Here is a 45687-nt window from a genome sequence, read left to right on the forward strand (position 1 = left end):
CTCCACAAGCACCCACACGAATTGCTTGATTCAGTTGTTAAAGAGCGGCTGGTTAAGATCTTTCGTCTCAACCGAGGCGCGCATTCTACAGCAGCCTCATTTGCTGTCAAGTGATTATTTTCAGAAGTTTTCGAAGATTTCTTCAACAACTTCAACCACTTGCGCTTCCGATCACTCGTTAGCGGGAGGCGAATTCTACAGCGTTACACGCTGCTGTCAACACCTCTTTTTCAACTTCCTGCGAGCTTCGATGAACTGAAGCAACTGACTGCCGAAACCTACATAACTCATTGTTTACCAAGGAGTTTTCCGTCTCGACTGCGCCGGAAGTGGGGCGAATTATAGGCCTCCAGAATCTGCCGTCAACCTTTAATTACGCTTTTGTTGCAGAAGGTGATTTTCTGGCAATTAGCCGTGGAATTCGGCGCATCACTGGCGGTAACCGCAGGATCAGCAGCAACACTCCTATAGAGGCATAGATGGCCCACTCCTTCAGATCAGCCCGCACGATCCACAACATATGCAGCAAACCAAGGCCGAGAACCGCATATACCAGGCGATGCAGCTTCTTCCAGCGATTCCCCAAGCGTCGCTGGCTATAGCGATTTGAAGTAATCGCCAACACCAGAAGCGAGAAGAAACCCAGCGCCCCGACAATAATGTAAGGCCGCTTACGCAACTCCACTCCCAACTGCGACCAGTCGAGCCCAAGCACGAACACACAATAAGCTGCCAGATGCAGCACCACATAAGCAAAGCACCACAGCCCCAACTGCCGGCGCACCGCTATCCATCCCGGCCAGCCGCTCAGCTTTTGCAGCGGCGTCATTGCGAGAGTGATCAGCAACAGAATCAACGTACCCAGGCCTAACCGATCCACCAGCACTTTGCCCGGATCAGGCCCCAGAGCAGAACTCCACGCTTCAAATAGCCAGAACAACGGCCATATCGCCGCAGCAATAAAGACGCTAACGCGCCACATGGGATAGCGCATCAATAGTTCTTCCGCAGATCAAGGCCGGCATAAAGAGAGGCGACCTCATCCGAGTAGCCATTGAACATCTGCGTTTCACGCACATTGGGACTGAACAGACCGCTCGGCAAGCGACGCTCCCTTGCCTGGGTCCAACGAGGGTGATCAACCGTAGGGTTCACATTCGCGTAAAACCCATACTCATCGGCCGCAATACTTTGCCAAGTGGTTTTCGGCTGCTCGCTCACGAGACTGATCCGCACGATGGACTTCACACTCTTGAAACCGTACTTCCATGGCACCACGAGCCGCAGCGGCGCGCCGTTCTGATTCGGTAGCTCGCGCCCATACATACCTACGGCAAGAATGGCCAAAGGATTCATTGCCTCATCCAAACGCAGCCCTTCTACATAGGGCCAGTCAATCAAGCCGAAACTGGAGCGCTGCCCCGGCATACTTTTGGGATCCTGCAGCGTCTCAAAGCGAATGTATTTAGCCTTTGACGTTGGCTCGACCTGCTTGAGCAATGCGGAGATAGGGAAACCGATCCAAGGGATGACCATCGACCACGCTTCGACGCAGCGCAAACGGTAGACTCGTTCTTCCAACTGATAAGGCTTCATGAAGTCTTCAAGGGCATAACGCCCAGGTTTTGCCACCTCTCCATCAATCACCACACTCCAGGGCTCGGTCTTGAGAGAACCCGCATTTGTTGCCGGGTCCCCCTTGCCTGTGCCGAACTCATAGAAGTTGTTGTAGTGGGTTGCGTCTTTGAAGGGGGTGATAGCCTCATCCTTGACCGTCACGGTCTGCCATTTGGTGGCCGGCAGCTTCTCGGCAAACCAGTTCGGCGCACTGCCTGGCTCGACATCGGCATAACGGGCGGCATCTTCAGCACTGGCCCAACGCGGCAAACTGCTGGCAGCGATACCGGCAAGCGCACCACCGAGCAAGCTGCGGCGAGAGAGGTAGAGGGATTCAGGGGTGACTTCCGATTCATGGCAATCGGATGATTTGGACAATTTGATTAGCATGGCAACTCCGCAGCATTGGAGAACTGATGCACCAATAGACTGCGGAGTATGAGGGAAATTACATTAAGACAATGTTTTGTCCCGACGCAGATGCAGCAAGTACTGAACCGGGCCCGAAGCCGCGTAGACCAAAAACGCCAGCAACAGGATCCGCGGTGGATCACTAAAGACCACAGCGAACACCAGTACCACTGCCAGGATCGCCACGAAAGGCACGCGCCCTTTCAGATCCAGCTCCTTGAAGCTGTTGTACTTGATATTGCTGACCATCAGCATACCTGCCGCCGCAACCATCAAGGCCACCAGGAACGACATCTTCGACCCCTGAATGCCGTAGTCGCTGAACGCCCAGACGATACCCGCCACCACACCCGCAGCGGCCGGGCTGGCTAGCCCGATGAAGTAGCGCTTGTCGGCTGTCCCCACCTGAGTATTGAAGCGGGCCAAACGCAAAGCGGCGCCCGCGACATAGATGAAGGCAACCATCCAACCTACCTTGCCCATATCACCCAGCGCCCAGGCAAACGCCAGTAGCGCTGGCGCGACACCAAAGGCAACCATGTCCGACAGCGAGTCGTACTCGGCACCAAAGGCACTTTGGGTGTTGGTCATCCGTGCCACACGACCATCAAGGCCATCCAGCACCATGGCGACGAAAATGGCGATGGCAGCAAACCCGAAGTATTTGCTGGCGCTCGCCGCATCCCCCGCTGCCAACGCGCTCTGGGCACTCATGGAGTTGATGATGGAATAGAAGCCGGCAAACAGGTTCGCCGTGGTGAACAGGTTTGGCAGAAGATAGATGCCACGATGCCGGACCTTGCGGCCTTCCGCGTCATGCCCTTCTTCGACATGCTCATCGATCGGTAGCAGGCTTTCGGCGTCAGAAGCCTGGCTTGGCTCTTCGGGACGTTCGCTCATGGACTTTACCTTGCAACGGTGTGAAAAAATTCGACAGGTACTTGCGGCGAGTGTTCGCCCGCAAACGATGCAGCTTTATACCAGAAGCGGCCCCCAAACGAAAAAACGCGGCCTAGGCCGCGTTTTTCCTTGATGCGTACGACTTAGTTTTTGGCTTTGTCGACGATCTTGTTGGCACCGATCCACGGCATCATGGAGCGCAGTTGCTCGCCGATGACTTCGATGCCGTGAGCGGCGTTGTTACGACGCTTGGCGGTCATCGAAGGGTAGCCGGTAGCGCCTTCGCTGATGAACATTTTGGCGTATTCGCCGTCCTGAATACGTTTCAGGGCGTTGCGCATGGCCTGGCGGGACTCGGCGTTGATTACTTCCGGACCAGTCACGTACTCGCCGTATTCAGCGTTGTTGGAGATCGAGTAGTTCATGTTGGCGATACCGCCTTCATACATGAGGTCAACGATCAGCTTCAGTTCGTGCAGGCATTCGAAGTAGGCCATTTCTGGCGCGTAGCCAGCTTCAACCAGGGTTTCGAAACCAGCTTTAACCAGCTCAACGGTACCGCCGCACAGAACGGCTTGCTCGCCGAACAGGTCGGTTTCGGTCTCGTCCTTGAAGGTGGTTTCGATGATGCCGGTACGACCGCCACCGACGCCAGCAGCGTAGGACAGCGCAACGTTCTTGGCATTGCCCGAAGCGTCCTGGTAGATCGCGATCAGGTCAGGGATACCGCCGCCTTTGACGAACTCGGAACGCACGGTATGACCCGGTGCTTTCGGCGCGATCATGATCACGTCGAGGTCAGCGCGTGGCACAACCTGGTTGTAGTGAATCGCGAAGCCGTGGGAGAAGGCCAAGGTGGCGCCTTTCTTGATGTTCGGCTCGATTTCGTTCTTGTACAGCGAGGACTGGAACTCGTCCGGGGTCAGGATCATGACCAGGTCGGCAGCCGCAACAGCGGAAGCAACGTCAGTTACTTTCAGGCCGTGGGCTTCTGCCTTGGCAACGGTAGCCGAGCCTTTACGCAGGCCAACGGTTACGTCAACGCCGGAATCTTTCAGGTTGCACGCTTGTGCGTGACCCTGGGAGCCGTAGCCGATGATGGCGACTTTCTTGCCCTGGATGATCGACAGGTCACAATCTTTATCGTAATAAACTTTCATGAGGTTCCTCTATATATCCAGGCCGTAAGGCCATTCGCTAATTTGGGTTAGATGCTGAGTACTTTGTCGCCACGGGCAATCCCGGTGACACCACTGCGTACCGTTTCCAGAATCGAGGCCGTCCCGATCGACTGGATGAAGCTGTCCAGCTTGTCGCTTGTACCGGTCAGTTGAACGGTATAAACGCTGGCGCTCACATCGACGATCTGCCCGCGATAAATGTCGGTAGTCCGTTTGATCTCGGCACGTTGGGCACCCGTGGCCTTGACCTTGACCAGCATCAGCTCGCGCTCGATGTGGGCACTTTCCGACAGGTCGACCAGCTTGACCACTTCGATCAGCTTGTTGAGGTTCTTGGTGATCTGCTCGATCACCTCATCGTGGCCCACGGTGGTCAACGTCAGGCGCGACAATGTCGGGTCTTCGGTCGGGGCCACGGTCAGGCTTTCGATGTTGTAGTTACGCTGCGAAAACAGGCCGACAACACGAGACAGAGCGCCGGGTTCGTTCTCCAGAAGCAGGGAGATAATGTGCCGCATGATTAAGTACGCTCCGTCTTGTTCAGCCACATGTCGCGCATAGAGCCGTCTTTGATCTGCATCGGGTAGACGTGCTCGCTGGTATCCACCTGAATATCAATGAATACCAAGCGGTCCTTCATGGCGAACGCCTCTTCCATCTTCGGCTTCAGATCTTTCAAATCGGTGATGCGAATGCCGACATGGCCATAGGCTTCAACCAGTTTGACGAAATCAGGCAGCGACTCCATGTAGGAATGGGAGTGACGGCTGTTGTAGCTCATGTCCTGCCACTGACGAACCATGCCCAGCACGCCGTTGTTCAAGCAGACGATCTTCACGGGAAGACCGTACTGCAAGCACGTCGACAGTTCCTGGATGTTCATCTGGATGCTGCCCTCACCGGTGACGCACGCGACGTCGGTGTCCGGGAAGCTCAGCTTCACGCCCATGGCCGCAGGGAAACCAAAGCCCATCGTGCCCAGACCACCGGAGTTGATCCAGCGGTTAGGCTTGTCGAACTTGTAGTACTGCGCGGCGAACATTTGGTGCTGGCCCACGTCGGAGGTCACAAAGGCATCGCCCTTGGTCACTTCGCACAGAGTCTCGATCACGGTTTGAGGCTTGATGATGCTGCCGTCGCCCTTGTCGTAAGGGAACAGGCCACGATCACCGCGCCATTCGTCGATCTGCTTCCACCAACTGGCAACCGATTCCTTGTTCGGCGCCTCACCGATGTCCTTGAGCGCAGCGACCATTTCGGTCAACACGCTTTCAACAGGCCCCACGATCGGCACGTCGGCCTTGATGGTCTTGGAGATGGACGCCGGGTCGATGTCGATATGGATGATCTTGGCATTCGGGCAGAACTTGCTCGCGCCATTGATCACGCGGTCATCGAAACGCGCGCCCACGGCCAGGATCACGTCGGCGTGGTGCATGGTCAGGTTGGCGGTGTAGCTGCCGTGCATGCCGAGCATGCCGACGAACTGACGGTCCGAGCCCGGAAATGCGCCGAGGCCCATCAGGGTGTTGGTTACCGGCAGGTTGAGCAACTTGGCCAGTTCGGTCAGCGGTGCAGAACCGCCGCCCAGAATCACGCCACCGCCCGAGTACAACACTGGCCGCTTGGCCGCCAGCAGCATTTCTGCGGCCTTGCGGATTTGGCCCGAGTGCCCACGCAGAGCCGGGCTGTAGGAGCGCAGCTTGGCTTTCTTCGGGAATACGTATTCGAATTTTTCAGCCGGGTTGGTCATGTCTTTCGGGATATCGACCACGACAGGGCCCGGGCGACCGGACTGCGCGAGGTAGAACGCCTTTTTCATGACTTCTGGAATTTCCGACGCATGCTTGATCATGAAGCTGTGTTTCACGATCGGCCGGGAGATACCGATCATGTCGGTTTCCTGGAATGCATCGGTACCGACCATGGTGCTTGCCACCTGGCCAGAAATGATCACCATCGGGATGGAGTCCATATACGCAGTCGCGATGCCGGTGATGGCATTGGTTGCGCCTGGGCCAGACGTTACCAGCACCACGCCGGCTTTACCGGTGGCACGGGCATAACCGTCAGCCATATGGGTCGCGGCCTGTTCGTGGCGAACCAGGATGTGGGTAACAGCCGGTTCCTTGAACAGTGCGTCGTAAACATGCAGCAGAGCACCACCTGGGTACCCGTAGATATAGTCGACGCCTTCGTCACGCAAAAAGCGGACGAGCATCTCACCGCCAGATAAAAGCTCCACGTTGTTCACCTCTAAAACGCCAGAATACCGTCCGTTGAAAACCGACGGGTCTTAATAGGTTTACTTCTCAACAGAGCATGAGCGACGGTGGTCGCCGACTACGTCAGCACTGACTGAGCAAGTATTGGGATCGTCCCAAGTGTTGCGGGCTTTTCCCACCCAGCGCGAGGTAACGCGTTGCGGGTGTAACAGGTCGGCGCGGATGTGCGCCTCATGATCTGCTGAGCGGGCCTGCTTCTGGCAGTCCCGATACAGCGGACTTTGGATTCTTCTGTTTCAGGCCCTTCAAGTCAAGCAATAATTGCGCTTTTTTCCAACTAAGCGCATGAGAACGTAGAAGAAAGGGCTTTGAGGAGGGATAAAACTCGCCTGAATGTCGTCAAGCGGTAGAAATGTGCGCAAGACTGCCGGAAAAACCGGCAGTCAGGCAATTAACGAGCGTCGACGATCAATTGGTCGAACTTTTTCAGCGCGTTACGCAAGCCGAGGCTCTCTTGCGGGCGATCGGCGTAGACCATTTCGGCCATTTCCATGATCCCCGACGCATTAGGCAGCGGCAGGTCCTGCTCAAGGATCTGCTTCATGCGCACCAGGAAGACCCATTGCAACCACTGATGGAAGTCCAAGGTGTCCACGGAAAACGGCTCAACGCTGCTGAGCGCCTCGACGCTGGGGGACACCTCGTCCCACCAGCCCTGTACGCGCAACTCACGCTCGATCAGCAATAACTGTTCGGCAATCGCGGGAAAACGCTCATCCATCAGTAGCTGACCTTACCTTTTTGCCGCGCCTGGGCGGCACCGGCAGCATCACCTTGCGCGGCACGTGCGTCACCGATCAAAGCCCACAGATTGGCTTGCAGGTCAGGGCGACCATTGGCCAGGGTCAGGCCGCGACGAGCAAATTGCTCTGCTTGTGGAGCATCACCCTGAGCCATGCGCACCTGGGCCAGACGATACAGCACCTGCGGCTCGCGCGGTGCAACGCGCTGGGCACGTTCAAGGCTCGACGAGGCGCCATTCAAGTCGCCGCCCGCCTGCTGTTGCTGGGCAGTGGTGAGTAGGGCCAGTACCGGACCGTCCAATTGCTCATCAGCCGACAGGCCGCCGGAGTTGGACGACGACGGGATACCACTCGGCGTCGACGGCATGTTGTAGGTACCTTGGTTGATCGGCGCCGTTTGAATCGGCGTGGAATCGATCGGCCCCGATGTGCTTGGCCCAGGGGTCCACGGTTCGGCGCTGATCGGCGCGGCGGTGGCTGCACCACCGCCCGGCACCATAACCACCACGCCAGAATCCTGAGGAACGGCTTGCGGCTTAGCCTGGGCTGGACGATTGGTCACGGTTTGGCGGAAACCGCCGTTGGCCGAAATTCGATCGTTGTTGGAGACGGCCGTGCTCGAGTCCACCACGGGAATGGAACCGCGCTGCACACTGGAGCAACCACTGAGCAAAGCCAGAGCTGTCATAGCTGGAAACAACCACTTGTTCACGTGAAACCCTCTTTGCTTAATTCATCCAGCCCTTGACCCAATCCATCACCGATTCCGCGTCAGCAGGCGCACTGCCACCGCACGCGGCGCCGGGTGGCGGCTCGCTGCCGCGAATATACGGCATCTGTACTGCGCCCGGACAGTTGGCATCGGAGCCCTGCCCTGTGTGCGGATCGATCCAGGCCTGCACGATGTTATCCGGCTGCGGCATGTTCAACGGCAACGGATCGGCCTTGCGCATGAAACTGGTCCAGACCTGCAGTGCACCGGTCGCACCGGTAAATGGCGTCTTGCCGTTGTCGTCACGGCCCATCCAGACCACCGCCAGTACATCCTGGCCGAAACCTGCGAACCAACTGTCGCGCGAGTCGTTACTCGTACCGGTCTTGCCTGCCAGCGTCAGGTTCGACGGGAGGACCTTGTAGACCGAACTGCCGGTACCTTCACGCATCACGCGTTGCATGGCGTTCTGGATCAGGTAGATGGAACCCGCATCGAAACGCTGCTGGATCTGGAACGGATAACGCTTGAGCGGCTCGCCCTCGGCGGTCAGTACACTGCGGATCCCACGCATCGGGGTGTTGAAACCACCGTTGGCGAGGGTCTGGTACATGGTTGCCACTTCCATCGGCGTCATCGCACCGGCACCCAGCAGGATCGATGGAAAAGCCGGGAATTCACGTGTGATGCCCAGTCGACCCAAGGTTTTCAGCACGTTCGGCACACCCACTTCCAGCCCAAGGCGCGATGTGGAAATGTTGTAGGAATGCGCCAACCCTTGGTACAGGAACACCGTGCCGTGGGAACGGCGATCGAAGTTCTGTGGCGTCCACACCTGGCCGTCAGCGCCCTTCACCGACAATGGATCGTCGGACAGCCAACTGGTCAGGGTGTACTTGCTCGGTTTTTCCAAGGCTGTCAGATAAACCGCCGGCTTGACCAACGAGCCAATCGGCCGCACTGCATCCAGCGCCCGGTTGAAGCCGGCGAAACTGGCCAGGCGGCTGCCCACCAGGGCCTGGACTTCGCCGGTTTCCGGGTTGGTCACGACCATGGCCGCTTCCACTTCGTCAGCGCCTTTACGGCCAGTCATACGTTTGAAGGTGTCGTTGACCGACGCCTCGGCTTTCATCTGCAGGATCGGGTCAAAACTGGTGAAGATCCGCAGGCCTTCTTCGGTCAAGTCTTCGTCGCGGTAGTCTTCACGCAATTGGCGTTTGACCAGGTCGATAAAGCCCGGGAAGGAACTGTCCGCCAGCTTGCCGCGAGTGGTGACGCCCAGCGGCATCTTCTTCGCCGCCGCCACTTGCTCAGCCGTGGCAACGCCCTGCTGCTCAAGAACATCGAGTACCAGGTTACGGCGCTCCAGCGCACGCTCCGGGTTACGGCGCGGGTTGTAGTAGGACGGCCCCTTGACCATCCCTACCAACAACGCGACTTGATGGAGCTTCAATTCGGAAAGCGGTTGACCAAAGAAGAACTGGCTGGCCAAGCCGAAACCGTGCACCGCGCGCTGGCCATCCTGGCCGACGAATACCTCGTTGAGGTACGCCTCAAGGATTTCCTGCTTGCTGTAGTGCATCTCCAGCAGCATCGCCATCATGGCTTCGGTGAGTTTACGGGTGAGACTGCGCTCATTGGTCAGGTAGAAGTTCTTGACCAATTGTTGCGTCAACGTGCTGCCGCCCTGGGTCATCTTGCCGCCGGAAGTGTTTACCCAGATAGCGCGCGCGATCGACTTCGGCGAAACGCCCCAGTGGCTGTAGAAATCGCGGTCTTCCACGGCAACCAAGGTTTCCAGCAGATACGGCGGCACCTGATCGAGTTTGATCAGGATGCGATCTTCAAGGTTCTTCGGGTAAATACCGCCGATCATCAGCGGTTCCAGGCGTACCACCGGCAGTTTCGAGCCATTGAGCGACGAGAGCTCAGCCACATAGTCGCCGGAGAAGCGCACACGAACAGGCTGGGCTTTTTCCAGCCCCTCATAGAACTGGAAACCGCGCGTGTTCAGGTCAACGGTATTACCGCTGACAGCTGCGGCGCCCGGGCCATTGCTTACAGGCTCACGACGGTAGCCGAGGGCATCGAGTTCGGTGAGGAAGTCATCCTTGCTCAGCTTCTGGCCGGTGAACAGTTCCAGCGGGCGTGCATACACCTTGGCCGGAATGGTCCAGCGCTTGCCGGAGAACTTCTCCTGGACCACAGCGTCGAGGTACACCGCGAAGCCAGCGAGCACCACAAGGCCAACCAGGCCGAGCTTGAGCGCCCAGCCCAGCCACGGGCGCAGGCCGCGGGAAGGAGGTTTTTTACGGGAACGGGGGGATCGGGTTCGAGTCATGGCGGCGGATTATACGCACTTTATTGACGATCAACATGAACCGGACAGCGGTTTGCACGGCTGGCGTCAGCAGCCATAATGCCTGCCATGATTTCCCCCAGACTCTGAAGGATCGCCCGTGAGCCAGTCCCTGATCGCAGCCCTGCAAAACCCGGCTTTATACCCTCACCCGGTTGAAGCGTTCCACGTTATCGAAACCCATATTTCCTGGGTCGTACTGACCGGTCCTTACGCTTATAAACTGAAGAAGCCGATGAATTTCGGCTTTCTGGATTTCACCTCCCTGGAGGATCGCGGTCACTTCTGCAACGAAGAACTGCGCCTCAACCAACGCCTGACCGAAGATTTGTATCTTGAAGTGTTGCCGATTACCGGCACGGCCGAAGCACCGCAATTGGGCGGCGAAGGCCCGGTGATCGAATACGCACTCAAGATGCGCCAGTTCCCACAAAGCCAGTTGCTCAGCACCCTGCAAGCCAACGGCGAACTGACCAGTGCGCACATCGATGAGATGGCCAAGCAAATCGCGCACTTCCACCTCACCGCGCCGAAAGTCCCACAGGACCACCCAGCAGGCACACCGGACGAAGTGATGGCGCCGGTACGGCAGAACTTCGACCAGATCCGCCCATTCCTCAGCGACAAGGCCGACCTGATTCAACTTGAAGCGCTGCAAGCGTGGGCCGAAAGTAGCTTCGAGCGCCTCAAGCCGCTGCTGGTACAGCGCAAGCTGGACGGCTTCACCCGTGAATGCCACGGCGATATCCACCTGGGCAATGCCACCGTGATCGACGGCAAGGTCGTGATTTTCGACTGCATCGAGTTCAACGAACCGTTCCGCTTTACCGATGTGTACGCCGACACCGGCTTCCTGGCGATGGACCTGGAAGACCGTGGCCTCAAGTCGTTGGCTCGCCGCTTCATCAGCCAATACCTGGAGCTGACCGGCGACTATCAAGGCCTCGAAGTACTGAACTTCTATAAGGCCTACCGCGCCCTGGTACGCGCCAAGATCGCGCTGTTCAGCATGCCGGGCGATGCAAGCCCCGTGCAACGCGCCACCAGCCTGCGCCAGTACCGCAACTACGCCAACCTGGCGGAAAGCTACAGCACCATTCCATCGCGCTTCCTGGCAATTACTCACGGCGTTTCGGCTGTCGGCAAGAGCCAGGTTGCCATGCGCCTGGTAGAAGCACTGGGGGCCGTACGCCTGCGCTCGGATGTAGAGCGTAAGCGTCTGTTCGGCGAGCAGCAGGTTGAAAACACGCCACAGGCCGGTATCTATGCGGCCGATGCCAGCGCAGCCACCTACGCTCGCCTGAATGAAATTGCCGATACCGTACTGCGCGCCGGCTTCCCGGTGGTACTGGATGCCACCTTCCTGAAACGTGCACAGCGCGACGCCGCAGCCAAAGTTGCCGAAGCGACTGGCGCGCCGTTCCTGATCCTGGATTGCAACGCGCCGCAAGCCGTTATCGCCAGTTGGTTTGCGCAACGTCAGGCGGATAAAAACGATCCGTCTGACGCAACACTGACCGTCATTGAAGAGCAGCAGGCGAATCGCGAGCCGCTGACAGCCGAGGAGCTACTGCTCAGCAAGCGCGTCGAAACCAACGAAAGCGGGACTCTCGACGCTTTGGTCGCGCATATTCGCCAGCATCTGCCAGGCCTGTAAGAAAAATTTCTTGGGCGTGCTGCCTACTAAGGCACACGCCTCAGGAATAGTGGCACTATAATGGCGTCATAAATCCAACAGGAGTCGCCGTCATGAGTCAGCCTAAGCTTCTTGATACCCCGCTCTACTCGCTCCTGCATAAAGACGATATTCGCGGTTTCAACCAGGAACGGCCAAAGGACGGCGTCATCGACATGCGCGGTGGCGACTTTCGCGGGTTGGACCTGCGCGAACTGAATGCCACAGGTGTGGACTTCACGGATGCGTACTTCCGTTCCGCCGACCTGCGCGGCCTGGACCTTCGCGATTGCTCATTGGAAGGCGCCAGCCTGGCCCATGCGCAAATCTCGGGCACCTATTTCCCGCCTGAACTGACCGCCGATGAGATCCTCATGTCCGTCAATTTCGGCACTCGCCTGCGCTACCGCACCAAGTAACCACCGTTGTTCAAGCCCCGGCTACGCTAAGGCGTGCCGGGCTTTGCGCCTGCCTTCCGTCAAAATCCCCGCGCCATTCTTATAAGCTTTTAGGCCGTTCCCGACCAAAGAACTGCACTTTTCCTACTGAGCGCTACACTCCTGTTCAGGCTTGCCTGGTCACGATTCCCACCGAACCATTCGGCCGTCGCAAGGAGCCTTGATGAACGATGAGCTGCAACACCTGAAAAACCTCGGCAAGACGTCAGCACAGTGGCTGCATGCGGTGGGCATCCACAGTGCATCCGACTTACGTCGCCTGGGAGCGGTTGATGCCTACCGCGCCGTGCGAACACGCGGGTTCCGGGCATCGAAAGTGCTGCTGTATGCAATCGAAGGGGCTTTGATGGATGTGCACTGGAACGACATTCCTGCCGAGCGCAAGGAAGCATTGAACCGTCAATTGGACGCTATTGCGGCGCGGCAGAAAAATTAAATTGGCGACCACAGCCAGCATTTACAGGCATCGCAAACAAGCGTTTGGCAAAAGTAGAAAACAGTGCAAAAACAAATGTTGACTCTCAAATGAGAATCGTTATGATTATCACAACTGGTCGCGAGATCAGCCGATAACTGAAAGACCATTGGTTCGGACTCTCAGATTATCTCCTCATCAGGCTAATCACGGTTATTTGACCCGGCTCTTGCCGGGTCTTTTTTTGCCCGTAGAAAACTGCCATTTAAATGGCCGGCGTCAACGCGCAATGATCAGCGGGTGCCCTCGCTCCGGATGCGCCTGCACCAGCACATCCAAGCCAAATACGGCCTTCAGCGGTTCAGGCCGCATGACGTGCACTGGCGTATCCAACGCATGGGGACGCCCCTCTTCCAGTAACAGAATGCGGTCGCAGTAACGAGCCGCCAGATTCAGGTCATGGAGAATGACCAGCACCGCTGCGCCACGATCGGCAAAGGAACGGATGGCCTGCAGGGTTGTGTGCTGGTGTAACGGATCAAGCATCGACGTCGGTTCATCCAGCAGCAACGTCTGCCCCGCCTCACCTGGCCACAACTGCGCCAACACTCGCGCCAGGTGCACGCGCTGGCGCTCGCCGCCAGACAATGCCAGGTAACTACGGCCACTCAAGTGCCCGACATCTGCCGCCTGCAAGGCTGCCTCAATGATTTCATCGTCCCGCATGCGCCCGGTTTGATGAGGCAAACGCCCCATACCCACCACCTCTTCGACCCGGAAAGCGAAATCCAATGTCGAGGTTTGTGGCAATACCGCTAGACGTTGCGCTCGCTGCACCCCACCCCATTCACTCAACGGCCGCTGGTCCAACAACACACCGCCCTGATCCGGCTGCAACTCACCACACAACGCCCCCAGCAATGTGCTCTTGCCCGCACCATTAGGCCCCAGCACACCGAGCACTTCGCCAGGCAATAGATCCAGGGTGACATCCGCCAATACGATTTTTCGGCCGCGACGGATCTGCAGTTCTTCCACGCGCAACATCAGGCACGCCCCCGCAACAACAGGTAAAGAAAAAATGGCGCACCGATAAATGCGGTGACGATTCCGATAGGCAGCTCAGCCGGTGCCAAGGCAAGCCGAGCGACCAAATCAGCGAACAACAACAGGCTCGCCCCCGCCAACACCGATGCGGGCAACAGCACGCGATGATCCGGCCCGGCCAGCAATCGCACCAAATGCGGCACCACCAATCCCACAAAGCCAATCATGCCCGCCGCTGCCACCGCCGCCCCTACACCCAGGGCCGTGCAGAACACCAACTCACGCTTGAGCCCTTCAACATCGATCCCCAGGTGACTGGCCTCCGACTCGCCAAGCAACAGTGCATTCAGCGCTTTGGCCCGACGCGGCAACCACAGCGCCACACCGGCACTCACCAGCAACAGCGGCCATAGCCGTGAGTAGCTGGCGCCGTTGAGGCTGCCCAGGTTCCAGAACGTCAGGGTCCGCAGGGTGGCGTCATCCGCCAGGTAGGTGAACAGGCCCACCGCCGAACTGGCGAGCGCCGTAAGGGCAATACCGGCCAGCAACATGGTCGCGACATTGGTCTGGCCGTTGCGCCGTCCCAGCCGATAGACCAGCGCCGTTACGCCCAACCCACCCAGAAACGCACACAGCGACAGAAGGTAAGGCCCAAGCGCATCCGGCAACCCACCAAAATACGAACCGCCGACAATCGCAATCGCCGCGCCAAGCGCCGCGCCACTGGACACCCCGACCAGCCCCGGATCCGCCAACGGATTACGGAATAGCCCCTGCATCGCTACGCCCGACAGCGCCAGTACGCCGCCGACGGCCAGCCCCAGCAATGTGCGCGGCAAACGAATCTGCCCCAAAATCAGCTCCGCCTGCTCCAACCCTTGCGCCTCGATTGGCATACCCATCAAGCGCAAGGCCGCCCTGAGCGTATCCAGCAGCGGCAGGCTAACGGGCCCAAGTGCCAATGAAAGCCAGATTGCCAATACGCACAACAGCGCCAGCCCGATAAACAAGGTTCGCGGTTTAACCAGAGAGGTCATGGGGCAGGCTTAGCTTGGGACGGATAAAACCCGGCAGACAATGTGACAAGGCTTTGCGGCAGGCGCGGCCCCAAGCCACCGACCAGCAATGTGGGGTCCAGCTCAAACACCCGCCCGCTCTTGGCAGCAGGCGTCGAGGCCAGGATAGGATTCTCCTTGAACAGGGCCGCACGCGCCGCGTCACCGGTCAGGGCACGGTCGGCAAACACCAGCACATCAGGGCTCAACCCCGCCAGCGACTCCACCGAAAACGGCTTGTATCCGCTATGGGTCGCCAGGTTATGCCCACCTGCTTGCTGCAACACCCAATCAGCGGCCGTGTCCTTACCGGCGATCAGCGGTTTGCCGCCAGCGTGACCGAGCAACAGCAATACACCCGGCGCCTTTTGCGTGGCCTGCGCCTTGGCGACCCAGCGTTTCTGCTGATCGAGCGCCTGCTCATATCCGCTGAACAATTCGTCGGCCTTGGCCTCGCTGCCCAGCAGCTTGCCCAAGTGTTGAAGGTTGCCTTTCAGCGTCGGCAAGTCCGGTTGCGCCGAAAACATTTCAACCTGCACGCCCGCACTGCGAATCTGCGCCAATACCGGCGGCGGTCCCATTTCTTCGGTGCCCACCAGCACCTGCGGACGCAGGCTCAATATGCCCTCGGCGGACAACTGCCGCTGATAGCCGATGCTCGGCAGCGCCTTGAGCGACTCGGGATGCTGACTGGTGGTATCGACCCCTACCAGCTTCGACTCGCCGCCCAGGGCCGTCACCCACTCAGACAGCGCGCCACCAGCACTCACCCAGCGTTGTGGCAGTTCAGAGGCTTGTGCCCCATGGTTGACCAGCAGTCCGACAACAAGCGCAATAGCGCTGGCACTCAGGCGCATAACAGGGTTTCCTTCCAAGGGCAGGGCCGCTCAAGCGCTCATCGATGTGACAGATAACGTCTGCCTGGCATCGTATTGAGCGCCCAGGCGGCCAGTGGGCGAAGCCGGCATTTGATAATTGTTTGCATTTGAACGTCAAGGCACTTAAGGATTGAAATGAAGTTTCTCTGCTCCTCCGACACCCTCGCGCCAGACAGCAGCCTTGGTTTTGAAATCGATGGTTGCAAATTGTTGGCGGTGCGCCGGGACGGTGTTGCCTACTTCTATATCAACCGCTGCCCCCATCGCAGCATTCCGCTGGAATGGCAGCCCGACCACTTCCTCGATTCAAGTGCCAGCCTGATCCAGTGCGCCACGCACGGCGCATTGTTCCTGATCGAAAGTGGCGAATGCATTTCCGGCCCGTGCGCTGGCCAAAACCTCACCGCCCTGCGCGGCCGTGAAGATGCACAGGGCTTGTGGGTAGAACTCTAGTCGAGCAACACGTCCAGCCGCCGATCAACGCAGACTTCTTCAGGTGTCACCCGCACGCCATACGCCAACACCTCCACGCCTGCAGCCTTGGCCTCACGCAATGCCGCTGCGTAGCCGGCATCGATTTCCACGGCAGGGCGCACCGCATCAATCCCCGAAAGATTCACGCAGTACAACTGCACCGCCCGCACACCGTCGCGCGCAAGATGGGCTAGCTCCCGCAGGTGCTTGGCGCCGCGCTGAGTGACTGCATCGGGGAAGGCTGCCACTGGGGAGCCGTCAAAGCCAAGGGTTACGCTTTTGACTTCGACATAAGCGGCACCGTCCGGGTAATCCAGGCGAAAATCGATGCGGCTGTTTTCCTGGCCGTAAGGCACCTCACGCTTCAACGCGGTAAAACCATTGAGCTCCGTGATCCCCCCCGCGCGCAGGGCCTCTTCGACCAGCTGATTGGCCCGCGCAGTGTTGACACAGGCCAACCGTCCCTGGGGCGTCTCGGCGATCTCCCAAGTACCTGGCAGCTTGCGCTTGGGGTCATTGGAGCGGCTGAACCAGACTTGCCCACCCTCAACCATGCAATTGAGCATCGAGCCGGTGTTAGGACAGTGAATAGTGAGCAACTCACCGGTAATGGTTTCAATATCGGTAAGAAAACGCTTGTAGCGGCGAATCAGCCGGCCTTCTTCGAGGGGAGGATGAAAGCGCATCAGCCTTGCCAACTCTGCAAGCCACGAGCGATTCGTTCAACCGCCTCCTGTAGCCGATTGAGGTTTTGCGTGTAGGCAAACCGCACATGATGACCGGCTTGGTAGCGGCCAAAATCCAACCCTGGGGTAAAGGCAACGTGCTCGGTTTCGAGGAAGTGTCGGCAGAACGCGAAGGCATCACCGCCGAACTTGCTGATATCAGCGTATAAATAAAACGCCCCTTCCGGCTCGACGGCGATGCCGAAGCCCAGCTCGCGCAACGCCGGCAGCAAGAAGTCGCGCCGACGGCCGAACTCGGCGCGGCGCTCTTCGAGGATGCTCAGGGTTTGCGGGGTAAAACAGGCCAACGCCGCATATTGGGCCATGCTTGGCGCGCTGATGTAGAGGTTCTGCGCCAACTTCTCCAGCTCCCCGACTGCGGCTGGCGGTGCCACCAACCAACCCAGGCGCCAGCCGGTCATGCCGAAATACTTCGAAAAACTATTTAGGACGAAGGCGTCATCATCCACTTCCAGCACACTGGCGGCATCGGTGCCGTAGGTGAGGCCGTGGTAAATCTCGTCCACCACTAGGTGGCCGTTACGCGCCTTGATTGCGCCCGACAGCCCAGCCAATTCGTCACGAGTGAGAATGGTGCCCGTCGGGTTGGCCGGGGACGCGACCAGCGCGCCGACGCTGTCTTGGTTCCAATGTTTGGCCACCAGGTCAGCGGTCAGTTGATAGCGCACATCGGGGCCCACCGGCACCAGTTGTGCCGCGCCCTCCACCAGCCGCAGAAAATGCCGATTTTACACGGGTAACCCGGATCGGCCAGCAGCCAGTGTTTGCCTGGGTCGACCAGCAGGCTGCTGGCCAACAGCAACGCGCCCGAGCCGCCTGGCGTGATCAGGATGCGCTCGGGGTCAATGTTCAACCCGTAACGTTGCTGGTAGAAGCCGCTGATGGCTTCGCGCAACTCCGGTAAGCCACGGGCAGCGGTGTAGCGGGTCTTGCCGTTGGCCAGTGCGGCCTGGCCCGCCTGGATGATCGGCTCGGCCGTGGTGAAATCCGGCTCGCCGATTTCCAGATGGATCACATCATGGCCGGCCGCCTGCAGCTCGTTGGCACGCGCCAGCAGCGCCATGACATGAAAAGGTTCGATGGCGCGACTGCGCGCACTGTAGGGCTGGACCATTAGCCTTCCTTAACGGTGAGGACAAAAACAGGATTCTACCGAACCCTCACGGTAAAACATGTTCTATTGCCTGCTCGGCCGTCCCAGATGAACCGAGCAAGCGCCTGCAAAACGACTAAAATCAACATTCGAGACGATTCATACCCAGCCACGACGGGCCGCTTGCGTTTGCGACCTGGGGGGCATGGGCCTCGACAACCGGGAGTGGCGCACCCCGAATCTATCTGGTAAGTTCGCCCGCTTGCAGCCGCAGGGCCGGCAGGTGTCGGTGACGTTGCAATCCTGCGCAATGGATTAGAAGAGTGAGAGGCGGTCTATTCATGTCCACCCAAGCAAAGCAACAGCAGACTCAAGGCCTCAATGGCTTCGAACCTTACGTAGAGAAGAAAGGTGAGGAGTACATGGGCGAGCCCATGCGCGAGCACTTCACCAAGATCCTGAACAAGTGGAAACAGGACTTGATGCAGGAGGTCGACCGTACGGTTGACCATATGAAGGACGAAGCAGCCAACTTCCCTGATCCGGCCGACCGTGCGAGCCAGGAAGAAGAATTCGCCCTTGAACTGCGCGCCCGTGATCGCGAGCGCAAGTTGATCAAGAAGATCGACAAGACGCTGCAGCTGATCAAGGACGAAGAATACGGCTGGTGCGAGTCTTGCGGCGTCGAGATCGGTATCCGTCGCCTGGAAGCCCGCCCAACCGCGGACCTCTGCGTAGACTGCAAGACCTTGGCTGAAATCAAGGAAAAACAGGTCGGCAAGTAATCCTTCCGAGCTGAGCGAATGGGGCGTACCAACGCCCCATTTTTGTTTCTGGCGTTTACCGATTTTCCAGTAGTATCCGGCCCATGACAGCCTCTACCTATATCGGGCGCTTCGCCCCTACGCCCAGCGGCCATTTGCATTTTGGCTCCCTGGTTGCTGCCCTCGCCTCCTACCTCGACGCCCGCGCCAACCAAGGTCGCTGGCTGATGCGTATGGAAGACCTCGACCCTCCCCGCGAAGAACCTGGTGCCCAGGCGGCGATTCTGCACGCCCTGGAAAGCTACGGCTTTGAGTGGGACGGGGAACTGGTCCGACAGAGCGAGCGGCATGATGCCTACGCCAAGGTGCTGAACGATATGTTCAACCATGGCCTGGCTTACGCCTGCACTTGCTCGCGCAAGCAGTTGGAACCCTATAACGGCATCTATCCCGGCCTATGCCGCAATGCCGGGCATGACCAGCAAGACGCCGCCATCCGTTTGCGTGTACCGGAGCTGGAATACCACTTTACTGACCGCGTGCAGGGCGAATTCCGACAGCACTTGGGCCGCGATATAGGCGACTTCATCATCCGTCGCCGTGATGGCCTGTACGCCTATCAACTCGCCGTGGTCCTCGACGATGCATGGCAAGGTGTTACCGACATCGTGCGCGGCGCTGACCTGCTGGACTCCACGCCCCGCCAACTCTACCTGCAAGAACTGCTGGGCCTGCGCCAACCGCGTTACCTGCACGTGCCGTTGATCATCCAGCCCGACGGTAACAAGTTGGGCAAGTCCTACCGCTCCCCGCCGTTGACACCCGACCAAGCCACGCCTTTGCTGTTGAGAGCCTTGCGTGCCCTCGGCCAACAAGCCGGCGATGAACTGCTACACGCCAACCCACGGGAACTGCTGGATTGGGGCATCGCGCACTGGGATGCAACACTGATCCCGCGCACACTCACGCTGGCCGAAGCGCAATTGAGCTGAAGCCCCTTGCAGCTTGCCAAGCATCCGTTACCATCGCCGCAGTTTTTCAATCAGAGGCCAACATGTACATCTATCGATTGGTCCTGCTGCTGGTCGTCGGGATCTACCTGTTTTCTCCCGCCATCATGGATTGGTGGATCGACGCCACGGGCGCCTGGTATCGCCCTTATCTGCTGTGGTTGATCCTGATCGTCGTGACTTTCATCCTGCAGAGCCAAAAAGATGCCGATGAGCTTTAGCCTCACCCAGATGCTGCTCGTCAGCGCTGCCTACCTGGCTGCGTTGTTCGGGGTGGCTTGGATCAGTGAGCGTGGGATGATCCCGCGGGCGATCATTCGCCATCCGTTGACGTACACCTTGTCCCTCGGCGTATATGCCAGCGCCTGGGCGTTCTATGGCACGGTGGGCCTGGCCTATCAATATGGCTATGGCTTTCTCTCCAGCTACCTCGGCGTATCCGGTGCGTTTTTGCTGGCCCCAGTGTTGCTGTACCCGATCCTGAAAATCACCCGCACCTATCAGCTGTCGTCCCTGGCCGACCTGTTTGCCTTCCGCTTTCGCAGCACCTGGGCCGGCGCACTGACCACGGTGTTCATGCTGATCGGCGTGCTGCCGTTGTTGGCGCTACAGATCCAGGCAGTGGCCGACTCCATCAGTATCCTCACCCGCGAACCCGTGCAGCATCGCGTCGCGCTGGCCTTTTGCGCGCTGATCACGTTGTTCACGATTTTCTTCGGTTCGCGCCACATCGCCACCCGTGAAAAACACGAAGGTTTGGTCTTCGCGATTGCTTTCGAGTCGGTCATCAAGCTGATAGCCATCGGTGGCGTCGGCCTCTACGCGCTCTACGGCGTGTTCGACGGCCCGCAGCAACTGGAACTGTGGCTGCTGCAGAACCAGACCGCCCTCGCCGCCTTGCATACTCCGCTGCAGGAAGGCCCGTGGCGCACCCTGCTGCTGGTGTTCTTCGCCTCGGCGATTGTGATGCCGCACATGTATCACATGACCTTCACCGAGAACCTCAACCCGCGCTCGCTGGTCAGCGCCAGCTGGGGCCTGCCCCTGTTCCTGCTGCTGATGAGCCTGGCGGTACCGCTAATCTTGTGGGCTGGCCTGAAACTGGGCGCCACCACCAACCCCGAATACTTCACCCTGGGCATCGGCATCGCCGCCAATAGCCCGGCCCTGGCGATGCTGGCGTATGTCGGCGGTCTGTCGGCGGCCAGCGGCTTGATTATCGTCACAACGTTGGCGCTGTCAGGCATGGCCCTCAACCACCTGGTACTGCCGCTGTACCAGCCGCCCGCTGAGGGCAATATCTACCGCTGGTTGAAATGGACGCGCCGAGCACTGATCGTCGCGATCATCATGGCCGGCTACGGGTTCTACCTGCTGCTGGGCGCGGGCCAGGACCTGGCCAACCTGGGCATCGTCGCGTTTGTCGCCACCTTGCAATTCCTGCCAGGCGTGTTGTCGGTGCTGTACTGGCCGACGGCCAATCGTCGTGGCTTTATCGCCGGGCTGCTGGCGGGGATCCTGGTGTGGATCGTGACCATGCTGCTGCCGCTGGTCGGCAACCTGCAGGGTTTCTACATCCCGCTGCTGAACATGATCTACGTGCTGGACGACACCAGTTGGCACATGGCGGCCATTGCGTCGCTGGCCGCCAACGTGCTGATGTTCACCCTGATCTCGCTGTTCACCAACGCCAGCCCCGAAGAAACCAGCGCCGCCGAGGCCTGCGCGGTTGATAACGTGCGCCGCCCACAACGCCGCGAACTGCATGCCGCCTCGCCCCAGGAGTTTGCCACGCAACTGGCCAAGCCGCTCGGCGCCAAGGCCGCGCAAAAAGAAGTCGAACAGGCATTGCGCGACCTCTACTTGCCCTTTGACGAACGCCGCCCGTATGCGCTGCGTCGCCTGCGCGACCGTATCGAAGCCAACCTGTCAGGGCTGATGGGTCCCAGCGTGTCCCAAGACATGGTGGAAACCTTCCTGCCCTACAAGGCCGGTGGCGAAAACTACGTGACCGAAGACATCCACTTCATCGAGAGCCGCCTGGAGGACTACCACTCGCGCCTTACCGGCCTTGCAGCCGAACTCGATGCCCTGCGCCGCTACCACCGCCAGACCCTGCAGGAATTGCCGATGGGCGTCTGCTCCCTGGCCAAGGATCAGGAGATCCTGATGTGGAACAAGGCCATGGAAGAACTCACCGGCATCGCCGCGCAACGGGTCGTCGGTTCGCGTCTTAATACTCTGGGCGAGCCGTGGAAGGAGCTTCTGCAAGGCTTCATCAACCTGCCCGACGAACACTTGCACAAACAACACCTGGCCCTCGACGGCCAGACGCGCTGGCTGAACCTGCACAAAGCGGCCATCGACGAGCCACTTGCCCCTGGCAACAGTGGGTTGGTATTGCTGGTGGAAGACCTGACCGAAACCCAGATGCTGGAAGACAAGCTGGTGCACTCCGAGCGCCTGGCCAGCATTGGTCGCCTCGCAGCCGGTGTAGCCCATGAGATCGGCAACCCGATCACCGGTATCGCGTGCCTCGCGCAGAACCTGCGGGAAGAACGCGAGGAAGACGGCGAAATCACCGAGATCAGCGGGCAAATCCTTGAGCAGACCAAGCGTGTCTCGCGCATCGTGCAGTCACTGATGAGCTTCGCCCACGCCGGTGCGCATCAGAATCAGGATGAAGCTGTATGCCTGGCCGAAGTGGCGCAGGACGCCATTGGGCTGCTGGCCTTGAACCGGCGCAATTTCGAAGTACAGTTCTTCAATTTGTGCGACCCGGAACACTGGGTCGACGGCGACTCGCAACGCCTGGCCCAAGTGCTGATCAACTTGCTGTCCAACGCCCGTGATGCAACCCCGGCCGGTGGCGCGGTACGTGTCAAGACCGAGGCTTTCGAGCATACGGTCGACCTGATCGTCGAAGACGAAGGCAGCGGCATTCCACAGAACATCATGGACCGATTGTTCGAACCCTTCTTCACCACCAAGGACCCAGGTGAAGGTACTGGTCTGGGCCTTGCACTGGTCTATTCCATCGTTGAAGAGCATTATGGACAAATCACCATCGACAGCCCGGCTGACACCGAAAGCCAACGCGGCACCCGTATTCGGGTGACCTTGCCGCGTCATGTCGAAGCGACGTCCGCTGTGAACTGAGACCGTCGAGAGAATTGAATCAATGCCGCACATTTTGATCGTCGAAGACGAAACAATTATCCGCTCTGCCTTGCGTCGCCTGCTTGAACGTAATCAGTACCAGGTCAGCGAAGCTGGCTCGGTGCAGGAAGCCCAGGAGCGTTTCAGCATTCCCACGTTCGACCTGATTGTCAGCGACCTGCGCCTGCCGGGCGCGCCGGGCACTGAGCTGATCAAGCTTGGCCAGGGCACCCCGGTGCTGATCATGACCAGCTACGCCAGCCTGCGCTCGGCGGTGGACTCCATGAAGATGGGCGCGGTGGACTACATCGCCAAGCCGTTCGACCATGACGAGATGCTCCAGGCCGTGGCCCGTATCCTGCGCGACCGTCAGTCGGCCAGCAGTGCGCCTGCCGAACAGCGCCCCGCCGGCAAAACCGCCGACAAACCCGGGGTTGATAACAGCAACGGCGAAATCGGCATCATCGGCTCCTGCCCACCGATGCAGGACCTGTACAGCAAGATCCGCAAAGTGGCGCCAACCGACTCCAATGTGTTGATCCAGGGCGAGTCGGGCACCGGTAAAGAACTGGTCGCCCGCGCCCTGCACAACCTGTCCAAGCGTGCCAAAGCGCCGATGATCTCGGTGAACTGTGCGGCGATCCCGGAATCGCTGATCGAGTCCGAATTGTTCGGCCACGAGAAAGGCGCCTTTACCGGCGCCAGCGCTGGGCGTGCTGGCCTGGTAGAGGCAGCGGACGGCGGCACGTTGTTCCTCGACGAAATCGGCGAGCTGCCACTGGAAGCTCAGGCGCGATTGCTGCGCGTGCTGCAAGAAGGCGAGATTCGCAGAGTGGGTTCGGTGCAATCGCAGAAGGTCGATGTGCGCCTGATCGCGGCCACCCACCGTGACTTGAAGAGCCTGGCCAAGATCGGCCAGTTCCGTGAAGACTTGTATTACCGCCTGCACGTCATTGCACTCAAGCTGCCAGCCCTGCGTGAGCGTGGCGCGGACGTCAACGAGATCGCCAATGCGTTCCTGCTACGCCAGAGCGCGCGCATCAACCGTACCGACCTCAAGTTTGCCCCGGATGCCGAGCAGGCAATTCGGCATTACTCGTGGCCAGGTAACGTGCGGGAACTGGAAAACGCCGTCGAGCGCGCGGTAATCCTGTCGGAGAGCCCGGAGATTTCCGCTGAGTTGCTGGGCATTGATATCGAGCTGAGCGACCTGGAAGACGACGATTTCATCGGCCTGGCCCCGCAACAGGGCGGTGGCAGCAATACCAGCCATGAGCCGACTGAGGATTTGTCACTGGAAGATTACTTCCAGCATTTCGTCCTCGAACACCAGGACCACATGACCGAGACTGAACTGGCACGCAAACTGGGCGTGAGCCGTAAATGCCTGTGGGAACGCCGCCAGCGCCTGGGCATTCCACGCCGCAAGACCGGGGTAGCCAGCGAGAGTTGAGGGTGTTCCCCCACAGGTAACACCCTCAGTTGTGAAAAAACTGTTACCGCTGATTTTTTGCGTAACAAAAGCCGGGGCTTACGGTAACGAAGCCCCGGCTTTTTTTGGCCTGTCAAAAACCAAAAAACGCCTCAAACCCCTGGTTTTGTTGGTCGGTGCAAAAGTTGGCACGCACCCTGCTATATGCTTAGTACAAAAACAATAACAAGCTTTGTACAAGACAATAAAAATAAGACGAATCGACTCACGCATAACAAAAACAACACGGCGGAGGCGCAGCTAACTGATTCTTTTGGAGAGGCGTTGCATTTGGGGCTTGCCCCGCAACCAGGCCGAGAACAACAAAAACTGCCCTAAGGCAGAGCCTGAACTGGTTGGATCGTAGATCAGCAACACAGCGACCAAAGCAATCCGTTTGCTCTTGGCTCCCGATTGGGAGTGTCATGAAGGTGAAGCTTCATGGCGAGGGCGATCAACAAAAACAAGAAGCCCGCAACCAATAATAAAAATAGAGCACGCAACTACTTCTGGGGGAGCTTCGGCTCCCCTTGTAGTTTCCGGGATTTGACCTTTCAAGGCTTATGGCGCAAGGCCTGCAGCTTGTTCCTACACCATCCCCTGACTAAATGCTAGAATCCCCGCCCATCATGCGGTCATTCTTCGTTATGGCCGAACATTCCTTCAAACAGTGCATCCCATGCTGAAGAAGTTGTTCCAGTCATTCCGTTCTCCCTTGCGTCGTACGCAACACAAACGCAGCACGCCTGAAGTGCTCAATAGCAGCCAGCATTCGCTGCAACGTGCTCAATTCAGCCGTTATGCGGTGAATATCGTCGAACGTTTGCAGAACGCCGGTTACCAGGCCTATCTGGTAGGTGGTTGCGTGCGCGACATGCTGCTTAACATCACGCCCAAGGATTTTGACGTCGCCACCAGCGCCACGCCCGAGCAAGTGCGCGCCGAGTTCCGCAATGCGCGAATCATCGGCCGCCGCTTCAAGCTGGTGCACATCCATTTCGGCCGCGAAATCATCGAAGTCGCAACCTTCCGCGCCGGTCACCCGCAAAACGATGACGAGGAAGACACCAATCAGTCTTCGCGCAACGAAAGCGGGCGCATCTTGCGCGACAACGTCTATGGCAGCCTGGAAGAAGACGCGCAGCGCCGCGACTTCACCATCAACGCCCTCTATTACGATCCGGTCAGCGAGCGCATCCTCGATTACGCCAATGGCGTACACGACATTCGCAACAACCTGATTCGCCTGATCGGTGACCCGACGCAGCGTTACCAGGAAGACCCGGTGCGCATGCTGCGGGCCGTGCGCTTTGCCGCCAAGCTGAACTTCGGCATCGAGAAGCACACTGCTGCACCGATTCGCGAGCTGGCACCGATGCTGCGGGAAATCCCCTCGGCACGTCTGTTCGAAGAAGTGCTCAAGCTGTTTCTCTCGGGCTACGCGGCCGACACCTTCGAAATGTTGGTCGACCTGCAATTGTTCGATCCATTGTTCCCGGCCAGCGCCGAAGCACTGGAACACAACCCGACCTATACCCACACGCTGATCAGCGAGGCATTGATCAACACCGACCTGCGCATCAAGCAGAACAAGCCGGTAACCCCGGCGTTCCTGTTTGCCGCACTGTTGTGGCCGGCCTTGCCAAAACGCGTGCTGCGCCTGCAGGACCGTGGCATGCCGCCGATTCCAGCCATGCAGGAAGCCGCTCACGAACTCATCGCCGAACAGTGCCAGCGCATCGCTATTCCGAAGCGCTTCACCATGCCGATCCGTGAGATCTGGGACATGCAGGAGCGCCTGCCCCGCCGCAGCGGCAAACGTGCCGATCTGCTGCTGGACAACCCACGCTTTCGCGCCGGCTACGACTTCCTGCTGCTGCGCGAAAGCGCCGGCGAGCAGACCGACGGCCTGGGCGAATGGTGGACCGACTACCAGGACGCCAATGACAGCGAGCGCCGCGACATGATTCGTGACCTCGGCAGCAAAGGCGATGGCGAAGGCCCGAAGAAGCGTCGTCGCAGTGGCAGCAAGCGCAAACGCAGCGCGGCCGATACCTCGGGCGAATAAACGTGGAACGTATCTACATCGGCATGGGCAGCAATCTGGCTGCCCCGGAACAGCAATTGCGCAGCGCCATCGAAGCGCTGGCGCAATTGCCCGGCACCACCGTTGCGGGTGTATCTGCGTTTTATCAAAGTGACTCCCTGCTTCCGGGCCAGCCGCGCTATACCAATGCGGTTGCCGCCCTCGACAGCAGCCTCACACCCCTGGAGCTGCTGGACGCCTTGCAGGCCATCGAGAACGACCAGGGCCGCGAGCGCCTTGAGCGCTGGGGCCCTCGCACACTCGACCTGGACATTTTGCTGTTCGGCGATCGCCTGATCGACGAGCCGCGCCTCAAGGTGCCTCACTATCAGATGCATCTGCGGGCGTTTGTGCTGTATCCGCTGGCCGAGTTGGCGCCCGCTGAGCTGACACTGCCTGATGGCCAACATCTCAGCCACCTGCTGACGAGTTGCCCATTTGTCGGGTTGGAACGCATCCCGCAAGAATGACTCGGTCTATGTGGGAGCTGGCTTGCCTGCGATGCAGACACCTCGGTCTTTCATTGAGACAGAGGTGATGCTATCGCAGGCAAGCCAGCTCCCACATTTTGATCTCCAGCGTCTTCGAAAACGCCGTTCACATTGCTGAATCGCATCAGTAACAGCGGTAACACCCCGTCCGTAACAATGCGGTAACACATCCAATTGACTTCCCGTGCCCTCCTCACGACTATAGGCGTCCCGCTGCCGCCAACCCGGCGCTAAAGGGCGCAATCCAGGCCTTATAAGCACTGCTCTCAAGACAGTGCGCCTGTATAGACGAAGACTCACGCGCGTTACTCGCTGTTTCCAAGCGCCTGAACGAGGACCCTTTTCATGCCAGACGTTACCCTGACCACCTTGCAGAGCCTCAAGCTCAAAGGTGAAAAAATCACCATGCTGACCTGCTACGACGCCACCTTTGCCCACGCCAGCTGCCAGGCCGGGGTTGAAGTGTTACTGGTGGGCGATTCCCTCGGCATGGTTCTTCAAGGGAATGACAGCACCCTGCCAGTGACCACCGACGAACTCGCCTACCACACCGCCAGCGTCAAGCGTGGCAACGATGGCGCGTTCATCATTGCCGACCTGCCGTTCATGGATTACGCCACCGTCGAACAGACTTTCCAGAACGCAGGCAAGTTGATGCGTGCCGGTGCGCACATGATCAAGGTAGAAGGCGCCGTGTGGCTCGCCGAGTCAATCCGCCTGCTGGCAGAACGAGGCGTGCCGGTATGCGCCCACATGGGTCTCACACCGCAGTCGGTCAACATCCTGGGCGGCTATAAGGTTCAGGGCCGCAACGAAGCCCAGGCGCGCCAGATGCGTGCTGATGCCATCGCCCTGGAACAGGCAGGGGTCGCGATGATCCTGCTCGAATGCGTGCCCAGCGAACTGGCTGCTGAAATTACCCAGGCTGTCAAAGTACCGGTCATCGGTATTGGCGCAGGCTCGGCCACCGACGGCCAAGTACTGGTGCTGCACGACATGCTCGGCCTGTCGATCACCGGCCGCGTGCCGAAGTTCGTGAAAAACTTCATGACCGGCCAGGACAGTATCCACGCCGCCCTGAGCGCCTACGTCGCTGAAGTCAAAGCCGTGACCTTCCCTGGCGCCGAACACGGATTCTCTGCATGAACACCGTAAAAACCGTACGCGAACTGCGGGCCGCTGTGACCCACGCCCGCAACGCCGGTAAACGCATTGGCTTCGTGCCCACCATGGGCAACCTGCACAGCGGCCACGCCACCCTGGTGACCAAGGCGGCGCAACAGGCGGACTTCGTGGTCGCCAGCATCTTCGTCAACCCGCTGCAGTTCGGCGCTGGCGAAGATCTGGACAAGTACCCGCGCACTTTGGCCGCCGACCAGGAGAAGCTGCTGCAAGCCGGCTGCAACCTGCTGTTCGCGCCCACTGTCGAGGAAATGTACCCCGGCGGCACGACCGGCCAGACCCGCGTCAGCGTCCCACAATTGTCCGAGGGCCTGTGTGGCGCAAGCCGCCCGGGGCACTTTGAAGGCGTGGCGACAGTGGTCAGCAAGCTGTTCAACATGGTCCAACCGGACATGGCCGTGTTTGGCCAGAAGGACTACCAGCAACTGGCAGTCATCCGTGCCATGGTCCATGACCTGAACATGCCGATCCAAATCATCGGCGAGCCCACCGTGCGTGCCGACGACGGCCTGGCGCTGTCATCGCGCAACGGCTACCTCACGGAAGAACAACGCGCCATCGCACCCGTCCTGTACCGCAGCCTCAGCCATATCGGCGCTGCGGTCACAGCCGGTGACCGCGACTTCACCAAACTGCGTGCCGAGCAGGTGCGCCTGATCGAAGCCGCCGGGTTGCGCCTGGACTACCTCGAAGTGCGCCAAGGCGTGCATCTGCGTCCGGCCACCGCCGAAGATCGCGACATTGTGATCCTGGTGGCGGCCTACCTCGGTGCCACCCGCCTCATCGACAACCTGCATCTGAACCTCAACTAACCCCCTCCAGTTGCCCTTCCCGCCGTGCCGGTATAAAAAAGTACCGGCCACAGCGCAGACAAAGCCAAGACATATTCACACGCTAGGTTTAATGTAATCGCCCTGCGCTCTTGGTTAGCGCTGTCCGGAACCCGATCCTTGACGACAGGTGGGATGTTCCGGGCTTTGAAGTGTCCTAAAGGCAGTCCCCGTAATAAAAGGAAACCCGCAGCGATGGCGTACTACCGCACTCCTCATGACGTTACCGCTCTGCCCGCCTGGCAAGCGCTCAATCAACATCGCCAAGCCATGCAGGATTTCAGCATGCGCGAAGCGTTCAATGCCGATCCTCAGCGTTTTTCCCAATTCACTTTGAGCAGCTGCGGACTTTTCCTCGATTACTCGAAAAACCTGATCACCAGCCAAACCCGCGACCTGCTCGTGGGTTTGGCCAACGAAGTCGACCTGCAAGGCGCCATCAAGTCTCTGTTCAACGGCGAGCCGGTCAACTCCTCCGAAGGCCGCCCGGCCCTGCACACCGCCCTGCGCCGCCCAGTGGGCGACAAGCTGTCGGTGAATGGCGTGAACATCATGCCGGACGTGCATAAGGTGCTGAACCAGATCACTGACCTGGTCGGTCGCATCCACGACGGCCTGTGGCGTGGCTACACCGAGAAGCCGATCACTGACGTGGTGAACATCGGTATCGGTGGCTCGTTCCTCGGCCCGGAGCTGGTCTCCGAAGCGCTGTTGTCCTACGCCCACAAAGGCGTGCGCTGCCACTACCTGGCGAACATCGACGGTAGCGAATTCCACGAACTGACCATGAAGCTGCGCGCCGAGACCACGCTGTTTATCGTCTCGTCAAAATCCTTCAATACCCTGGAAACCCTGAAAAACGCCCAGGCCGCTCGCGCCTGGTACCTGGCCCAGGGTGGTTCGGAAGCCGAGCTGTATCGCCACTTCATCGCCGTATCGAGCAACAACGCGGCCGCCGTGGCCTTCGGTATTCGCGAAGAAAACATCTTCCCGATGTGGGACTGGGTCGGCGGGCGTTACTCGCTGTGGTCGGCCATCGGCTTACCAATTGCGCTGGCCATCGGCATGTCCAACTTCAAGGAACTGCTGTCCGGTGCCTATACCATGGACCAGCATTTCCAGAACGCCCCGTTCGAACAGAACATGCCGGTGCTGCTCGGCTTGCTGGGCGTGTGGTACGGCAACTTCTGGGGCGCGCAGAGCCATGCGATCCTGCCGTACGACCACTACCTGCGTAACATCACCAAGCACTTGCAACAGTTGGACATGGAATCCAACGGCAAGAGCGTGCGCCAGGACGGTACGCCTGTTTCTACCGATACCGGCCCGGTGATCTGGGGCGGCGTAGGTTGCAACGGCCAACACGCTTACCACCAGTTGCTGCACCAGGGGACCCAACTGATTCCGGCCGACTTCATCGTGCCGATCGTCAGCTTCAACCCAGTGTCCGACCACCATCAGTGGCTGTACGCCAACTGCCTGTCCCAGAGCCAGGCGCTGATGCTCGGCAAGACCCGCAGCGAAGCCGAAGCCGAGCTGCGCGACAAGGGCATGGCGGAAGACGACGTGCAGAAGCTGGCACCGCACAAGGTGATCCCGGGCAACCGCCCGAGCAACACCTTGGTGGTCGAGCGCATCAGCCCACGTCGTCTGGGCGCTCTGGTCGCGATGTATGAACACAAGGTGTTCGTGCAGAGCGTGATCTGGGGCATCAACGCCTTCGACCAATGGGGCGTGGAGCTGGGCAAGGAACTGGGCAAGGGCGTCTACAACCGCCTGACCGGCGCCGAAGAAACCCTGGCCGACGATGCCTCGACACAAGGTTTGATCAACTACTTCCGCGGCCGTCATCGCGGCTGATGCGTTAACTCCAAGGCCAACGTCCGTTTGGACGTTGGCCTTGAACCCTCCCCCCACTGCGTGCATCTTTATCACTTGTCGCTAAAACAAGAATAAGGACTGCTCATGTTCGATATCAGCACATTCCCTGCCGCCGATGCCGTCCGCCGGGCTGCGCAACTCAGTCAAGAGGACTACCAGCGCCTCTACCGCCAATCCATCGAACACCCCGACACCTTCTGGGCCGAACAAGCCAAGGGTTTTCTCGACTGGATCAAGCCCTGGCACACCGTCCAAAGCTCAGACATCAACACCGGCGCCGCCCAATGGTTTGCCGGTGGCCAGCTCAACGTCAGTTACAACTGCATCGACCGTCACCTGGCGCAACGTGCCGATCAGCCGGCCTTCATTTGGGAAGGCGATGATCCGACACAGTCCGCCACAATCACCTACCGCCAACTGCACCAAAATGTCTGCCGTCTGGCCAATGTACTGAAAATCCGTGGCGTGAAGAAAGGCGACCGGGTGTGCATCTATATGCCGATGATCCCGGAAGCGGCCTACGCCATGCTGGCCTGTACGCGTATTGGCGCGGTGCACTCGGTGGTATTCGGTGGTTTCTCGCCGGATGCCCTGCGCGACCGCATCCTCGATGCCGACTGCCGCATCGTGATCACCGCTGACGAAGGCGTGCGCGGCGGCAAGCCAGTGGCGCTGAAACAAAACGTCGACAAGGCCTTGGCCAGTTGCCCGAATGTCAGCACGGTGCTGGTGGTGGAGCGTACTGGCGCAGACCTGATCTGGGTCAAAGACCGCGACCTCAAGTACCAACAAGCACTGGACGCCGCCAGCGACGACTGCCCGCCCGAGCCGATGGACGCCGAAGACCCGCTGTTCATCCTCTACACCTCCGGCAGCACCGGCAAACCCAAAGGCGTGTTGCACACCACCGGCGGCTATCTGCTGCAGGCGGCGATGACCTTCAAGTACGTCCTCGACTACCGCGAGGGCGAAGTGTTCTGGTGCACCGCCGATGTCGGTTGGGTCACCGGCCACAGCTACATCGTGTATGGCCCACTGGCCAACGGTGCCACTTCGCTGATATTCGAAGGCGTGCCGAGCTACCCGGACAGCTCGCGCTTCTGGCAAGTGATCGACAAGCATCAGGTGAATATCTTCTACACCGCGCCCACAGCCTTGCGCGCACTGATGCGTGAAGGCCACGGCCCTCTGGAAAATACCTCTCGCGCCAGCCTGCGCCTGCTCGGCAGCGTCGGCGAGCCGATCAACCCGGAAGCCTGGGACTGGTACTTCAACGCGGTCGGCGAACAGCGCTGCCCCATCGTGGACACGTGGTGGCAGACCGAAACCGGCGGCATCATGCTCAGCCCGTTGGTGAGCGCCCGGCGGATCAAGCCTGGCTGTGCAACCCAGCCAATGTTTGGCGTACAGCCCGTGCTGCTGGATGAACAGGGCAAGGAGTTCAGCGGCGCCGGCAGCGGCGTATTGGCAATCAAGGCCAGTTGGCCGGGGCAGATTCGCGGTGTGTACCATGATCGGCAGCGCATGATCGACACCTATTTCAAACCCTATCCTGGCTACTACTTCACCGGAGACGGCGCACGTCGCGATGAGGACGGTGACTACTGGATCACCGGGCGTATTGACGACGTCATCAACGTTTCCGGCCACCGCATTGGCACCGCAGAAGTCGAAAGCGCGCTGGTGCTGCATGACCAGGTCGCTGAGGCTGCCGTGGTGGGTTACCCGCATGATGTCAAAGGCCAGGGCATCTATGCGTTTGTCACGCCCATGAACGGCGTGGAACCCAGCGAAACCCTGAAAAAACACCTGCTGGAGCTGGTCAGCAAGGAAATCGGCAGCTTTGCCAAGCCGGAACTGATCCAATGGGCGCCGGCCCTGCCGAAAACCCGTTCCGGCAAGATCATGCGCAGGATTCTGCGCAAAATCGCCTGCAACGAACTGGACAGCCTCGGTGATACTTCGACCCTGGCCGACCCAAGCGTGGTGGACGGCCTGATCGACAAACGCCTGAACCGATAGGAACCCCTGAGTCGCCATGGAATTTATCCGCAGCCGTATCGAAAACCAGCTGATGAGCCTCACCGGCCTATCGCTGGGCCAGTTGGACCTGGAAAACCCCAAGGGCGACCCAGGCCTGTTCGGGCCGGACTCGGTGAGCTGGCAAGTCCATGGCGACTTCAGCAGCATGCTCATCGGCGGCATCAGTGCCTTGATGCTGCAAGCTTTGCACCCACTGGCCCTGGCGGGCGTGTGGGACCATTCGAACTTTCGCCAGGACATGCTCGGCAGATTGCGGCGGACTTCGCAATTTATCTCCGGCACCACGTTCGGCTCTCGGCGTGATGCTGAGTGGTTGATCGAAAAAGTGCGCACCATTCACCTGCAAGTGGTCGGCCATGCACCGGATGGGCGACCTTATGCGGCCAGCGACCCGGAGTTGCTGACCTGGGTGCATGTGGCGGAGGTCAGCAACTTCCTGGCCGCACACCTGCGCTACCGCAACCCTCATCTCTCAGGCCGCGACCAAGACCGTTACTACAGCGAAATCGCCCTGGTGGCCGAACGGCTGGGCGCGCGGCATGTTCCGCGCTCACGGCAGGAAGTTTCGGATTATCTGGAGCGCATCCGCCCTCAGTTGTTGTGCGACGAACGCAGTCGCGAAGTGTTGCGCCTGCTGCTCAATGCGCCCTCCCCCAGCACTATGGCCAAGCCGTTCGGGGCCTTGATGATGCAGGCCGGGATCGATCTGCTGCCGGACTGGGCCAGCGACATGCTCGATCAGCATCAGAGCCCGCTGCAACGCCAGATGATCCGCAGCGGCGTCAAACGCAGTGCCCCACTACTGCGCTGGGCGATGCGAAACGGTTCGGTACAGCGCGCCCATCGGCGGATGGGGTTGATGTAGGCAACGCCTCATAGCTGTTAAACTTCGCGCCCTCTTTTCCCAGCAAGGCGCGCTCCATGTCTCCCTTGAATCAGGCGCTGCGCGCCGCCCTCGATCATCGCCAAGACTTGGTCAACGAGCTGCACGCCCAGGGCACCGACTGTTATCGACTGTTCCATGGCAGCCAGGAAGGTGCCGGCGGCCTGACCATCGACCGTTACGGCCCGCAATTGCTGGTACAAAGCTTCCACCAGTCGCTGAAAACCGAAGAGCTGCTGGAACTGCATCAACTGATCAACCAGTACACCGGGCTGGAATTGTTGCTGGTGTACAACGACCGCTCCCGTGGCAACTCGCGGATCGACCGCGAAGACACCGTCTACCGTGCCGATTCTGCCGCGCTGGAAGACCTAGTCGGTCACGAATGGGGCCTTAATTACCGCGTCCGTGGTCGACACGCCGGGCAGGACCCGCTGCTGTTTCTAGACCTGCGCAACACCCGTGGCTGGGTCAAGGCACACAGTGCCGGCAAAAGCGTGCTGAACCTGTTCGCCTACACCTGCGGCGTGGGTCTGAGCGCCGCTGCCGGCGGTGCCCGTGAAGTGTGCAACCTCGACTTTGCCGAAGGCAACCTGGCGGTTGGGCGCGAAAACGGCCTGCTGAACCCGGAATTGCCGACCATGGAATTCGTGCAATCCGACTACTTCCCGGCCATTCGTCAACTGGCCGGCTTGCCGATTACCCAACGTCGCGGGCAGAAGCTGCCGAGCTATCCACGCCTGGAGCAGCGCCAGTACGACCTGGTGCTGTTGGATCCCCCAGCATGGGCGAAGAGCGCATTCGGCACCGTCGACCTGCTTCGCGACTACCAGAGCCTGCTCAAGCCTGCATTGCTGGCCACCGCTGACAACGGCGTGCTGATCTGCTGCAACAACCTGGCAAAAGTCAGCATGGAGGACTGGCGTGAACAGGTACTGCGTTGCGCAGAAAAAGCCGGGCGCCCGGTGCGTGACTGGAAAATCATGACGCCTGGAGCGGATTTTCCTTCACAGGATCAACAGCCCCCTCTTAAAACATTGATACTCCAGCTGTAGTACGTTTCCCAAGAGTCTGGATCTTCGGAACCGAAAACCCGTGCCATACTCCAAGGCACTCCTGTTTGACATAGATGGCGTCACCCATGCCCAAAGGATTGATTCGCGCCATCGGCGCCTTGTTGACCGCTCTAGCCCTGTACAGCTTGCTGGGCTTCCTGATTTTGCCCGGCATTGCCCTTCGCATTGCCAACCAACAGCTGGCCAATTACGCCACAGTGCCGGCCCGGATCGAGCGCATCGAGCTCAACCCATTCAGCCTGGAGCTGACGGTATGGGGCCTGAAAATCGGCGAGCCCGGCAAGGAACAGGTGGGTTTCGAACGCCTCTATGCCAACTTGCAGATCGACAGCCTCTGGACACGCGCGCTGCACCTGGCCGACGTGCAACTGGACCAGCCCAAGACTGAAATATTGTTCGACAAGTCAGGCCAACTGAACCTGGCGCAGCTCTTCAAGCTACCACCCAGCGAGCCAACCCCGGCCGACCCCAACGCCAAACCGTTTCCGCTGCGTATCGACGGCATCAAGTTGGCCGGCGGTTATGTGCACTTCCAGGACTTGCGCCCCAGCGAGCCCATCGAATTTCTTTACAACAAGCTCGATTTCGAGCTGAAAAACCTCAGCACTTTGCCCGAAGACAACGCGGACATGACCTTGGTCGCGGTCGGCCCCGAGGGTGGGCAGATCGACTGGAAAGGTAATTTCAGCCTGATACCGATCACCTCCGAAGGCACGCTGAAAGTCACCGACGGCAAGATGAAGGCCTGGTGGCCCTATGTGCGGGACGCCTTGCCGCTGGTGCTGGAAGACGGCGTACTCAACTTCAGTACTGACTATAAATTTAGCCTGGCCAAAGAGACCGAGCTGAACTTGACCAACACCGCCGCCAGCATCGCCCCGTTTGCCATCAAGGCGCCGGATGGCCGACCTTTGGTACGCCTGGAACGTCTGGATGTCAGTGAAACCACGGTAGATTTGGCCAAACAGCAAGTCGTGGTCGGCAAGATCCGCAGCAACAAGCTGGAAACCTGGGCTGCCCGTGAAGCCGATGGCCAACTGGACTGGCAGAAGCTGTTCGCCAGCCAACCGAGCAAACCCTCGAAGGCACCGGAACCTGCCACCGCGCCGGCCACCGCCGATTCACCAAACCCGGAACCCGCAGCACCGAGCAAGCCTTGGCAAGTACTGCTCAAGGACGTGCAACTGCGTAACTATCAGGTGCACCTGGCAGACCGTCAGGCCAAGCCGGCAGTCGCGCTGGAACTGGGCCCACTGAATGTTGATGTGCAGAACTTCGACAGCCTTAACCAAAGCCCGTTTACCCTGAAGATCGACACTGGCCTTGGCAAACAGGGCAAGATCGCCGCGACCGGCGAGATCAACCTCAACCCGGTCAGCGCCAAGCTCAAAGTGAATACCCAGGACATCGACCTACGGGTTGCGCAGTCTTACATCAGCCCATTCATTCGCCTGGAACTGCGCAGCGGCATGCTCGGCAGCAACCTGGATGTGAACCTGAAAAGCACTGACCCACTCAAGCTTCAGGTCACTGGCCGGGCACAGGTCGACCAGTTGCACACCCTCGACACGCTCAAGACCCGCGATTTCGTCAAATGGCAGCGCCTGGTGGTGGAGGGCTTGAACTATCAGCACGGTGATAGCCTGTCGATCGACAAGGTCAACCTGCTGCAACCGTATGCGCGCTTCATGATCAATGATGACCGCACCACCAACGTCGATGATCTGCTGATCCCGCAGCCGCCCGATAAAGGCCCCAAGCCGGCCAGCAAAGAGAAACCGCTGGGTATTCATGTAGGGCAGATTGCGATCAATGACGGCTCGGCCAACTTTGCCGACTTCAGCCTGACCCCCAACTTTGCCACCGCCATCCAACAGCTCAACGGACAGATCGGCACCATTGATAGCCGCCAAGCCAAACCGGCCAGTGTCGATATCAAGGGCAAAGTGGACCGTTATGCACCGGTAACTATCAAAGGCAGCGTGAACCCGTTCGACCCGATGGCGGCGCTGGATATTGCCACCAGTTTCAAACGTGTCGAATTGACCACCCTGACCCCGTACTCCGGCAAGTTCGCCGGGTTCCGCATTCGCAAGGGTCGTCTCAACCTCGACCTACACTACGTGATCACCAAAGGCCAGTTGAAGGCCGAAAACAAAGTAGTGGTGGAACAGTTACAACTGGGCGAGAAGGTCGACAGTGCCGACGCCGTGGACTTGCCGATTCGACTGGCGATTGCCCTGCTAAAAGACAGCGACGGCAAGATCTCCATCGAGCTGCCGGTGACCGGGGACTTGAACAACCCGCAATTCAGCGTCATGCCGATTGTGTGGCAGACCCTGCGTAACCTGGTGGTGCGAGCAGCGACCGCGCCGTTCAAGTTCATCGGCGGGCTGATCAGCGGAGGCGGCGCAGAGGATTTGGGGAATGTGTCGTTTGCCGCCGGCTCCAGCGAATTGAGCAAGGACGCCGAGGGCGCCTTGAATACGCTGGCCAAGGCACTCAAAGAGCGACCTGCCCTGCGCCTGGAAATCGAAGGCACCGCCGCAGCCAGCAGCGATGGCCCATTCCTGGCCGCCCAACGCCTGGAACGGGAATACCAGTACAACTACTACAAAATTCTTCAGCGTCGTGGGGACAAGGTCCCGGCCCAGGCTTCATTGCTTGTCGTCCCAGAGAAGGAAAAGGCCCCACTGCTGGAAGGCATCTACCGCACACGACTCAAACAGCAACCGCCGGCCGAGTGGAAAAACCTGAGCGACGATGACCGCGCTGCGAAGCTGCGCGAAGGCGTCATCACGTTCTGGAGTGGCAGTGACGTTCTGCTGCGACAATTGGGTCAGGACCGCGCCAGCACCATCAAGGATTACCTGGTGGACAAAGGCCAACTGGAAGATGAGCGGGTGTACTTCATTGATGCCAACCTGGGTCAGGCGGAGAAGGATGGTCGAGTGGTGACACCGATGCATCTGGATGCCGAGTGAACCCATAGCAACACACCTCTAAATGTGGGAGCGGGCTTGCTCGCGAATGCGGTGGAACAGTCGATATACCTGTGACTGACACACCGCATTCGCGAGCAAGCCCGCTCCCACATTTGACCTCATCGCCTTGCCGGCAGTATTCCACCCCACAATAGAACAGGCCCCGACACGAATGCCGGGGCCTGTAATGACCACATCCTTGTGGTCGGTCGCATGAACACGTGAGGTGCATTGAGTGGATATCTAGCTCACTCGTTGCCGCCGACGCTTAGTTCAAGGCGATAAATTAAGCGTTACTCTGCTTTCAGGCCATCAGCCGATACAGCTTTAACGCCTTTGATTTTCTTGGTGATGTTCACTGCGGTGGTTTTCTGTGCATCGGTCACTGCGACAGTCGACGACAGGGAAACAACACCTTTGTTGGTTTCGACTTTAATGTCGGTACCAGGAATACCTTTTTCGGTAACCAGATCAGCTTTCACTTTGGTAGTGATCCAGGTATCGGAAGTAGCGCCTTTTGCGTCAGAAGCAGCAGCCTTGGTTTTATCAACGTTGTCAGCTTTGTATGCGCCACCTGCATGCAGGCTGTCCGCGGACACTGCAGTCACACCCTTGATTTTCTTGGTGATCGCTACAGCAGTTGCTTTTTGCGATTCGGAAATCTCTACGTCAGACGACAGGGTTACTACACCTTTGTTGGTCTCAACCTTGATGTCCGAACCTGGAATGCCTTTTTCGGTCAGCAGGTCAGCTTTGACTTTGGTGGTGATCCACGTGTCAGAGGTGGACTCTTTTGTTTTAGTCACTTCACCAGCGGCCAGGGTCATCGGCGCTTGGGAAGTTTGAGCAAAGGCAACGTTGGCCCCCATAGCCAGGGTCAGAGCGGTAGCAGTAGCGAGAGCGAACTTCTTCATACGAGTAACTCCTGTTTTATTAAAAGTCTGCAGTGTGTGTACCTAGATGCTGCAGCGTTAACAGGGATATTGCAGGCGCTGTGCCAAGTTTTAAAACCAGTTAAAATCCTTACAAATCAACAACTTATAAAATTCATAGATTTTCGAAATCGTGCAACTTGCATGAAGCCGATCGTGCCTGCATGCAAGTTGCGGTTTTTGCCAGCAGGTAAACGGCTGATTTGGCTTCACTTTCCAGCGCCCATAAAAAAAGGACTCCGAAGAGTCCTTTCTACAGCTTGAAGCTCGGAGTACTTAAACGCCCGAAGCCTTGGCTGCTGCTACGTCCTTGATGGACAGCTTGATACGGCCGCGGTTATCCACGTCCAGTACCAACACTTCCACTTCCTGGCCTTCTTTCAGAATGTCGGTCACTTTCTCAACGCGAGCGTCGCTCAGCATGGAGATGTGAACCAGACCGTCTTTGCCCGGCAGGATGTTGACGAATGCGCCGAAGTCGACGATGCGCTCAACTTTACCCACGTAGATCTTGCCGATCTCGGCCTCAGCGGTAATACCCAGGACGCGCTGGCGTGCAGCTTCAGCCGCTTCCTTGGTTTCGCCGAAGATCTTGATCGAACCGTCGTCTTCGATGTCGATCGAAGCCTTGGTTTCTTCACAGATCGCACGGATGGTCGCGCCGCCTTTACCGATAACATCACGGATTTTGTCGGTGTCGATTTTCATCGCGATCATGGTCGGAGCATTTTCCGACAGTTCAGTACGGGACTGACCAATGATCTGGTTCATCTGACCGAGGATGTTCAGGCGCGCTTCCAGGGCTTGGCCCAGAGCGATTTCCATGATCTCTTCGGTGATGCCCTTGATCTTGATGTCCATCTGCAGCGCGGTAACACCTTTAGCGGTACCAGCTACTTTGAAGTCCATGTCGCCCAGGTGGTCTTCGTCACCCAGGATGTCGGTCAGGATGGCGAACTTCTCGCCTTCTTTAACCAGGCCCATGGCGATACCGGCAACCGGCGCCTTCATCGGCACACCAGCGTCCATCAGCGCCAGGGAGGCACCGCACACGGAAGCCATGGAGCTGGAACCGTTGGACTCGGTGATTTCCGAAACAACACGGATGGTGTACGGGAACACGTCCGCAGCAGGCAGCATGGCCTGTACCGAACGACGCGCCAGACGGCCGTGACCGATTTCGCGACGACCAGCGCCACCCATGCGACCACACTCACCTACCGAGAACGGAGGGAAGTTGTAGTGCAGCATGAACGGGTCTTTTTTCTCGCCTTCCAGGGTGTCCAGCAGCTGTGCGTCACGGGCGGTGCCCAGAGTCGCGACTACCAGGGCCTGGGTTTCACCACGGGTGAACAGGGCCGAACCGTGAGTCTTCGGCAGAACGCCGACTTCGATGTTCAGCGGACGTACGGTGCGGGTGTCGCGACCGTCGATACGTGGTTTGCCGTTTACGATGTTTTCGCGAACGGTGCGGTATTCGATTTCACCGAAAGCAGCTTTGACTTCGCTGGAAGAAGGCTGGCCTTCTTCACCGGACAGCTTGGCCACAACCTGGTCCTTCAGCTCGCCCAGGCGAGCGTAACGGTCGGCCTTGACGGTGATGGTGTAGGCGTCGGAGATGGCAGCGCCGAACTCGGAGCGGATAGCGCCCAGCAGTTCAGTGGCTTCGGCTTGTGGAGCCCAGGTCCAGGTTGGCTTGGCAGCTTCGGCAGCCAGCTCGGTAACAGCCTTGATGACAGCCTGGAACTCGTCATGGGCGAACAGTACGGCGCCCAGCATCTGGTCTTCGGTCAGCTCTTTGGCTTCCGATTCAACCATCAGAACGGCTTCCGAAGTACCGGCAACGACCATGTCCAGGCTCGATGCTTTCAGTTGCTCGTAAGTCGGGTTCAGCAGGTAGCCGGTGCTTTCGTGGAAAGCAACGCGAGCTGCGCCGATCGGGCCATCGAAAGGAATGCCGGAGATAGCCAGGGCAGCCGAGGTACCGATCATCGCAGCGATGTCCGGATCGGTCTTCTTACTGGTGGAAACGACGGTGCAGACAACCTGCACTTCGTTCATGAAGCCTTCTGGGAACAGCGGACGGATCGGACGGTCGATCAGTCGGGAAGTCAGGGTTTCTTTCTCGGAAGGACGGCCTTCGCGCTTGAAGAAACCGCCAGGGATCTTACCGGCAGCGTAAGTTTTTTCCTGGTAGTGAACGGAAAGAGGGAAGAAGCCTTTGCTTGGGTCAGCGGTCTTGGCGCCAACAACGGTTACCAATACGGTAACGTCATCGTCAACGGTAACCAGCACTGCGCCGGAGGCTTGACGGGCGATACGGCCTGTCTCGAGGGTAACGGTCGACTGACCGAACTGGAATTTTTTGATAACCGGGTTCACGGTGTCCTACCTTCTTTGTGGCTCTTGGGGGAACTTTTCTTCTTGCGAAATTCTTGGGCAATGTCGGGAATCGGCCCGAGCCTGGTCCAGGGTAAAACGTGTATCCAGATAAAACTTGAGGCTGGGAGCCTACCATGGGCCAGCGGAAATCCCACTGGCACACGGCAGACAACCAACCTCTAGCGCAATCGCTTATTAGCGACGCAGACCCAGGCGAGCGATCAGCGAGCTGTAACGGCTCACGTCCTTGCCCTTCAGGTAGTCCAGCAGCTTACGACGCTGGTTTACCATGCGGATCAGACCACGACGGGAGTGGTGGTCTTTACCGTTGGCCTTGAAGTGACCTTGCAGCTTGTTGATGTTGTGGGTCAGCAGTGCAACTTGCACTTCTGGCGAACCAGTGTCACCAACAGCTTGCTGATAGTCAGCTACGATTTGTGCTTTTTCTTGAACGTCGAGAGCCATGAGGCAATCCTTTTTTCAGGAAACCACCCAAAGGGCAGTTTCAACAGGCCAGGGACAAATCCCTGTATCTAAAAATGAGTAGTGACCGTGCCTGTTAACAGCCACCCTCGTTCGGTCATTCTGACCGAATCAGTCGACGCGGCGCGATGCGCCCGTCTTCGCTCACTTCACCAATACCGATGAAGCGACCGTTGTGATCTTGTACGCGCACCATGCCAAACTTCGGTGCATCCGGGGCACGTACCGGCTGGCCGTTAAGCCAGTAGAACGCGCTGTGCTCCGAGAAGTGCAGCAATGGCCAATCCAGCAAACCGCTGTCCGACGGCATCAGGAAGCGATCAACTGCTTCGTTGCCGCCCTCGGCGTGTACCGCTTCCAGCTCTTCCAGCGTGACCGTCTGGGCCAGCGTGAAAGGGCCAGCCTGTGTGCGTCGCAGTTCTGCAACGTACGCGCCGCAACCGAGCTGTTCACCAATATCTTCCACCAGGGTACGGATATAGGTGCCTTTGCTGCAGTCCACGGCCAAGCGAGCGGTGTCGCCTTCACAGGCGAGCAATTCCAAGCGCGCAATAGTAACAGAACGCGGTTCACGCTCCACTACTTCGCCCGCACGTGCCAGCTTGTAAAGAGGCTGTCCATCACGCTTGAGCGCCGAGTACATCGGCGGTATCTGACTGATTTCACCGCGAAAACCGGGTAAAGCAGCTTCGATATCAGCACGACCAACGGTCACGTCGCGAACCTGCAAAACATCACCTTCAGCGTCTGCCGTGGTGGTGGTCTTGCCCAATTGCATCAGGGTTTCGTAACCCTTGTCAGAATCGAGCAGGTACTGCGAAAACTTGGTGGCCTCACCAAAGCACAGCGGCAATACGCCGGTGGCCAGGGGATCAAGGCTGCCAGTGTGCCCGGCCTTCTCGGCATTGAGCAGCCAGCGGACCTTCTGCAATGCGGCATTGGAGGTAAAGCCAATGGGCTTATCGAGCAGAATGATGCCGCTGACGTTGCGACGGATACGTTTGACCTGAGCCACCGCTTACTCCTTGGCGTCTTCAGGTGTGGACGGGTGCTGGCTGTCCTCAGCCACGGCGCGCTCGATCAGGGCCGACAGGTGCGCACCACGCACGACGCTTTCGTCGTAGTGGAAGTGCAACTGAGGAACGCTGCGCAGCTTCATTTCACGGGCCAACTGCATGCGCAGGAAGCCAGCTGCCGAGTTGAGCACCTTGATGCTTTGCGCGATTTCTTCGCTGCTGTCCTGCCCCATCACGGTGATGAAGATCTTGGCGTGACCCACGTCACGGCTCACTTCTACGGCGGTGATGGTGACCAGGCCAACGCGCGGGTCTTTGACTTCGCGACGGATCAGTTGGGCCAGCTCGCGCTGCATCTGATCGCCGATACGTTGGGTACGGCTGTATTCTTTTGCCATGTCTTGTTACCTGTTACTGCCACACGGTGAAACCCGTGGGGTCTGAAAGCGGCAAACGCCCGGCCTGACAAAAGCCAGACCGGGCGTTGCGTTTAGAGTCCGTACGCTGCGCGGGGCATTTGCATGCCCACACGCCGCGTGGCTCCGGAAGTGCGCGAGTTAGAGGCTGCGAGCAACCTGAACCTTCTCGAAGACTTCGATCTTGTCGCCAACCTTGACGTCGTTGTAGCTCTTGACGCCGATACCGCACTCCATGCCGGCACGTACTTCGGAAGCGTCATCCTTGAAGCGGCGCAGGGATTCCAGCTCGCCTTCGAAGATAACGATGTCTTCACGCAGTACACGGATTGGACGGTTACGGTACACGGTGCCTTCGACAACCATGCAGCCGGCGATCGCGCCGAATTTCGGCGAGCGGAACACGTCACGCACCTCGGCGATACCCAGGATGTTCTCCCGGACGTCGCTGCCAAGCATGCCGGTGAGGGCTTTCTTGACGTCTTCGATGATGTCGTAGATGACGTTGTAGTAACGCATGTCCAGGCCTTCCTGCTCGACGATCTTGCGAGCGCCAGCATCGGCACGCACGTTGAAGCCGAACAGTACAGCGTTGGAAGCCAGTGCCAGGTTGGCGTCGGACTCGGTGATACCACCGACACCGCCACCGACAACGCGCACTTGCACTTCGTCGTTACCCAGGCCGTTCAAGGCGCCGTTCAACGCTTCGAGGGAACCACGTACGTCAGATTTGAGGACGATGTTAAGCGTCTTCTTCTCTTCCTGGCCCATGTTCTCGAAGATGTTTTCCAGCTTGCCGGCGTGAGCACGGGCCAGCTTGACTTCACGGAACTTGCCTTGACGGAACAGAGCCACTTCACGGGCTTTCTTCTCGTCGGCCACAACGCTCATCTCGTCGCCAGCGTCCGGAGTACCGTCCAGGCCGAGGATCTCGACCGGGATAGCAGGACCTGCTTCCTTGATTGGCTTGCCGTTCTCGTCGAGCATGGCACGTACACGGCCGTAGTTGGAACCGACCAGCACCATGTCGCCTTGGCGCAGGGTACCGTCTTGAACCAGAACGGTCGCAACCGGGCCACGGCCCTTGTCGAGGCGGGACTCAACCACAACACCACGGCCTGGAGCCGATGGAGTGGCAGTCAGTTCCAGCACTTCGGCTTGCAACAGAACGGCTTCGAGCAGTTCGTCAACGCCGGTACCCATCTTCGCCGAGACCGGTACGAATGGAGTGTCGCCACCCCACTCTTCGGATGTCACGCCGTGGACCGACAGTTCGCTACGGATGCGATCGAGATCGGCGCCCGGCTTGTCGATTTTGTTCACAGCAACGACCAACGGAACGCCAGCTGCCTTGGCATGCTGAACGGCTTCGATGGTTTGTGGCATCACGCCGTCGTCGGCTGCAACCACCAGGATCACGATGTCGGTCGCCTTGGCACCACGGGCACGCATCGCGGTAAACGCGGCGTGACCAGGGGTGTCGAGGAACGTCACCATGCCACGGTCGGTTTCAACGTGGTACGCACCGATGTGCTGGGTGATACCGCCGGCTTCGCCAGCAGCAACCTTGGCACGACGGATGTAGTCGAGCAGGGATGTTTTACCGTGGTCAACGTGGCCCATTACGGTCACAACCGGCGCACGGGAAACCGCCTCACCTTCAAACTTCAGGGACTCGGCCAGGGAATCTTCCAGGGCGGTGTCGCTGACCAGGGTCACTTTGTGGCCCAGCTCTTCAGCAACCAGTTGGGCAGTTTCCTGATCCAATACCTGGTTGATGGTGGCTGGAGTACCCAGCTTGAACATGAACTTGATGATTTCAGCAGCCTTGACCGACATCTGCTGGGCGAGATCGCCAACAGTGATGGTCTCGCCGATCTTCACTTCGCGCACAACAGGGCCGGTTGGGCTCTGGAAACCGTGGGCGTTGCGTTTTTTCAGCTTGGCCTTGCCACGACCACCACGACGGAAGCCATCGCTTTCTTCGTCGGTAGTACGTGGGGCAACGCGTGGAGCAGGCGCTTTCTCTTTAACCGAGGCACGATGCGGAGCGTTTTTGCGCTCACCATCGCCACCACCGCCGCGACGATTGTTATCGTCAGCACGTGGCTTGTCTGGGCGACGAGGTTCGTCACGCTTGCGAGCATCGGCAGCTGGAGCAGGTGCGGCGGCAACGGGAGCGGCCTCACGCACAGCTTCAACCGGCGCGCTAGGCGCGGCAACTGCTTCAGTGGCAGCAGGTTGCGCAGCAGCAGGCTGGCGACGCGCTTCTTCTTCGGCGCGACGCTTGGCTTCTTCTTCAGCCTTCTGACGAGCGGCATTTTCTACTGCGCGACGTTCTTCAAGTTCGCGTTTGCGCTCGGCTTCGATTTCTTCCGGGCTGCGCTGTACGAAGACTTTCTTCTTGCGTACTTCAACGCTAATGCTCTTGCTACCAGCAACACGCAGGGTGCTGGTGGTTTTGCGCTGCAATGTAATCTTGCGCGGTTCTTCCACTTTCGCCTTGTGGCTGCTCTTCAAGTGAGTCAGCAAAGACTGCTTCTCACTAT

General features: G+C 59.0%; 37 protein-coding genes and 1 pseudogene. 18 read left to right on the plus strand and 20 right to left on the minus strand.

Features of this window, described 5'->3' with window-relative positions:
• Positions 1-373 precede the first annotated feature (373 nt).
• The 9 genes from msrQ to mrcB all read right to left on the minus strand — a co-directional run bounded on the left by msrQ (position 374) and on the right by mrcB (position 10190).
• On the minus strand, positions 374-994 hold the full coding sequence (gene msrQ, locus CFE47_RS28130; RefSeq protein ID WP_286842033.1) for a protein-methionine-sulfoxide reductase heme-binding subunit MsrQ: 621 nt from the start codon (positions 992-994) through the stop codon (positions 374-376).
• Entirely contained in the window at positions 994-2007 is a 1014-nt protein-coding gene (gene msrP, locus CFE47_RS28135) for a protein-methionine-sulfoxide reductase catalytic subunit MsrP (protein ID WP_286842035.1), read from the minus strand. Before msrP ends, msrQ begins: the two co-directional genes overlap by 1 nt.
• A gap of 63 nt (positions 2008-2070) precedes the next feature.
• Positions 2071-2928 (minus strand): CDP-diacylglycerol--serine O-phosphatidyltransferase, encoded by an 858-nt coding sequence (pssA, locus tag CFE47_RS28140; protein ID WP_185708460.1) that lies wholly within the window; start codon positions 2926-2928, stop codon positions 2071-2073.
• Between the two features lie 143 nt (positions 2929-3071).
• On the minus strand, positions 3072-4088 hold the full coding sequence (gene ilvC, locus CFE47_RS28145) for a ketol-acid reductoisomerase (protein WP_003194132.1): 1017 nt from the start codon (positions 4086-4088) through the stop codon (positions 3072-3074).
• Positions 4089-4135: 47 nt separating this feature from the next.
• Positions 4136-4627 carry an acetolactate synthase small subunit gene (ilvN, locus tag CFE47_RS28150; protein WP_003176102.1) on the minus strand — a complete coding sequence of 164 codons (492 nt, stop codon included), beginning with the start codon at positions 4625-4627 and terminating at the stop codon, positions 4136-4138.
• A 2-nt stretch (positions 4628-4629) separates the two neighbouring features.
• Positions 4630-6354, minus strand: a complete 1725-nt coding sequence (locus tag CFE47_RS28155; RefSeq protein WP_286842037.1) for an acetolactate synthase 3 large subunit — start codon at positions 6352-6354, stop codon at positions 4630-4632.
• Between the two features lie 431 nt (positions 6355-6785).
• On the minus strand, positions 6786-7115 hold the full coding sequence (locus CFE47_RS28160) for a YqcC family protein (protein WP_185708462.1): 330 nt from the start codon (positions 7113-7115) through the stop codon (positions 6786-6788).
• On the minus strand, positions 7115-7849 hold the full coding sequence (locus CFE47_RS28165) for a tetratricopeptide repeat protein (RefSeq protein ID WP_286842039.1): 735 nt from the start codon (positions 7847-7849) through the stop codon (positions 7115-7117). Before CFE47_RS28165 ends, CFE47_RS28160 begins: the two co-directional genes overlap by 1 nt.
• Positions 7850-7865: 16 nt before the next feature.
• Complete coding sequence (gene mrcB / locus CFE47_RS28170; RefSeq protein ID WP_286842041.1) at positions 7866-10190, minus strand: penicillin-binding protein 1B; 2325 nt, start codon at positions 10188-10190, stop codon at positions 7866-7868.
• 118 nt (positions 10191-10308) lie between these two features.
• On the opposite strand from mrcB, the gene CFE47_RS28175 reads away from it, so the two are divergent.
• From CFE47_RS28175 to CFE47_RS28185, 3 genes are all read left to right on the plus strand, one after another.
• Positions 10309-11865, plus strand: coding sequence for a bifunctional aminoglycoside phosphotransferase/ATP-binding protein (locus CFE47_RS28175; RefSeq protein ID WP_286842043.1), 1557 nt, complete (start codon positions 10309-10311; stop codon positions 11863-11865).
• A gap of 92 nt (positions 11866-11957) precedes the next feature.
• A complete protein-coding gene (locus tag CFE47_RS28180) occupies positions 11958-12302 on the plus strand; it encodes a pentapeptide repeat-containing protein (protein WP_185708466.1) in 345 nt (114 codons plus the stop codon).
• Between the two features lie 202 nt (positions 12303-12504).
• Positions 12505-12777, plus strand: a complete 273-nt coding sequence (locus CFE47_RS28185) for a TfoX/Sxy family protein (protein WP_185708467.1) — start codon at positions 12505-12507, stop codon at positions 12775-12777.
• 258 nt (positions 12778-13035) lie between these two features.
• Here CFE47_RS28185 and CFE47_RS28190 read toward each other — a convergent pair whose 3' ends face one another.
• The 3 genes from CFE47_RS28190 to CFE47_RS28200 are packed head-to-tail and all read right to left on the minus strand — an operon-like array spanning position 13036 to position 15715.
• On the minus strand, positions 13036-13803 hold the full coding sequence (locus tag CFE47_RS28190; RefSeq protein ID WP_286842046.1) for a heme ABC transporter ATP-binding protein: 768 nt from the start codon (positions 13801-13803) through the stop codon (positions 13036-13038).
• Positions 13803-14840, minus strand: a complete 1038-nt coding sequence (locus CFE47_RS28195) for a FecCD family ABC transporter permease (protein ID WP_185708469.1) — start codon at positions 14838-14840, stop codon at positions 13803-13805. Before CFE47_RS28195 ends, CFE47_RS28190 begins: the two co-directional genes overlap by 1 nt.
• Positions 14837-15715, minus strand: coding sequence for a heme/hemin ABC transporter substrate-binding protein (locus CFE47_RS28200; RefSeq protein WP_286842049.1), 879 nt, complete (start codon positions 15713-15715; stop codon positions 14837-14839). Before CFE47_RS28200 ends, CFE47_RS28195 begins: the two co-directional genes overlap by 4 nt.
• 156 nt (positions 15716-15871) lie before the next feature.
• Here CFE47_RS28200 and CFE47_RS28205 point away from each other — a divergent pair, with 156 nt between their 5' ends.
• Complete coding sequence (locus tag CFE47_RS28205) at positions 15872-16189, plus strand: Rieske (2Fe-2S) protein (RefSeq protein WP_286842051.1); 318 nt, start codon at positions 15872-15874, stop codon at positions 16187-16189.
• Here CFE47_RS28205 and sfsA read toward each other — a convergent pair.
• Positions 16186-16896 (minus strand): DNA/RNA nuclease SfsA, encoded by a 711-nt coding sequence (gene sfsA, locus CFE47_RS28210; RefSeq protein WP_286842053.1) that lies wholly within the window; start codon positions 16894-16896, stop codon positions 16186-16188. The genes CFE47_RS28205 and sfsA overlap by 4 nt on opposite strands.
• A pseudogene (locus CFE47_RS28215) lies at positions 16896-18070 on the minus strand (pyridoxal phosphate-dependent aminotransferase). Before CFE47_RS28215 ends, sfsA begins: the two are co-directional and overlap by 1 nt.
• A 320-nt stretch (positions 18071-18390) precedes the next feature.
• On the opposite strand from CFE47_RS28215, the gene dksA reads away from it, so the two are divergent.
• The 14 genes from dksA (at position 18391) to CFE47_RS28285 (ending at position 37909) form a co-directional block, all read left to right on the plus strand.
• Complete coding sequence (gene dksA, locus CFE47_RS28220) at positions 18391-18834, plus strand: RNA polymerase-binding protein DksA (RefSeq protein WP_025857127.1); 444 nt, start codon at positions 18391-18393, stop codon at positions 18832-18834.
• Positions 18835-18917: 83 nt separating this feature from the next.
• Positions 18918-19805 carry a tRNA glutamyl-Q(34) synthetase GluQRS gene (gene gluQRS, locus CFE47_RS28225; protein WP_286842056.1) on the plus strand — a complete coding sequence of 296 codons (888 nt, stop codon included), beginning with the start codon at positions 18918-18920 and terminating at the stop codon, positions 19803-19805.
• A 62-nt stretch (positions 19806-19867) separates the two neighbouring features.
• Positions 19868-20044, plus strand: a complete 177-nt coding sequence (locus tag CFE47_RS28230; RefSeq protein WP_003176118.1) for a hypothetical protein — start codon at positions 19868-19870, stop codon at positions 20042-20044.
• Positions 20028-22982: a sensor histidine kinase gene (locus tag CFE47_RS28235; protein WP_185708475.1), complete on the plus strand. Its 2955-nt coding sequence runs from the start codon at positions 20028-20030 to the stop codon at positions 22980-22982. Before CFE47_RS28230 ends, CFE47_RS28235 begins: the two co-directional genes overlap by 17 nt.
• Before the next feature lie 22 nt (positions 22983-23004).
• Positions 23005-24435 (plus strand): sigma-54-dependent transcriptional regulator, encoded by a 1431-nt coding sequence (locus CFE47_RS28240; RefSeq protein ID WP_185708476.1) that lies wholly within the window; start codon positions 23005-23007, stop codon positions 24433-24435.
• A 697-nt stretch (positions 24436-25132) separates the two neighbouring features.
• The gene (locus CFE47_RS28245; RefSeq protein ID WP_185708477.1) at positions 25133-26521 is read left to right on the plus strand and encodes a polynucleotide adenylyltransferase PcnB; all 1389 of its coding nucleotides are present in this window, start codon (positions 25133-25135) and stop codon (positions 26519-26521) included.
• 2 nt (positions 26522-26523) lie between these two features.
• Positions 26524-27009, plus strand: a complete 486-nt coding sequence (gene folK / locus CFE47_RS28250) for a 2-amino-4-hydroxy-6-hydroxymethyldihydropteridine diphosphokinase (protein WP_286842059.1) — start codon at positions 26524-26526, stop codon at positions 27007-27009.
• Between the two features lie 366 nt (positions 27010-27375).
• The gene (gene panB / locus CFE47_RS28255) at positions 27376-28176 is read left to right on the plus strand and encodes a 3-methyl-2-oxobutanoate hydroxymethyltransferase (RefSeq protein ID WP_185708479.1); all 801 of its coding nucleotides are present in this window, start codon (positions 27376-27378) and stop codon (positions 28174-28176) included.
• The gene (gene panC / locus CFE47_RS28260) at positions 28173-29024 is read left to right on the plus strand and encodes a pantoate--beta-alanine ligase (RefSeq protein ID WP_286842062.1); all 852 of its coding nucleotides are present in this window, start codon (positions 28173-28175) and stop codon (positions 29022-29024) included. Before panB ends, panC begins: the two co-directional genes overlap by 4 nt.
• Positions 29025-29237: 213 nt before the next feature.
• A complete protein-coding gene (gene pgi, locus CFE47_RS28265; RefSeq protein WP_185708481.1) occupies positions 29238-30902 on the plus strand; it encodes a glucose-6-phosphate isomerase in 1665 nt (554 codons plus the stop codon).
• A gap of 105 nt (positions 30903-31007) precedes the next feature.
• On the plus strand, positions 31008-32945 hold the full coding sequence (acs, locus tag CFE47_RS28270) for an acetate--CoA ligase (protein ID WP_185708482.1): 1938 nt from the start codon (positions 31008-31010) through the stop codon (positions 32943-32945).
• A gap of 16 nt (positions 32946-32961) precedes the next feature.
• Positions 32962-33831 (plus strand): oxygenase MpaB family protein, encoded by an 870-nt coding sequence (locus CFE47_RS28275; RefSeq protein ID WP_185708483.1) that lies wholly within the window; start codon positions 32962-32964, stop codon positions 33829-33831.
• Positions 33832-33887: 56 nt separating this feature from the next.
• The gene (locus CFE47_RS28280; RefSeq protein ID WP_286842065.1) at positions 33888-34904 is read left to right on the plus strand and encodes a class I SAM-dependent rRNA methyltransferase; all 1017 of its coding nucleotides are present in this window, start codon (positions 33888-33890) and stop codon (positions 34902-34904) included.
• An 86-nt stretch (positions 34905-34990) separates the two neighbouring features.
• Complete coding sequence (locus CFE47_RS28285) at positions 34991-37909, plus strand: DUF748 domain-containing protein (protein ID WP_286842067.1); 2919 nt, start codon at positions 34991-34993, stop codon at positions 37907-37909.
• A 293-nt stretch (positions 37910-38202) separates the two neighbouring features.
• Here CFE47_RS28285 and CFE47_RS28290 read toward each other — a convergent pair whose 3' ends face one another.
• The 6 genes from CFE47_RS28290 to infB all read right to left on the minus strand — a co-directional run.
• Positions 38203-38823, minus strand: a complete 621-nt coding sequence (locus tag CFE47_RS28290; protein WP_286842069.1) for a BON domain-containing protein — start codon at positions 38821-38823, stop codon at positions 38203-38205.
• A 294-nt stretch (positions 38824-39117) separates the two neighbouring features.
• Positions 39118-41223 carry a polyribonucleotide nucleotidyltransferase gene (pnp, locus tag CFE47_RS28295; RefSeq protein ID WP_105698723.1) on the minus strand — a complete coding sequence of 702 codons (2106 nt, stop codon included), beginning with the start codon at positions 41221-41223 and terminating at the stop codon, positions 39118-39120.
• Between the two features lie 195 nt (positions 41224-41418).
• Positions 41419-41688, minus strand: coding sequence for a 30S ribosomal protein S15 (gene rpsO, locus CFE47_RS28300; RefSeq protein ID WP_020299907.1), 270 nt, complete (start codon positions 41686-41688; stop codon positions 41419-41421).
• A 115-nt stretch (positions 41689-41803) separates the two neighbouring features.
• Positions 41804-42721, minus strand: coding sequence for a tRNA pseudouridine(55) synthase TruB (gene truB / locus CFE47_RS28305; protein WP_286842073.1), 918 nt, complete (start codon positions 42719-42721; stop codon positions 41804-41806).
• 3 nt (positions 42722-42724) lie between these two features.
• A complete protein-coding gene (gene rbfA, locus CFE47_RS28310) occupies positions 42725-43120 on the minus strand; it encodes a 30S ribosome-binding factor RbfA (RefSeq protein WP_016973761.1) in 396 nt (131 codons plus the stop codon).
• A 159-nt stretch (positions 43121-43279) separates the two neighbouring features.
• On the minus strand, positions 43280-45687 hold a 2408-nt coding region (infB, locus tag CFE47_RS28315), incomplete at its 5' end, for a translation initiation factor IF-2 (RefSeq protein WP_286842076.1).

The sequence above is a fragment of the Pseudomonas sp. PGPPP1 genome (assembly GCF_002255865.1).
Classification (GTDB): domain Bacteria; phylum Pseudomonadota; class Gammaproteobacteria; order Pseudomonadales; family Pseudomonadaceae; genus Aquipseudomonas; species Aquipseudomonas cremoris.

Coding starts and splice junctions, on each gene's coding strand:
- dksA (WP_025857127.1), top strand. CDS start 18,391: ATGTCCACCCAAGCAAAGCAACAGCAGACTCAAGGCCTCAATGGCTTC.
- CFE47_RS28160 (WP_185708462.1), bottom strand. CDS start 7,115: ATGGATGAGCGTTTTCCCGCGATTGCCGAACAGTTATTGCTGATCGAG.
- CFE47_RS28240 (WP_185708476.1), top strand. CDS start 23,005: ATGCCGCACATTTTGATCGTCGAAGACGAAACAATTATCCGCTCTGCC.
- ilvC (WP_003194132.1), bottom strand. CDS start 4,088: ATGAAAGTTTATTACGATAAAGATTGTGACCTGTCGATCATCCAGGGC.
- ilvN (WP_003176102.1), bottom strand. CDS start 4,627: ATGCGGCACATTATCTCCCTGCTTCTGGAGAACGAACCCGGCGCTCTG.
- CFE47_RS28180 (WP_185708466.1), top strand. CDS start 11,958: ATGAGTCAGCCTAAGCTTCTTGATACCCCGCTCTACTCGCTCCTGCAT.
- pssA (WP_185708460.1), bottom strand. CDS start 2,928: ATGAGCGAACGTCCCGAAGAGCCAAGCCAGGCTTCTGACGCCGAAAGC.
- CFE47_RS28280 (WP_286842065.1), top strand. CDS start 33,888: ATGTCTCCCTTGAATCAGGCGCTGCGCGCCGCCCTCGATCATCGCCAA.
- msrQ (WP_286842033.1), bottom strand. CDS start 994: ATGCGCTATCCCATGTGGCGCGTTAGCGTCTTTATTGCTGCGGCGATA.
- CFE47_RS28200 (WP_286842049.1), bottom strand. CDS start 15,715: ATGCGCCTGAGTGCCAGCGCTATTGCGCTTGTTGTCGGACTGCTGGTC.
- sfsA (WP_286842053.1), bottom strand. CDS start 16,896: ATGCGCTTTCATCCTCCCCTCGAAGAAGGCCGGCTGATTCGCCGCTAC.
- CFE47_RS28190 (WP_286842046.1), bottom strand. CDS start 13,803: ATGTTGCGCGTGGAAGAACTGCAGATCCGTCGCGGCCGAAAAATCGTA.
- panC (WP_286842062.1), top strand. CDS start 28,173: ATGAACACCGTAAAAACCGTACGCGAACTGCGGGCCGCTGTGACCCAC.
- CFE47_RS28195 (WP_185708469.1), bottom strand. CDS start 14,840: ATGACCTCTCTGGTTAAACCGCGAACCTTGTTTATCGGGCTGGCGCTG.
- pgi (WP_185708481.1), top strand. CDS start 29,238: ATGGCGTACTACCGCACTCCTCATGACGTTACCGCTCTGCCCGCCTGG.
- msrP (WP_286842035.1), bottom strand. CDS start 2,007: ATGCTAATCAAATTGTCCAAATCATCCGATTGCCATGAATCGGAAGTC.
- CFE47_RS28245 (WP_185708477.1), top strand. CDS start 25,133: ATGCTGAAGAAGTTGTTCCAGTCATTCCGTTCTCCCTTGCGTCGTACG.
- acs (WP_185708482.1), top strand. CDS start 31,008: ATGTTCGATATCAGCACATTCCCTGCCGCCGATGCCGTCCGCCGGGCT.
- CFE47_RS28185 (WP_185708467.1), top strand. CDS start 12,505: ATGAACGATGAGCTGCAACACCTGAAAAACCTCGGCAAGACGTCAGCA.
- mrcB (WP_286842041.1), bottom strand. CDS start 10,190: ATGACTCGAACCCGATCCCCCCGTTCCCGTAAAAAACCTCCTTCCCGC.
- CFE47_RS28235 (WP_185708475.1), top strand. CDS start 20,028: ATGCCGATGAGCTTTAGCCTCACCCAGATGCTGCTCGTCAGCGCTGCC.
- CFE47_RS28285 (WP_286842067.1), top strand. CDS start 34,991: ATGCCCAAAGGATTGATTCGCGCCATCGGCGCCTTGTTGACCGCTCTA.
- rpsO (WP_020299907.1), bottom strand. CDS start 41,688: ATGGCTCTCGACGTTCAAGAAAAAGCACAAATCGTAGCTGACTATCAG.
- gluQRS (WP_286842056.1), top strand. CDS start 18,918: ATGACAGCCTCTACCTATATCGGGCGCTTCGCCCCTACGCCCAGCGGC.
- CFE47_RS28275 (WP_185708483.1), top strand. CDS start 32,962: ATGGAATTTATCCGCAGCCGTATCGAAAACCAGCTGATGAGCCTCACC.
- CFE47_RS28290 (WP_286842069.1), bottom strand. CDS start 38,823: ATGAAGAAGTTCGCTCTCGCTACTGCTACCGCTCTGACCCTGGCTATG.
- rbfA (WP_016973761.1), bottom strand. CDS start 43,120: ATGGCAAAAGAATACAGCCGTACCCAACGTATCGGCGATCAGATGCAG.
- panB (WP_185708479.1), top strand. CDS start 27,376: ATGCCAGACGTTACCCTGACCACCTTGCAGAGCCTCAAGCTCAAAGGT.
- CFE47_RS28205 (WP_286842051.1), top strand. CDS start 15,872: ATGAAGTTTCTCTGCTCCTCCGACACCCTCGCGCCAGACAGCAGCCTT.
- CFE47_RS28230 (WP_003176118.1), top strand. CDS start 19,868: ATGTACATCTATCGATTGGTCCTGCTGCTGGTCGTCGGGATCTACCTG.